Origin of the sequence: Pedobacter sp. BG31, from assembly GCF_042464845.1 — a bacterium.
GTDB lineage: Bacteria > Bacteroidota > Bacteroidia > Sphingobacteriales > Sphingobacteriaceae > Pedobacter > Pedobacter suwonensis.
Genome location: NZ_JBHNZK010000022.1, coordinates 1 through 57,124, shown reverse-complemented (window position 1 = coordinate 57,124; position 57,124 = coordinate 1). Strand labels below are relative to the sequence as shown.

Genomic DNA, 57,124 nt, shown 5'->3' with positions numbered 1-57,124 from the left:
TGTTGAGTTTTATCTGTTAAATGGCAGGAAAAAGTCTTTCTACGGCTTTAGCACTGGCCGTCCATGAAGCTAAACCGCTGTCCTCATGGTTGTACAGGATTGCCAAAACTTTTCTGCTATTGGGATGTTAAGCGGTAGATAGGATAACAGTGAGGTGGTTACGGATAGACAACAGCATGTGCTGCAGCATCAGCGAGGGGCTGCCGTTTCCATCGCATGGCAAAGCAAAACTTTATATTTTTAGAACGCATTCATGGTTACTCTTTTCTTAAGTCTCTTCTTTGTATGCAGTGAAATTGCAGCTTCTTTAAACCCTGTTGATCAGGATATTAAACCTGCAACCGCTGCAACGGCGCCGCGCCGTTTTGAAGGGACCTGGAAATATGTAGTGATGGGTGAGCAGGGGGTGCCCGAATCGCAGTTTACGCTGACTTTACACCAGGAGGGGAACCGGGTAAAAGGACAATACTGTGCCATTACCCAAAGTGGGGGGAAAACGGATTGTGACCCAGACGTCATCTATAATCTGACCGGCACGATCCACAAAGGAAAACTGATCGGGAAATTTTACAGCTTTTTTGGTATGCCAAAAGATAAAGGAAGTTTTGAACTTTCTGTTTTGCCGGGGCAGCGTTTACAGTGGACAGTGACCCATCCAACCAAAAGCGTATATTACGCACCTGAACATTGTGTTTTGAAACCGGTAAAGCAACCTTAAGTTTCTATTTTTGAAATTTGAAACTTATTAACGATTCTTCGGATTTAATAAACTGATTGCCAGTTTAATGGCTTTTTGCCTGATGATTTGTTAATACTTTATGCCATGCAGCAGGCAAACAAAACCTTACTGCCGGGGTTTGCTATGGTAAAATCATCATACTATGAGTAAAATGACAAAAACATCTGATATTGAAAAATTCATTGAAAAATTTGAACCATCCAAGTTTAAACGCCTGGCCAGGGGAATAGAGGTTAGGGGCATAAAAGATCTGAACAAAAGCATTGTATATGCCAATGAAGTGATTGAAAAGCTGAAGCTAAAACTTTCAGTTGCGCACAGCGCAGAAATGGCCATGTACGGCAGTTTTGAAGTGGTGTATCAGAATGCCGGTTAAAAATGGATTTTTAGGGTTTTAGCCTGATCAGTACCAGGAAAACGTTTGTCGGGAAATGGACAGGCGTTTTTCTTTTTTAATGGAAAAGAAGTGAAAACCATCCCGACCGGTTAAAACCACTGGCTTGTTTTTACTGTTGTAGAAACATGGAAACACCGGTACCCGGATTTTTGATCTATCCTGATTTTATCAGCGAAGCGCTGGAACAACAATTAATAGCTGAAATAGATGCGCAGCCCTGGATGGTGGATTACGCCAGGCGGCTGCAGTACTATGGTTTCCGCAATGAGCTGGAAGCACCCTACGCGCTTATTGGCATTCCGCTGCCCATCCCGCCGGCCATTAGTAAAGTTGCGCAGAAAATATTTACCGAAAAAAATCTGGAGCATGCTCCAGATCAGGTGATCATTAACGAATACCAGCCGGGTGAAGGCATCAGGCCCCATAAAGACCGCAATTATTATGAAAACCAGATCTGTGGCCTCAACCTGGCAAGCGGCTACATTATGCGCTTTACCAAGGTAAAAGGCGGGGAGGTGGTTGATATCGAAATACCAGTGCGATCGCTTTACATCATGCAGGATGATGCCCGTAAAAAATGGAACCATGGCATTCCGCCAAGAAAAAAGGACCTGATAAATGGCGTGATCAGGCACCGGGGGCGAAGGCTATCCATTACCTACCGCAAGGTAAAGCCATCAAAGGTGCAACAGATGAACCCGGAGGGCAGGGTGGCCGCTATCCTGCGCGAAAAATTTAAGCTGATGATTGCCGGAGGCTAGATTTACCTATCTCTACCAGCAACTGCTTTGGCTGAACATTGGATAAGGGCATGAATTTTTTGATGGCCCTCAGGAGCATTACATTATATTAAATCCACATCGAATTCATGTTGCCAGGGTCCGCCCAGGTAAGAAAAAACCTGAATCGCCTCAATGCCCACTTTAAAACTTTCGAAATTGCTGTTCAGCGCATCAAACAGTAGCCTGGCCGTTTCAGGGCTTACCTTATTCTGGATGGTCACATGTGGCCGGTAACCCTGCCTGTCCTGAGCTCTGAGCACCGCGTAAAAGTGTTTGGCAAGTAGCTGGTGCAACTGTTTTATTTCAGCACATTCCACCCGGTAGGCCACCCCGCGCCCCAGTTTCATCGGCCCCGTTGCTTTGGCTAAGAAACAGGGAAACCGGAAGGCTTTAAGAAAGGATCTGGTTTCTTCGGTGTTGGGCAGATGGTGAAATACCATCAGGTGTGCCTTCAGAAAATTCCGTTCCGACGGAAAATAAGCCCTGCGTTTGCCATCAAAAAATGCCTGGCTTTTTTCATCCATTTTTAGGGTTACAATTAAGGGATTGCTCATGTATAATCGGGTAATGAATAAAGGTAACGCCCTCAGGCATCAATGCATTTTACTTCTTTTTGGTTGTAAATGTAAATGGGCGATGGTATTGCCTTAAAACAGCAGCTGAACAAAAAGGTGTACAGGATTGTTTGTTCAAATGAAAAGCCTGAAGCCGTTTGATAAACTTTTTGTGCCGTTTGGATGTTAATGTTAGCAGACAGCATAACAATGCAGTTATGGATAAATTTAGCTTAATGGCCCTTACCACTCATACCCTATACCCTGAACAAACATGGGCACCGGGTAACCACTATTACCGGCATCATTTTTTGGAAAGCATCCCTGTGCGCAATGAAGGCGAGCGGGACATGACATTCATTGTGCGGGACGGCACCGATTTATTGCTTTTTGCACAGTCGGCAGCGCGCTTTTGGAAATCTGTAGCTAACTGTCCCTACATTTTTAAAGGAACGGTGCGTACCCGAAATGGGAACTGTTTTGCCACATTTGATTATGTGCCCGGATAAGAAACGGAAGGTAATTTTGGAACCAAAAAATAGCTATACTTTCTGCGATATATCTGCTGGCTGGCATTAAACAACAGGTAAGTTACTAAGCAAACCGCTTTAGCCGGTTACTATTTTTATAAAATTAAAGTTTTGGGTGTTTGTATTAATTGATGATGGTAGAATCCTTTAACTGGAAAAACATATTTCTTAAAGATCTTGATTTTGGCATTGCGCTGGAAATTGGCATGCGTACTGTGATTATGTTTGCCCTGGTGCTGATCTTCCTGAGGTCTACAGGTAAAAAAGGCGTGCGTCAGCTCAGCATTTTTGAGGTGGCCATTATTATTGCATTGGGTAGCGCTGCCGGCGACCCAATGTTGAGCGGCGAATCGGCCATTTTACCATCTGTGCTGGTATTTCTGGTGATTTTACTGGTTTACAGGGTCATTACCTTTTTTGCTGCCAAATACCAGAAAGTGGAAAATATACTGGAGGGCGTACCGATGTATATTATTGAAAATGGCAGGTTTACCATGAATGAGCAGGGAGATGCCAATTTTGCACAGGATGAATTTTTTGCAGAAATGCGGGTACAGGGCATTGAACATGTTGGCCAGGTGAGGGCGGCAGTGCTTGAAACCAATGGTCAGGTGAGTTTTCTTTTTTTTGAAGATGAGGATGTGAAACCAGGCCTGCCCATCTACCCCAAGGTATACCAAAAGAAAACCAATAAAATAACAGCGACTGGACTTTATGCCTGCACCCACTGCGCTGAAGTGTTGCGGTTAACACAACAGCAGGCTTGCAGCCGCTGCCAAAAAGAAGAGTGGGTGGCCGCCATTAGCGATAAGCGTGTGAAATAGGTAATTTGTTTGGCGCTTGCCAAAGTTGCATTTTCAGTGTATGGCTTAAAGCAGAAAAAATGAATTGTACGAAAATGTATTGACAGGATAAACTAAATGAAAAAGGTTAACCTTGAGCTTATACTGCCGCTTTTTGTATATAGTTGGGCCTATCTATATCTCCTGGAAGGAAGCTGAAAACCACACCAATGTATACAGGCGCTAAAAGTACATAGTTAATTATAGTTTTGCAAAAGATGGTGTGCGGATCAGCAGGGAAGAACCGGGCATGCGGAAGGACTGAATACCTGGCTTGGAGAATAGATAAAAGAGCAATAAGCCTGACGGCTATTTTTACCTTCGGCAAAAAGACTACATCAAACAGCGGTAAAATCAATCAGGTAATATACATGATGCTGTTTTTGGAGCATTAGCGGTAATCAATCTTTTTAATCTTTTGATATAATTAATAAGGCTAACATGATAAAAATATTAAAACTGATAATGGCTACGGCCCTGATGAGCGTTGGTGTTAAGGCCCAGCCTTTTTTGCTTAAATCGGGCGCGGAAGCCAAGCCCTTTTTGATGAACATTTACTATGGTACGGGCGGAAAGGGCGCTTATGTAAAATACCTTGGGCAGCAGGGCGTAATTCCCCTTCGGCTAAAAAGCCGGAAGACTCAGGGAGAAACCCCGGCAGTACAGCTTACTTATGTTTGGGAGGAAGTATTGGACGGAAAAGTGACCGGAACATACCAGTTAAGTGAGCAGGCCAATCAAGTTTCAGCTGCATTGTACATACGCAACAAAGACCAAAAGCGATTTAAACTGGAGCAGGTAAAGAAACCGGAAGCGGATGCGGAAAAGGCAGGTTACCTGTTGCATGGAGCGCTCATCTCTTTCTCGAAAGGGATGGATGACCGGTTGACATTCCGCTATCCGGATAAACTTATAAAAACAGCACGGTTACCCGGTTTCGACAGTCCGGACCCACAACGTAAAGGAACTATAGCCGATTATAATTTTGACGGTTATGACGATGTAGCACTCTCCATTCCGGATGCCGGGATGGGAGTATACCGTACTTTTACCATTTATTTGTACAACCCGGTATCAAAGCGTTTTGAGCAACTTGCTGAACCTCAGGATTCGCGCGCTAAATGTGCCGGATTTTGTGATGTAACCTTAGATCAGAAAAATAAACGGTTTATTACCGCCTGCAGGGGTGGGGCAAGCTGGTGGACTAATGTATATCAATATCAATCCCGAAATCAACTCGTTTGGCTAAGCTCCCGAAAAGTAGCAAAGTAAACAGTTGTTAATTAGCGGCCATCCCGCCAGGTCAAAACCGGTTCGGGCCTGAACTGGACTCCCTGGTTTAAAGGCGTTAAAAAAGCCTCATCAGGATTCACCCCATTAACATGCAATGAGGCTTGATTTTTTCAGGCCGGCCCGGAAATAAAAACCGGGCCATCGTACGAGGGTGAGGGCAAGCGGACAGTTGAGGAGGCTTAAATTTACTTCATCAGGTGATTTATAATCAGTTAACCGGTTTTTATTCAAATCATATATAAATAGCTGATAAACAGGTTGAAAATTCATCATTTATAAAGCGATCAGTTAGCTAAGGCACTTTGTTCTAATTCCAGTACCTTTCTGAACATGGGGTCGTTTTTTAACAAAAAGTTTTTCCCGAATATATCTTTGCTTATTGTTCTTAGATACAGGTTCTCAATGGGATAGGATACCGGGTATTCTACATGGTTCTGGAAAACATCCTCAAGCTTTTTGATTCCGGTAAAATCGACCTGTGGTTCTACCCTGAAAATAAATTTGCTGTAGGGCAGCATTTTGATGAGTACATCGGCCTGCAGTCCGCCCAACAAATCTGGTGTTTCGCCAATGCTGATCAATTGTTTGGCATTTTGCGCCAAACTGGAAAGATTACTGGCCGAAGAGTAAATAAATTTATCCTGGAGGATATAAATCTTTCCGTTAAAGGGAAACCTGGCACGATCTGGCGTTACAAAATTAAAAGATTGTTTGATGAAATACATTTCCTGCGATTTGAATTGAGGTACGCCGGGATTAAAAGTTTTGTTATTGCTGTTGATGACGGAATCGCGGTTGAGGTGATATTTTTTCCGGGTTTCGGGACTGAAGTTCCGGCCGACCACAACGTCCTTTTTCAAGGTATCACTCAGCAGTTTCTTTAAAAAGATATTATAGGTTTGGTCTGAGCCGCCACCATTGCCCCTGATATCGATGACCACGCTGTTTACAGGGTGCCGGGCAAAAATAGCCTCCATGCGCCGTTTAATCGTATCGCCCAGTTCCGTGCGCATGGCCGGGAGTTTGGCATAAAATATACCTTCCTGTTCAAAATAATGGGTTACCACGGTATCGGTCTGGCTGAAATAACCATAGTGGTTTAGCTTTTTGGCCAGGTAGGTTACGGAGTCGTTTTTGTGGATGTTCAGCTGATGCTGCCTGTATTGCTGATCAACAAAAGTCATTCTTAAAGTATCCTGCTTATAGATTTCGGCCGGCCAGTAGAAATTTTCGTCATAAACCCGGTTATTTACCCTATCCCAGCGCAACGGAGCGTAAAGTTGGGTAAGGTTGGCCACAAACTTATGGATATTTTTGCCATTGCAGCGAATCAGTTTCATGCCGGCAGGGTAGGCTTTACCTCTGTAGCTGAATGGCATTAAATTATAGTACGATCCTGAAGTGTAGATCAGGTTAAGATCGGCCTTTGAATAAAAACTTTCTTTGAGGTATTTTACGTACTTATACATATTTTGAGTGGATGCACTATCAAAGGATACAAGGCCGCCCGGGATCCAGTATTTCTTTGCAATATCCAGCAGGACCGTATTCAGCTGACTTGTATGCCCGTCTTGTGCGGCATTAAGTGTCTTTTTGATGATATGTAAATACGCTTCCATAGTGGTTTTTGGACCGATCTGTTTTCTCAAGCGGGCAGCGTGCCGGCTGAAATCGATTCCCCTTACTTCTTTGTTAAAACAGATGACCGGACTGACCTGTTTGATATAAGAAACCAGCGTATCGTACTCGGCGCGCATTTGCTGCTCCGTTAACTGCGGTAAAGCATCAGAAGATGGAGCGGGGTTTGGGTATTGCTTTCGTTTTAAAGCACAGGAAGTAGCCAGACAAAAGGCCAGCAGGATGAACAGGTATCGCATATCAGATGATTTGCCACAAAGGAAAAGCATTAGCGGCAAAAGAAATTGTAAAAATCATTCACCTTGCTTTTCCTGATAAATCCAGGTAAGGGATTGTTGCTGTACAGATACCATATTCAGCAGTTTCTTGGGCGAATAACCGGTAAAAGTTTTAAAATCTCTTATAAAATGCGCCTGATCATAGTAATGGTGGCGTAGCGCAACCGTTGTAAGCGGACGTGGTGCAGTGGTCAGGTCGTGTAATGCCTGCCTGAACCGAATGGTTTTGAGGTATTTCTGTGGGTTTTGACCCAAACCGGTTTTAAAAAGCCTGAAGAGTGTGGTATCGCTGATTCCAAGTTTTTGACAGAGCATTTCTACACTTACATTTTGGTAATGTGGCCGGGCAGGCGACAAATGGTAAAGGGCTTTTCTGATTTTTGCAATGCGGTGTTCTTCCAGCTGATGCAATAACAAAGCTTCAAGCCGCCGGGCTTGCCTGGCAGGATCGGTTTCGCCGAACAGCTGTTCAAGAAAATAGGGCTCTTTGGGTTGAAAAAGTTGTTCAAATACCTGGCCGGCATGGTCAATTTCATCAAAGTTGAGCCGGGTAAAGGCTTTTAAGGCAGCTGGATGGAAAATCACACAGATCTGATCCAGTTCCTCTTGGATATCTACCCGGAAAGGCATGTGATGAAAGCCATAGATGCGGCTGGTAAATTCCTCCCGGCCTGCCCGGATAACACAATGGTTCAGTTTTCCGTGACGCTGGTGTTCGACCTGGTTGTGGCGGTAAATGGCCAGGCACAGGTTGTTATTGGGAAAAGTAGTATAGTGAACAGGTAGCTTATCTTTTTTACGGAGGAATAAAAAATATTCTACATACTGCTTTAATACTGGGTTTTCAGGTTTTAGGATGGTGGTTTTGAGCAGGCTTTTCTCCATATTTTTGCTGGCATTCGGTATAAATCGTGCGCGAAGCAGATTTAAGGGGCTAAATTATGGATTAAAACTGAATACGAAGTAAAGATATGCTGCAGTACTGCGTGAATAGCCATCCTGCTTCTTCTATTAATGAACGGCAGCAGGTTTTACGGTTTTACCGCGCCTGGTTTTGGCCTTCGTAAATAAATTGTAAGCACAAACAAGGCAAATCCAAAAAGCCAGGTTGAAAAGAGTACCGTAAAAAAGATTGGCCGGATAGCAGGATGAAAAAACTTAGGCTGGTAAAACAGCCGGTTTAAAATTTTGATTTTCTCAATCAGTGCGTTTCGGTTAAAATTGTTCCTGATCTGGTATAGCTGTTCCCGATCCTCATCCCTGAAACGGAATACATCCCGGGTAAGTGTTACCGGATTGATGGAAGATTCGACCTGATATCTTTTTAACAACAAGGCTAGTTTTTGAAAAGCATGAAGTAAAGAATCCTGTGGTAATTGATAAAGGAGCTGGTAGCGGTTTATGGCGCTTTGCCGCTGCTGTATTGCAATACCTTCTCCCTCAACCGGGCTGATTAATGTTTTGTTTTCGAGAAAAACACAGATGCTGTCTTCAAACCTCGGGATGACTGCAGCCCCTCTGAATACGATTTCGGTACTATCCTTGCGCACGGTTTTGGATAGGATTCTTTTCTGGAATCCCTGCTGATCGAGACCCGGCAACTCAACAGGAATGTTGGTGGCGCTTTTTAGTTTATCGTAAGCTGAAGTAAGCATTTTCAAAGTATCGATGCTGTAATAGGCCGATTCCAGGCTGTAATATGCTTTGTTTGCCGGATCATAAAAAGCAGTATCCCTCACTTCCGTTACCGGGTAGGGCTTAGGATACAGAATATTGGTTACATTGAACAAGGTTTCTGAATTGTAGTGCGAGCCCGGGTATAAAAAGGGATTTAAAACGTTTAACAGCCTTTTATCTGCATTGAAAGTTTTTGCCGGTAACTCCTGTTTAAGTTTAGCGTTCATGCCAAAGCTGTAACTCATGAAGAAGCTTAAAGATAAAAACACGATGAACAGCAGTATAGCCCCTATTTTAATCAGATTCAGCCCGCTATACCTTTCTCTGGCATGATTCCGGATCAGTAAAATGAGCACAGTCAATAAAAATAAACCGCTGATAAAAAAGTGTGAAATGGATACATCATCGTAAAACTTGAAACGTTAAAATTCCGTGTAAATGTAGATCTTACCGATCTCCACAAACCTGAAATAACCTTAAATAAAATATACGAGGTGTATGAAGCCCAGCACGATAATCGATTTGATAAAAAATAACTTCAATGTTTTGTTGACCATGATATTGAAATGATTCTTTTGAAATAACACTTTTTCCGGCAATAGTAACTAACAATTCGGTTGATTAAATGTTACAGATGAACAGAAAAATAATTAAATCTATAGGTCATTATTGGTTAACCCCATGTAACATCAGGCAGTATGAGTTACGATATTTCCCTTTACCGGATTGAAACCAAAGCAAAACGGCAGGCCATACCTGATGAAGGCTTTTTTGAAAACACTGAAAATCTGGTTCCCTTTACAGCAGCGCAGTTTGACGCGTTGAAAGAAAGATTATTGAGCTATGGCTATACGCTATCGGATGAAAACAGTTATGGATTGCATTTTAATCATCCGGACGAAGATTACGGAACGGCTTTATTAACCAAAGCAGCGGTTTACTTTACCGCGGGCTGGAGTAAAGATTCGATTTTCGAAGTCGGCATGACCGTTTCGGAATTTACAGACTCTGGTGAATATGCAAAATACGATGTGCAGCAGGATGAATGGGAAACCTGGGAATAACCGGGGTGGGTATTTATTTTGAATATTTGCGGCAGGCAACTGAATTTGTAATGTATGAAATTCCTGATCCACGATATTTTTCAATATATGATTGATTTGACTCAACATCATTCGGTAAACTACAGGTCAGGCATCGCCTGGTTCATCACCATTAACCCGCGCTAAGGGTTTGTTCATCTCGTGAAGATATACTTCCTGTTGGTTTACGGGTATTTTTATACCTTCATTGTTAAATGCCCGATGGATGGCGATGAGCAAATCATTTCGGGTTGGGTTATTATCCTGAAGATGCCGGGTCCATATCTGAATTTTTAAATCGACTGAATTGGTATTAAAAAGTTCAAAGTTTACTGCTGGTTTGGGGGTTTTTAATACCCTGTCTTCTTTTTCGAGTATGCTAATTATAATTTCCCTGCATTTTTGAAGATCGGTTCCGTAGTCTATACCAATGGTAATGGACAATCTTCTTCGGTTACCTGACAGGGACCAGTTCATTAAATGGGAATTGAGTAGATCTCCATTCGGCATCACCAGATCACCACCTTCCCAAGTGGTTATTACACTACTTCTGAAACCAATGGATTTCATTGTGCCTCCCTGTCCGTCGATATCTACAATATCGCCGACGTTAACGGGTTTTTCGAAAGCAATGATTAGGCCGCTAACCAGGTTGTTAACCAAGGTTTGAAGTCCAAACCCAATACCTACACCTAATGCACCAATTACGATGGTAATCCGCTCCATAGGGATACCTGCTGCTGCAATTGAAAGGAAAAGCCCTATGGTTAAAATTGAAATTCGCAAAAGTAAAACCCAACTTCCCAATCCACGATTATTTTGATTTTCAGCTTTTGACCCAACCAGGTGATCATCCGAAGTAAAAAAGGATACAATTTTTGAAATAATTACTGAAATACTCATAATTCCGAAGAACAGCAACAGCCCGTTAATACTAAAGGTATAATTGCCTATTGTTCGTTCAGAAATGAAAAAATCAAGTACTGGTTTTAACAGATATTCGAATAGCGGAAAATTGTGTCCCATCAGGATTAGCCAACCTAATACGATTAAAACATATAGGATGGATGGTGCACGGTTGCCTACTTTGCCAAAATTGAGGTAAAATAATTTTCGGTCCTGTACGGTATACACATCAAATGATAAGAGAAGCCCCTCATTGATGAGCCTTACTACCCAAAGGAACAAAATAGCGATGATGATATTTAAAAAGCCAACAACAAAGATTGTTTTTGAAAGGTTATAACGGCCATAGAGGTTAAGCACTGTTGATAGTACCTCAAGGCCTACCATGATAAAAATTGAGATGGAAATCCACTTTTCGCGCAATTCGAGATTTCTTTTTTGTTTTAGAATGAAGATACCGGCTAAGGCGCCTAAAATTGAAATGGTTATCATGTACCACCTTTCCTGGCGGGAGGCCTGCAAAAGGATGTTTCCACCTGAAGCCAAAATGAAAAATCCAACCATGGTAAGCCATACTTTCATCCAATAGCTTGTAATAAATTTGAAAAAAATAATGCTTAGGCAAATACAACAAATTAACCAAATAATAAAGCTTAACAGAAAAGGAGGAGAAATTAGTAAAAACTGGAACAAGCTCAGTACAATTAAAACGGCCGAGAGTGCCGGGTACCTGATTGCAAGCTGCCCGTTAAACTCATTTTTAATCAGGCCTTTAGAAATATAAATCCTACGCAGGGCATTGAGATAAGTAAAAGAAAGAATAGTTAAAAACACAATCAATGCCAGTTTACCTGCATTATTAGATAGGTAAAAACGCAGGGTTAGCATATTCTTAGATAAAGAAAACCTGATGATTTCTGATATTGGTCTTGATTTTAACTGTTTTTGCCAGAGATTTGGAATTTCGCGCCCTGTTGTGGAGTTGGCCATTATCCGTTCAAAATTTTCTACCTGTTCAATTCCATTTTGCAATTGGCTGATGAGCAGGCTGTAGTTGTTCAGTAACTTCTGGACCCGGAAATTTGCTGTTTTTAAAGTGGAATCTACCGGACCGACATCCACAGCTGCCGTTGCCAAGGTCCGCAGGTAATCCATCGTTTGTACTGAATCTTTTGGAAAAACAAACAATTCTTTTGCGGTTGACAGAGAGTCGATTTTATAATGGTAAAATGTAATTTCTTTCTGCTTCTTTTCCAATACATTTCTAACTTTCTTGGCATCAATGAGTAACTCCCTTAGTATTCGTTTAGTCGAAGCCAGGTTACGGTAAGTTTGCGTGCTTCCGGTATTGATCAAGACCCCATCTGATGCAATTTGAAAATTTGATTTTAAAGTAGTGATTTTTGAATACATAGAGAAAGTATCAATTCCTCTCTTAAGATATCCTTTAGCCTCCTCAATGGTAAGCCTGATTTCACTTATGACCTTGAGCTGTGCCATCGCAACCTTATCAGCCTCGAAGTCATCGGTACTTTCTTTAGCAGATTTCTTCGCGAATTCCTGCATTTTATCCAAAAATGTTTTAGTTTTTACTATTGAAGAATCAGTAATATTAACACTACCCGAAGGTGATTGTGCTGACATAGGATTGGCAAATGCCAAACAACCAAATAGCATGGCTATCCAGATGACGTTGCTTTTCATGATATTGGATTTGTTCAATAATATTAAAAAAAAGCGCTTAATCAAAAATAAATAAAACCGGTCGTGTAAATTAATGTTTACTTATAATTGTTCCTGATATTGAGTATAATGAATCCGTGATGATCAACATTGACTAAACTGCGCGTAGCGTAACGATTCAGGTTTTCTGTGGACAATATTAATCAATCAGCTATAGCTTAAACAAAAACAATTAGACGTCTGCTGATCACATTTAATTTTTTTTATTAATTTTAATTGTCATAACTAAAAACAAAAACATGAAAAAATTCTACCTGTTGTTTACATGCCTGATTTTCGCTGTTAGCACTATTGTTCAAGGTCAAAGCAACCAGAAAGCTGATATTATTAAAAAAAATAACGGCGAGGAGCTTAAAGGAAAAATTATAAAGGTTTCCGATTCAGATGTTTCGTTTGTGTATAGCGGAGAAACGGCAGAATACATTATCAAGAAATCTGATATAGCCCAGATCAATCATTCAAGTGGCAGGATTGAAACATTTTCCAATAGTGCAACTCCAGCCGATACCCGGCAGAAAGATCAGATAACGATGTCTGCAACCCCGGCAGATCACCACAATAAAATAGCCATATTACCTTTTACTTTTTTAATGGATAATCAGCCCGGGGCCGAAGCCATTGGAATGAAAGCGCAGCAAGATGCCTACGCGCTTTTAAGCAAACACTCAGCCGGTTATACGATTCTTGATCCACGGACTACGAATGCCGAATTGATCAAAGCAGGTGCAACAAGAGATAAGATGATCGGTTTTACGATGAAGAACCTTTGTGATATTTTAGGCGTAGAGTACGTAATAGATGGAACAGTAACACAAAATAAAGGATACCAGACCAGTTACACTTCGGGGAGCAGTAATGCAAATGTTAAACGTGACGATGCAGGTAAGGTTAAGGGTGTTTCTGATTACAATTCTTCAAATAGCAGTGCCGTGCAGCGGTTCGATGTCGGCGTTAGCCTACAGATTTATATGGACAATAACGCCAGCATCTACAATGAAAGCCATAAAGCATTTTTGAGCAATACTGATGGCTCTTATAGCGGTCCGTTAGAATACCTGTTGAAAAGATGTCCACTTTACCGTAAATAGTAAGCGCATAACTGTTATGAAAACTGCAAAAACACTTACTATTATCTTAATTTTAATGGTCTTTGGCTATCATTCATTTGCTCAGAAGGGCGTTAAAATGCTACAGCCTTCTGGTTCGCTGGCCATACCAACAGGGAAATTGTCTGACGAGGTTAATCTTGGTTACGGCGTTGCGCTAAAAGGAATTTGGGGTGTTGGAAAAGCTGATCAGCAGATTACGCTCGAGGCGGGTTACAATCGCTTCAATGTAAAAAATCTGCCGACTTCCATAGAGGCAAATTACGCTACTGTTCCGGTTTACCTTGGATATAGAGCAAAAATGGGCGCAATAATAATTGAAGGGCAATCTGGCGTCGCTTTTAATCATGTTAAGGGGACCGGACCATCAGGAAAGGCCAGCGGGAACCAAACCGCTTTTGGCTGGGCGTTATCAGTGGGATATGCATTTAGGGACTTAGAGCTTGATGTTAGATACCAGAATTCTGAATCGGGTACTGATACTTACGTTATTCGCTTTGTGGGCATTCGCGCAGCATATAATTTTTCTCTATAAAATCTAACTAAAATGAAAAAGATCAGAAACATTACCTTTTTATTATTTGCCTTTTTTTGCTCTGGCGCTGCTTTTGCGCAGGATTCAACAGGTAAAATTTATGTTGTTCGCAGAACGGGAATGAATGGTTCGGCAGTTAACTACAGGTTATACGTAGACGGTGAACTGATTTGTAAAATGAAAAATAAAACTTATTCGGTACATGACCTAAAGCCCGGTGAACATACAATAAGCGTGCAACCTGGTGGAATTCCTGACAGAAGACTTAAGCTGCCGGTTAAATTTACCGTAGCTGAAGGAAAAGTGAATTATTTTATGATCAATAGTGGAAATGAAATTACCTGTCTGGAAGTTCCTCAATCTACCGCAGAACCTATGATTGCAAAAAGCATTCAGGTTACTGATTGTTTGGGTGGAAAATGAAAACAATTTTAGCTATCGTACAATATAGGCCTAAAGTTATGCTTCAGGCTCTAAGCCTTTTTAATAAGAAATGAAGACTTATACTTATACGCTTTTATTCATTTTAGCAGCATTTACTGTAAAAGGGCAGCAAAGCGAAGTCGTTAAGGTTTTGAATCGGTTTCAGATTGATACAAGCGTTCTTCATCATAAAGCGAAAGAAAATGCCGCTGCTATGGCTTTTGACTTAAAGCAGGTAACCCGGACATCAGCCAGTGAAAAAATTGCGCTGGCATTGTTTGACGGGTCAAAACCAGATGGAAATAAGTGGAATCTAAACTCGGTTAATGGTAAACAGCCGAGTTTAGGACAGGTGAAAAGCTTCCTTAAAGCACATCCTGTTGCTCCGCTTATCCCTGTGATAGATCAAAATAGTTATAAAATAGTTTCTGATAAGGATGACCAGCTCGTTGTTGAATTTAGGTATGATGCGGATAAACTTAGCCCTGAAAACCTTTTTATGAAAGATTGTAAAGGGCAGTTATTCATTAACGCTAAAACAAAACTTTTGGAAAAGCAGATTATACAGAATATGGCTCCATTGAAAGTGAATGGCATTAAAATAGCGAAACTATTAACGGTATCTACATTCACCTTTAATCAAGGGCTAAAGCAATACCTACCCCTTATGGAAACTACTAATATGGTTATACAGCTGCTTGCCTTAACCAGCGATTCGGAAATTATTTCCGAATATTCAAACTACAAAAATCCGTAACCTATATAAAGCCTAAGGTATCTAAAGTTCTTTTCAATTAAACCAAGCTATCTGGCTATCTGATAGTCACATTTCTTACCGGATCGACTTCACAATATCCGTTTTCATTTTTGAGGCACACCAGTGCTTTAACGTTAAATGTGCCTGGATTGGAAAAAGTATGTGCGGCAGAAGTGCCAGAAATTATTTCTGAGTGATCATCACGATATTTGAATTTCAAATTGCCAGTTTCGAGTTTTCTGAGTATTTAACAGCGAAGATAATCTTTCGTGCTTCGAACCATTTTGCTTTTTGCCGCATTTCGAGAAATTATAAATTGTAATACCATCCCGGCAATTTGTCGTTATATTTGCGGCAGAGATGAAAAGCGAGCAGATACAGGAAACTTTCGGAGATATTGATATTTATTTATTCGATCAGCTACTAAAAGGTACTTACAATGAGTGCAAAACCGTTTTGGATGCCGGGTGCGGAACAGGGAGAAACCTGCAGTACTTTTTAAAAAGTGGTGCACAGGTTTATGGGGTAGATCGGGATCCTGAAGCCATAACACAGCTTAAAATAGCGGCAAGTGCTTTTCCTCACATCAATCCGGAAGAAAACTTTAGCATTGCTCCTGTAGAACAATTGCCTTTTGAAAATGAAAGTTTTGATCTCGTGATCAGTTCGGCCGTACTGCACTTTGCCATGAACCAGGAACATTTTGAAGCAATGTTAACTTCCATGTGGCGTGTACTTAGACCAGGCGGATATTTTTTCTGCCGCCTGGCTTCAGAGATCAGTATTGAATCACTGGTCCGTTTTATCGGGAATGGCAGGTATATGCTTCCTGACGGATCAGAACGCTTCCTGGTTAACCAGGAGATGCTGTTGAGGCTTACGAAAAACCTTGGCGGGCAACTTCACGAACCGATTAAAACAACCAACGTACAAAACAGCAGGGCCATGACCACCTGGTGTGTACGGAAATCGTAGCCCGGTTTAAACAGCCTGCAGCGCCGATCAGCAGTATGATTTTCCTTTATGGATTGAAATACCGGATCCGGACATGATTGATCGGGAAAGTGTACTGACTCAGATTCAGGCCAATTAAATTTCCCTGTTAGTTGACTTTAACCAACTCAACCCTTCGGTTTTTTGCTTTGTTCTCTTCAGAATCATTGGCCACCAGAGGGCGTTCAGCCCCGAAACCCCTGGCCGACAGTCGCGACTTTGCGATATGAAGCTTAATCAGCGCGGCCATTACGGCATTGGCCCGATCAGCCGACAATTTTTTGTTGTGGGCGGCCTCACCTGTATTATCGGTATGCCCTTCGATGCTGATTTTCAGGTTTTGATCTTTGTTTAGGGCTTCGGCAATTTGATTTACGGTTGCTGAACCAGCAGTTGTGATGCCGGATTGATCGGTATCGAAATGAATATACAGAATAGACTTTCCACGTTGAGCTAGATCCTTTATGATGGAGTCAGCGGTGATCTTGCCAATGGTTTGGGTAAGTGCTTTTTGTTGCAGGATATTCAGCTTCGCGCCAACATTTGTAGCTGAATACTGCACCAGGATATTCCCTTGTTCTTTACTTCGGATGGCATAAACATTAATTTGGTCTCCGTCATAGCCAATGTCTCCTTCGTCACCTTTATTCGGATCTTGTTTATGGTAACGTTCATATTCCTCACTTGTAATGGTTCCGGAGTAAACTTTAACAGCGCCCACGGATTTAAGGTAATTGTCTACGCTGCTTTCAAAATAGTGCTGAGAGAATTTTGTTCCCTCCTGACCCGTGATGTTAGCCTTGTATAATTTGCCTTCAAAGCCTTTCATCACCCCGTTAATGGGGAAGAAGCAAATGTCGAAATCATTCAGCAGGGGTTTGTTCATTTCTGCAAGTCCTTTGGGCAAAGTGAAAAACGGAAATACGCCAAGATCGGCCCTGGTGTAAGGTATGGTTTCGAAGCTAAATGTTGGTGTAGTGTCTGGTATAACCTGTTGCCGGGCTGCTGGTTCCTCCTGTTGAGCAGCCTGTACGTTATTTTCTTTCGGCTTTTGCTTACAGGAGATAACAATAGCGGCCAGTGCGAATAAAAATCCAATTTTTTTCATCGGTACATGAATTTTAGTTAAGGGTAAAATGTCAACTTACAAAATTGCCTTTATGGTGTAAAAAGGGATTTAATTTCCCGATTTGACCAAAAATGCTGTAGCGAATTTAGCTGTAAAAGTTAAACATCGTTACAAATCCACACCGGTATCTTCCCTTAATACTGAAAAATACCGGAATACCAGTAGAAAAAAATACTGCAATTAAACCACTTTTTACCCAATGATTTCCTGCACTGATTATGCAACATGATGCTATCCAAAATCGTTTTCAGAAGGTAAAATTTGAATTAGTTGATTGCAGTTCCAGCGCATAACCTTTTAACTGATTCAATGCATTGCGTAACCGTTGTGACAAACATTTTATAGAAATGGATGTTAGTGGTTAAAAATAATTTATGAAAAAAGAGATACAGAAAACATTGCTTTTTTTAACCCTGCTGCTTAGCTCGGTATTGATGGTTTCATCTTGTAAGAAAAATGGTGCAGGGGAGGAGCAGCCGGAAACTGCCGCCACGCTAAAGCGCAAAGTGTTGGGTAAATGGGAATTATCTAAAGGCTTAATTACCTACTACGGCGCCAATGGCCAGGTGATTAACCAGGAAGATTTATCAGGAACTAAACCTGCTCCGGTTTGGGATTTTAGGGATAATGATATCCTTTACCAGAATGACGGCGGGAGGGAAAAGACATTTGCTTACCAGGTAGCTATCGATGCGAACGGTAAATCAAAACTGATTATTGACACGGATTATGATTTCAATGTGAACGTTGTTGATCAAAGCAATATGAAACTGTTTCTGGAACGCAAGTTGCCAGATGACCAGGAGGGCACGATTAGAAAGGAAACAATGGAAATAGAATTTAAGAAACTGTAGCCGATCTTCTTTATTGCCTAAAAATATACGAGAGCGGAGTTTGCAACAACCACTGGTTTTGTGAATTTAGGAGGGATGGATTGAAAATTAAAAACATTGCCTGCCAGCGGCTGTTCTCCATCTGTATGCTTTAAAAAATCAATAAAATTAAAAACCTATGAAATTCGTAAAAACAACATCCGCAAATGGCGAAGAAATTAACCTGCACTATCAAGATCTGGGTACGGGTACACCGGTAATCCTGATCCACGGCTGGCCACTCGATCACCAGATGTGGGACTACCAGTCTACCGCGCTTACCGATGCCGGATTCAGGGTAATCAGCTATGACAGAAGAGGCTTTGGTAAATCAGACAAACCACTAACAGGTTACGATTATGATACACTGGCTGATGATTTAAAGGCACTGGTTGATGAGCTTGGCCTGGAAAACGCGGTACTGGCCGGATTTTCAATGGGTGGCGGAGAAGTGGTGCGCTACTTTAGCAAACATGGTGGTAAAGGCATTTCGAAAGCCATTTTGATCAGTTCTATCGCGCCCTTTATGCTACAAACGCCCGACAATCCGGATGGCGTGCCGCAGGAGAAAATAGATGAGATTACAGCAGGGCTTATTGACGACCGCCCCGGCTTTTTAGGCACTTTTTCCAAACAGTTTTATGGGCAGGGACTACTTAATAAACCAGTAAGCAGCGAAAGGCTGGCCACTGACCTGAACATTGCAATGCAGGCCACCTTAAAGTCGACCCTGTCTTCGGCAGCAGCATTTTCTTCTACAGATTTGAGGGCCGAAATGTCGTCGATACAGGTACCTACACTGATCATCCATGGAGATGAAGACCAGACCGTGCCAATTAGAGCCACCGGCGAGCAGGCTGCTAGGCTTTTGCCTCATGCAGAATATCTGGTTTATGAGGGTGAGCCACATGGCCTTTTTATTACTGCAAAAGACCGGTTGAATGCAGATCTGATTGATTTTATACGTAAGTAACCTTTACGTAATCAGGCAGGAACGAAACCGCCCTGCCTGAACAATTTACTGCTCAATGAAAAGATGGTAGCGGATGTACCGCTAACGGTTTAATCTAACATCTTCAGCCCATTATTTACCGGCAGCAACAGAATGATGGTTTGCATGCTATTCTATAGCAGCCGACTATTGGTGAAGGCGGTTTACAAAAGCCATAAGCTGATTGTTTTAAGCCCGGAACGGGCCATTGCAGCGGCTAGCCAGGCTTAGCTTTAAATAGCCGTCTGGTTGAGAATAACCGCTGGTGAAAGGTTGCCAGGCAATTAAATCCTGAAATTCAGATTGCGACTTTATTTTTTCGCCGTTTTGGGGGCCAGGGTAAGAAACATCCTTTTACCTTCGAGTTTTGGCAATAGTTCAACCTTGCCTACTTCTTCCAGGCCTTGCGCAAATCGCAGCAATAAAATTTCGCCCTGGTCTTTATATACAATTGAACGGCCTTTAAAGTGAACAAAGGCACGTACCTTTTCGCCGCTTTCCAGAAAGGAAACGGCGTGTTTAAGTTTAAATTGAAAATCGTGATCGTCAGTATTCGGGCCGAAACGGATATCTTTGATGATGGTCTGTTTGGCTTTACTTTTAATCTCCTTTTGTTTCTTTTTCTGTTCGTAAAGAAATTTACTGTAGTCGATGATCCGGCAAACGGGTGGGATGGCTTTCGGCGAGATTTCAACCAGATCCAGATCCAGTTCTTTAGCCATTTGGAGTGCCTGCGTGAGCGGGTAAATGTTGGTTTCAACATTGTCGCCCGTTAAACGCACCTCTGGTGCGGTAATTAGCTCATTTATTTTATGTTCTGCTTCTTTTTTTCTGAAGGGCAAGCGTGGCCCCCTGTAAAATCCTGCTTTTTTTAATGCCAAATTTGAAAAGTTTTAGTGAAAAATTCTGTTAACGGAGCAGTTAATCTGGACAATAATGGTAATATAGCCTTTTTAGCGGAGCTAAGCAAGCTGATAGCGAAATCATGACGCTGTAAGTACTTTTGTATTTCCGCTGCAGAACCAGGCACAAGGATGGGGGTAAAACCCTGACTCAGCCGTTACGTCTTTTTAGCTGGTCGTCTCTTCGGTCATCACCTTGTCTTCAATCCTCATCGCTTCGAAGGTAATGAGCATAAAACCTGAGATCAGCAGCACAAGGGCTAAAAACTGCAATAGTTTTTCTGTGCTCCTGGTGTTTACCATCCTGTCTGCGCAGGTAAACCCGTTGATTCCGGTTAGTTTTCTGCGTTTGTTTTTTAGCCAGATGGCGAAGATGAAAATAAATGCCCCGAAAATTAGCGCTAAAATGCCACTGATAAAGGGCATTGTGGTGAAATTAAAGGTTTCTTGTGTTTCTATCATATAAAACAGACGAATAGAAAGCTAAAAAGTTTAAAAAAAATATATTTTTTGCTGTTAAACCAGACTTCATGTGAGCGCTTTCTGATATGCCATTTGGCATCTTCTGCGCTTTCCTGCCACATTTATTGAGCGTAATGGATGGTAACTGACTTACACAGGAAGGCAGGTGCTGGCGCTCCCTGCTGGTTTGAATTTGATTAGCGATATATGATAGGCGTGTGATGCAATAATCAGGAACGGGCTGAAGCAAAACACGTGTGGGTTTTAAGATTTATTTCGTTTGATCCAAACATATTTATGCGCACCCTGTTGTATTTAGAAATTATATTTAACTATGGAAAATACAGAAAAAACAGTTGAAATCTTAAACGACCTTATTCAGATCAACAATGATAGAGCAGATGGTTTTGATAAAGCAGCAGCCGATTTAAAAGAAGAAAACATTGATTTAAAGGCAACTTTTGAAAAACTATCATCTGATAGCCGCGACAACGTGATAGAACTGGCCGGGCTGGTAGGCAGAAATGCTGAAACTCCTGACACTGGAAATACTATTTTAGGAACTTTGCACAGGGCATGGATTGATATTAAAGCAACCTTCGGTGGTGATGACAGACACAGTATCCTGGCGGAATGTGAACGCGGTGAAGATGCGATTAAAAAAGCATACCGTGATGCACTTGCAGAAAATGAGCTTGGAGAAAATGTTAGATCGGTATTGTTAAAACAACAGGAAGGCATTAATACCAGCCATGATGCAATCAAAGCATTGCGTGATGCCCACGCTTAAGCGATTGAATTTTTTAAAGATAAAAGCCGTCAAAATTAAATTGATGGCTTTTTTTGTATTGGCACCAAAGGTAAAAAGAATGGTTAGCCTTTATGGCAACAGGTATCATCCTCATTTATTCGAACCTAAAAGTAAGATGCAGCTGCATCACGGCAGACTGGATGGAACGGTGAAATAAAGTAAGAGGCTGGTGCTGCCCCTCAGCTTTTTACGAACATCAGCCGATCTCTGGCGTATTGTTGTTTAAACGCCTTGCTGGGAAGCGATAGCCTGTAAATCCGTATTCCGTTGATATGGGAATTTTTTGAGTATATGGTATCCATAAGGGTTACCTGATCTGCAATAAGCAGAATGTCAGGCCCGGTTGATTTAGTGAGGTAAATGATGGTGTGCTGGTTCAGGTTTTTTGGCGACTGGTTAAGAAAGCTGTTTTTTGCCGATATTACCAGGGGCAGCGCTGCATTACCGTAGTGTTTTAAGGCGCCGGCGATGGCATAATCATTAGTTAAAATTACGCTGGCTTTACCGAATGTACCCGGTTGCCGGCTAACTGCTGCTACTCTGGTGGTCAGGTGTTCCCAATCTGTCATGTCGGCAAAAAACTGTGGCATTTTACCATAAGAGCCATCCTCATAACGAAGCGGTCGGGAAAAACCAGTTAGCCTGACCATTTCAGACAGGTAAAATTGATTACCGTTAACAGAAAATATAGGAATAACCACCGGAAGGCTGAGCAGTGCAAAAACATAAAGCATGCCGGTAAAAGTGAATTGATAAGCGGTTTTAAAGTGATTTAACATGCGCTCCCAGCAATATCCACCGTTAGCAAATAGCAGGGGGAAGAGCCCCAGTCCGTAATAGAGCTTGCCCTTTAATACGGATAGTACCGCAATGACCATTAAAGATGCGATGCCCAGAAATAAGTATTCTTTACTTTTCGGGTTGGTGATCAGAAAAATCAGGCCTGCAGACCATACCGCTACCGATGCGCCATGAAAAAAAAACAGTTGCAGCAGGTAATCGCTGAGGTCAACGTCAAAGTTCGTCTTCGCTACTTCGGCTGTGAATTTAAAAATAGGAAAGCCTTGTTCTATTTGCCAGACGATATGTGGTGCTAAAATCAACAGGAAAACAAGGGCAGGTGGCAATAGCTTTTTCCAGTGGGCAACATTGGTTCGCTGCCCGCAGATTAACCAGGCAATGAGTGCTGAAAACACCAATAACAGGATGCTATACTTGTTTAGTATGCCGAACGCCAGTGCCACTGCCATAAGCCAAAGGAAAGGAGTTTTACGGCTTTTATGGTAGGCGATGAGGGCGAAGGATAGGAGGGTCCAGAAGAACTCATCAAATACGGCCGGTTGCAGGAGATAGGAAGTTGCTAAAAATGCAGGTGAACAAATGATTGCAGAGCAAGCGATGATGATGGCCAAACGTTTTCCGCCCAGGAAGTAAGTCATATAGCCCGTCATTGCGACGGTTGCAGCAGAGAAAAGGCAAGGCAGGATTCGGTAGCCGGTTAAAGATGAACCGAAAAGCAGATTTGATACATGCGCAATCCAGGTTACAAATGGTGATATATCAGGGAAACCCCATTGCCATTCCTTTCCAAGTTCAACGTAATAAATTTCATCAGCATGATAGCCATATCCTTTTAAGGCAATTAAATGGATCAACAATTTTAAGATTCCGAAGAATATAATCAGGAGATGAGGTCTCCAGATGCTGCGTGATAAATCCTGGCTACCGGAAATATTAACCATTGAAAAGGGGAAATTGGGTAGCGTATTGATTTCGATGCTGCAGATTCATATCTATGATAACAGCAAAGGGGTAAATTGGTTTAAAAAGGATGTAATTCAGGTATGAATATTCAGATTTTGACTATTTCAGCGCAGACCAACAAAGATGGTACATGGTTGCTTATGCGCAAAACTTTTGTGCAGACTGTAAAGTAAGTAATCCGGGCTATTTTCCCATTGCCGGTATGGCCTGTATAAATTTTAGGATCGCTGTGCTGCTATTATTAGAGAAATGTTTGGGTTACGTGAATACAACATCGTGTTTAGCTAGGTATCATGATGAGTAAAATCACAAACATTGCTGTGTAAGGGAGTTTGGTAAATTGGATAACTAAAGGTCAGAAATAAAAAACGAGCCTGTGTCAACATAACAGGTTTAGCGCTGGCAAAAAGATAAATTTGCGGGTATCGTCATGTTCAGCTTGCCCGGGCATCTTCATGATTTGGTAGGAAATTATATGGTTTGAGATTATAGCTGCATTCCATTCATTTTGCCAAAAATCAGCTGACAACTTAACGATGTCGTTAAAAAAAATATTTTATAATATTGAATAAATACATTAAGTTAGTATTAAATCTACAAAATCAATATTATGAAAAACACAAAACTATTTATGCTATTATTAGCGGGATCGCTGTTACTTGCTCAGGCCTGTAAAAAGACGAGTAACGATGAAGTAAATGTTTCGGTAGAAAAAAAAGCTTCGGAAATAAGGCAGGGCTATTATTTGGGATCGTTGATCAGTTATGAACGAATTGACGGTAAAAATATCTTCAACGGCGATATGGTCATTCCGGATGAACAAATCACTACAAAACTGCCGGAAGTGACAACTGAGGGACACGGGCCAGCCGGGGCATACAAGTGGCCAAACCATAAAGTTTCCTATCGATTTGCAGCCGGATTTACCACTACGCAGACCAATACAATATTAACCGCCATGGCCGACTGGACTGCAAAATCAGGGATTATATTTGAAGCCGTAACTTCTGGCTACTACCTGACTATACAGCCGGGCAGTGTAAATAATTGCACGGTAGGTTATGTTAGCGGGGCTACGATGAATCTTTCCAATCCGGAAGCTAAAGGTATTGTTGTTCATGAGTTAGGCCATGCTATCGGGTTACACCACGAGCAGCTACGTGCAGACCGTGACTCCTATATTTTAGTAAAATGGGACAATATAAGTGCATCAGCTCAATCGGGTTATAATAAACTTACAGGTATGAATTATGGAGGGACAACATTTGATATCAGTTCTATTATGCTTTATGGATCATACAATGGATATGGTGCAATAAACAGCAGTCTTCCAACCACGACCAGGTTAGACGGTTCTACCTGGATCGATAATTCATGGAGTGGTACAAAATCACCATCCACCAAAGATGCCAGCTGGGTAAAAACTATTTATGGGATTTAGTATTCGATTTTTGTCAATTGCTTAAACCGATGTTAAAATGTCGCATGGCATTTAATTACCCGGGAAATGAAAAACGGGAACCTATCCTAAGATAGTTTCCCGTTTAATCTAAATTAACGCTCTCAGATATATAAGCGTAATTTTTTGCTATTTATTGTGCCTGGTGAAAAAAAAATGTCAGGTTTTATCAGCGGAATAAAAAAATCGTTAAGCTTAGCGAATGACATCATTTTTTCACCTTCGCTAAATACCTTTTGTTGCCAGGATGATAGCTGATGATGTGTTTAACTGTGTCCGGCAGCTGCAATATATTCGGGGTCCACAGGTGGAGCCGTATCAGTTGGCGTATTTTCAAGGTAAGACTGTTCCAGTTCACCTAATAAATTTTTAAGCGTACTGATCCTGGTGATCACCTCATCTTTTTGTGCTGCATTGTGCTCTGGAGCACCATCCATGGCATTTATGGTGTCTATAGCGTAATCCATAAACCCTTTTGCATTTTCAGATAATGTTAAGTTTTCCATAGTAGTAACTGTTGGTCTGCATTTGGTGCAGGCGCTATTGTAAGACAAATTTATTGCTGTTTGGTTTGGACGATACTCAAAATGCTTGTTCTTTGGCTTGTATTCCTGTTTTAAGCAGCCCTTTTTATGTGGCCAGGTTTGTAAATTGCCCATAAACAGTTACGGGCATCAAAATGTACATAAGGAAGACAGGCTTTAATCCATTGCCGGCTCAGTTCTCGTTCTGCCCATTGGCTGGCTTTCATAGGCGCCGTTTCTGTAATCCTGCTGAAAGGCGCCGTAATCTGCACATACGAGGGCGGCCTGTTCGGTGGCGATATTAAGGATTTGTTGCTGCCAACCTGCCTTGATGGCAAAAGCTTTCAGCTCATCTTTTGTAGCAGAACCATCCATGCCCGAACTCCTGAGTTGCGAGGATGCGGTAAGCATGCCCATATCATCAATTACCTGGTAAAGCTTACGGTATTCTTCTTTGATGAGTTTAAACTTCAGGGTGTCTTTTACGGGCTGTAATTCCTGAACAACGTAATCTTCGCCTTTGAACGTTGCAGTAGAAAGCAGTGATGCCGAAACATGTTGCATGCGTTTCTGCACGGAAACAATGCGTTGAGCCTCATTTTCCCATTTAGGTTGCAGAATATCCAGATAAGGGGAGAGGGAGGATGGGTAGGCTTGTTTCATGTCAATAAGCAGGTAGCGGTCTTTTTTGCGTATGCTTTTAAGCAGAAAGAGGTACCGTTTTTGTCCCAGGCTTCCTGTTCCGGCAAGTCGGTAAACAACATCTTTCACCCGGTAGTTATATGGGCTATCGTTGTTGTTCGACAACCAGTTTTCCATGTGGTTGATTAATTCGGCTTTTAATTCTTTTTTTAGTTTAAAGTGCCGTTCATCGCTGGTATCCAGCAGCAGTTTCCGCCCTTTTTTTAATGTCCTTTTCTGCAATAGCTCGTCTGCAGAACTCCGTTCCGCACGTTTTAGAAAATCACCGGTAATGCCTTTGGATGTTCTGGGATCCAGGTCCATGGCCTTTCCACCAATCAGGGTGGTACCATAGCTTTTCAGGAATAGTGCAGCCATATTCATGGCTTGTTCCCCATCGATCTCCAGGGTTTGGAAAGCAATAAAAATGCTGGTCACCAGACGCACCACTTCCCAGAGTACCGGTGCCTTTACTGCTTCATCGAAATCGTTGAGATCAAAGTATACCAGTTTGTTATCACCTTTATAACTGCCAAAATTTTCCAGGTGCAGGTCGCCGCTGATCCAGCCAACCGGCGATTTGGGCATTGCTTTTAGTTCAGCAATCCTTTCGTAGAAAAGATGGCAGGTACCGCGGTAGAACCTGAATGCATTTTCGAGCATTGCGCTGTATTTAAGCCTGGTGATTGAGGGCAATCGGTTTTTGTTGAATGCTTTTATTTTATCTGAATGTTCTGACATATATTTATCACTTATAGCTAGTACAACCTGATGGGCATAATGGTTTTGGCTTTGTGCTCAGCGTTGTAGCCAGCAAGGCATTTTTTAACTTTCATTTGCGCTGTTAGCGGCAGTAAACACCATTTATTGGCCTTTTGCAGCCGTTATTGGATTTTTGGTGACCGTTAATGATAAACCGGTTATTTCATCTGATTTCTGAGAAATAAATGTTTGACATCTTTTCTAATAATCAGTATTTTTATTCAAATTTAAACTCGTAAAGAAATAACGCCTCTCTATGTTCAAAGATCCCTTTTCTTTTTATGGCAGAATCCGCCGTACGGAATTTGCCTTAACCCAAATCTTTTATTTTATTGTTCATTTTTTTGTGCTGATTGTGGAGAATAATAAGTCAGTTGGTAGCTGGATTGAATTTACAAAATTATTGCCAATCTATTTGTTGATGTCGCAGGGTGCGAAACGCTGCCATGACTTAGGTAAATCAGGCTGGTGGCAATTGGTACCTTTTTACATGCTGATGATGTTTTTTTCGCCCGGAGATTTTGGTCCCAATGAGTACGGTGATAATCCGAAGGGCGAAGGTAATGAGCGTTATGATGCATTTGGATATGACTTTAAAACCGGCAAAACGATTGCGGCAGGGGAGCATGATCGAGTGTAAGCTTTTCAGGAATAAAACAAGACCAAAATCAACACGATAAATAAACCCAATCATTTAAAATAAAACGTTCGACCCGTAAAAAACATGAAGTTTCCAAAAACGATATCCATTTTACTGTTATTTACCATTTTTGGCACTACGCTCCCGGCTCAGGAGGCTGCAAAGCCTGATCCAATTGCCATTGTTAAAAACTGCATAGCTGCGAGGGGTGGTGAATCTTTTCTCCGTAGTATTACCACTTTGTACAGTAATATGAAAACAGAAATGGAAGGCAGAGCGGTAAATTACATCACAAAAGAACTGTTGCCAAATAAGGGTAGTTTTAAGATTGTATACAAAGGGAACAACTTGAGGGGGGTAATCGATTGGACAACCTGAAATGATGTCACGAAGAATATCGCCATATTGGTTGTGAGAAGACAAAGGGTAATGCTATGTTCCTTAAAAAGCCGTCCCTGTAAAAAGTTATTATATATAGAAAATATACTGTTCTATATAGCAAATTTGATAGGTTTTAATAAAAACAATAAATATGAATAATTATTTATTGTTAACCTCAAAATAAAAAAGAAATGAAAAAAGTGTTATTAACCACCGTACTGTTTTTCTCAATCATGGCAGCGTCTTTCGCTAAAACAAGGTACACTTTTCACACCACTTGTGGCACTACTGTGCAAATCATCAGTGATCAGAACTGGAGTGACGCCACATTAACTTCAATGATGAATTCTATCAATGAGGCTGACTGTAATGAAACACCGGACTCGGTAGAAATTACCCGTTAATTTACCTATGTTTCTTCATGGCTTCGTTGCCATGAAGAAATTTACTTTTTCTTAAATTAATGATCATATTGTAATTATTTGAGGTATCAGTTACCTTGAAAGAAATCTAAATCAATGTTGAAACCATTTTTTTTTGGCTTTTTCATCCTCTTAATGGCTAAAATATCTTTAGCTCAATCTAAAGATAATGATAAGTTTGAATGGAGCGCCCAGTATAAGTTCTACTTCAAATCAGATAGTCTGCAGGCTCAGCCAAAGTCTGAATACATGTTACTGATGTTTAATCAGCGAATTTCAGGTTTCAGGTCTGTATCCAGATTTCTTCTTGACAGTATTAGAAAGACAAGTAATTATAAGGATAGGCCTCAAAATGAGCGTATTGCCATTGGAATGAAATACCCTTCCAATTTTGAAGAGTATATTGTTACAGATCTTAACAAAGAACAGGTTACCGTTACTACTGTTGCTAATTTAAGTGTACCAACCAGTCCTCAATATACAGAGACTATATTGCCTAAATGGCAAATCAAAAACCAGACAAAAAGAATCAATAACATTTCTTGCACAAGGGCGGAGACTGTTTTGTTTGGACGCAAATGGATTGCCTGGTATGCTAATGATTATACTTTTCCCTTCGGGCCATATAAATTTTACGGTTTGCCTGGATTAATCATAGAAATAGCCGATGCTACTGGTAGCTATCGATATGAACTTGTAAAGTTTAAAAAAGAGCAAATTGCTTATCCCCGGGTTCCAATGGATAATGTGCTAAAAGTTAGCAAAGCAAAGTTTTTGGAGTTGTACCGTACGGGAAAATATACAACAGCAATGTTTAAAAACGTTCAAATTGAAGGACGGGGTCCAGAGTATTTCAAGCGCATGCAGGATGGCATGGATAAGAAGCGTATGAGGGATAACAATCCTATAGAATTACTGCCTTAACCTCTGGGAATTCAATAGCACAATGTTGAGATGTACCCTTTTTCTGCTCATATTTCTATTATCATTTTTAGCTAGGAGTCAAACTATCCTTTCGGGAAGGTTACTTTCACCGAGCGGGGAACCTATTGCTCACGGATCAATCAGTGTAATAGTACCTGCTGATAGTACCGTGATTTCATTCGTATTAAGCGATTCGGAAGGTAGGTTCAGACTTTCTTTTGTTTCGAAAGCTAAGAAACTGCAATTGGCCGTAAAAGCAATGAATTATGAAACCTTTTATCAATCGATTGAAAACCAAACCCAACAGTTAAATTTTAATTTACGGCAAAAGGTAATCGAACTTGCTGAAGTTGACGTTAGGAAACCACCGATTGTGAAGAAAGGAGATACGCTAAGTTATGATTTAAATTCCTTTGCAAGCTTACAGGACCGTACTCTGGGAGATGTTCTTAAAAAAGTACCCGGTATAGAAGTGAGCGCTAATGGCCAGATCAGGTATCAGGGATTGGCAATTAATAAATTTTATATTGAAGGAAAGGATCTTATGGCTGGCAACTACGGGATTATAACGAATTCGCTACCAAATATTGATATCGATAAATTAGAAATACTTCCAAACCATCAACCCATCAGACTTCTAAAGGATAAACTGTATTCACCTCGTGCTGCCATTAATATTAAATTAAAGAAAAATGTAACCACAACGGGAAGAGGGGAAATAGGTGCCGGATTTAGTCCGCTCGCTTGGCAAACTAAGCTTACACCCATGGTGTTTAGCAAAAAATATCAATCTTTATTAAACTACAAATCAAACAACATTGGTGAAGATATAACTAAAGAGATGAATAATCTAGGTGTGATGGATGTTTCGGAAGGTATAACTAAAGAGGCCACCGATAATAAGTGGATTAGCATATCTCAATCTACTTTTCCAACCATAGCCCAGGAGCGGTATCTGTTTAACAGAACACATGCCGCATCGGCTAATCTGTTGTTCAACCTGACAAAAAAAATGGAGTTAAGTGGAAATGTAAGTTATCTGAACGATAGAATTGAGCAGGAGGGAGGGCAAGAAACGATTATCAAACAATTTGATTCCTACGGCAATCAGCAAAGCACGATCTCATATGGGCGTTCTAGCTTAACCCGACTGGGTAAACAACAGATAAACGCAAGGCTCATTCTGACACAAAACACCGATAGCAATTTTTTAAAGAACATTTTGTTTTTCAAACATGACAGATCTAATGATATTGGAAACATTAGGTTTGGTAAATCTTCAATTGAACAGTATCTTAACTCCCCTGAATATGCGTTGCAAAATTCTCTGAGCGCAATTATCCCGATCGGAACCGAGAAAAAATATTCAGTCAGTTTACAGTCGTATATTAATTTTTCAAACGCATGGCAGCAGTATCAGGTTTCGCCTGTAACGTCGTTGTATTTCCCTGATATGTCTTTCGTAACATCTGATTTGATAGTTCAGGATCTATATCTAAGAAAAAGCGAGACAAAAAATACCTTGTCGTCGTCACTCTCTTTCAATGATATTACCTTAACACCTAAGTTCGGTTTACAAGCTGGCCGCAGTTCCCTACGTTCAGGAATTTCGGGTATAAACGCTACTCAAACATCGGCAGATAAATACATCAACAACATCGTTTATAACGTTTTTACGTCATTTGCATCTATCGACATCAATTACAACGGAAAAAAACTTAAAATTCTTGCGGCATTTCCAGCTAAACTTAATAATATCACTGCACTTTCCAGACAATATGAATTTCGTAAGGATCTGCATGTCAACACTTTTGAGCCTAGTCTGCAATCGGAATATCGGTTCTTTAATAGATATAAGATCGTTGCTACAGCAGCAGTTAGTAATGATTTTGCAACGCTGGAAACCCTCTATCCTGGTTATATATTAAGCGGATTGGATCTGAATGCTTACGGCTCCGACATTTCAAGAACCAAAACACAAAATTTAGGAACCAATCTTGTTTATGAGAATGTACTCGACAATACATCCTTCAACATAGGTTATAGCTACTCAAGTAAGCTGGGAAATGTTATTTTTAACAGAAAAGTTTATGAGAATGGACAACAGGTTCTTGAGGCTCTTAATATGGAGAATCCACAGCACTTTACCAATTATCAAATAACGCTGGGCAAATTCTTTTCCGAACAAAAAATCAATACCTTATTTACTTATCTCATTAGCAATGGGAATACGAATAGTTACGTCAACGACAACTTTCTCCATAGCCATAGCCATGCTCAATCCATAAGTTTGAAACTAAACTATAACAAATTAAAGTGGCTCAATATAGACTATTATGCAATAGCATCTTTCAATCGTGTGAGAAATAATTTTAATATAACGAGGATTAATTCTTTCTCGCAAAAGTCTCAATTATTTATTTCTCCGTTTTTGAACCATAATCTGGATGTAAGCTTTGATCAGTTCAAGTATAGTTTTTTAGGTAACACCTTCATAAATTCTTTTTTAGATGTTGGGTATCGATTTTCATGGGCTAAAAGAAAAATAGATTTTGATTTGAAGTGGGCAAATATCCTAAATGCGAATAGTTATAGGCAATTGATAGTAAATGAAAATCAAACAACTGAAGATGTATTTAAACTCCGTCCATCTCAATTAGTATTCGCAGTAAAGTTTAACTTTAGGTAAGGTTTGAAATATTTAATGCAGGGATATCGGGGGCATTAGTGTCATCTGACAAATGATTTCTTTTAATTCCCGGAACAATTAAGATTAAAATAAAAACATCGTTCAGGACCGAGTATTTTAATGAAACCTGTGTTCCATATTTATATTCGAGACGCTTTTTTATATTGTCTAAACCCGATTTACCAGAATGAATATTGATGTTTTTTGTCTGCATATTCCTTGTGGTAATAGTTAAAGTGTCGTTTTTATATAAAAAATTGACAACAGCCTGTTGCTGTGGATCTGAAAATTCTCCATGCTTGATCATATTTTCAGCCAGGGTCAATAATACGAGAGGGATGAATGGAAGTGAAACGATTTCCGGAGAATAATTTAACCGTATTAATGTTTTGGTATTTCGTAATTGATATAATGAAAATAGTGTTTCGACATGTTTGATCTCTGCTCCCAAGGGGATAACTTCGCCCATATGATCCGAATCGATTGCGAAACGCATTATTCTGGAAAGATGGATAACAGCATCGGAAGCTAACTGCACATTATGCTCCATCGTATGGTATATAAAATCGAGGGTATTGAAGAGGAAATGGGGGGCTATCTGCGCTTTTAACATGGAATTGTGGGATCTTACAAGTTCCTGCTTGGTTTTTTGCTGTTTGATAATGTTGTGCAGATGGAGCTTCTTTAATTGTTCTTTTTCGCGTTTTTCTACCTGTGTTTTTTTAAAAACAAAATAGCCTATTGAAAAAAACATAAAATATATGCCACGGTAGATATTCTTCAAGATAAACTGCTGATCTAAAAGATATGGACGCCTAACCGTAATTACATTGATGTAGATCAGCAATAAATTGGTCACGTAGTGAAAAAAAACATAAGCGGCCAGACTAAGCAATATTATTAAAGGTAACCTCCAAAACGCTTGCAGATTTTTCCTGAACGACCAGGGTAAGCCCAGGTCAGAAAAACCATAAAAAAAAACGATTATCACAATATAGTGAAAAAGATAGGTAACCGGATTTTCAAAAATATCAAATATTAAGCCTACAATTAGCGTTTCGTATATTATAAAAACAGACCAAACAATAAAATGGATGGAGCTTCGCTTTAATTTGTCTAAAATCTTTTTCATGCAATTGCTGCTTTCTATGTAGGTTAGCATCCATTAAATGTAACATTATTTTTTACTGACAATATACAAACTAAGTTGCGAAAAAAATACATAAACATGCAACAAGTAAAGACAAAACTCAAGGCCAGAACCATTTTTATTTTCAAAAAATCAAACAGCCCGATTTATTCAGGCTATGCAGAAACAGAACCTACAACTACGTTGGTTACCACTGCCCAGACGCACATCTTTAAAAAGTAATAAGGCAAAGAGGAGAATTTACCTCCTCTTTGTTTTTATTAATTTTTCAGAAACAAACGATAGAAAATCCTTTTTATAATAATCGCCTACAGTCATTTCACAACCATTAACCATTTTAATTGAATTGCCAGATATATAATCGATATGTTCTTCTGCAAGAATGAAACTTCTCTGGAATTTTAAAAAACCCGGATGGTGAGCGAAGATATCTGAAACCTCCGATAAGGTCATATAAGTGAGTATTTTCCGTTTTAAAGTATGGATCATTACATAATTCATTTTACTTTCCACTGCCACAACATCGGAGAATTTTATATTAAGCATTTTGTACCTGTCTTCTTTACTTTTGACCAGAAATGATGTGTTTTTCTTTAATGAGTTGCATTTCTGAGCATCCAAAGAAAATATTTTGTTCATTGAGGTTATAAATTCTCCTAATGTAAAAGGTTTCAAAAGATAGTCATCAGCTTCAATTTTAAAGGCTTCATATCCGTACTGAGTATGTGCTGTGGTGAAGACTATTCTTTTGGTTTTATTCCTTAGTATTTTGGAAAGTTCAATACCATTGATATTAGGCATATTGATGTCTAATAGCACAAGATCAATACAATCAATAGACTCGAAATATTTTAAAGCTGTTAAAGGGTTAGTAAACGAAGCAGCTAAAATCAACCGTTCGAAGCTGCTTAAATATTTTTTTAAACCCTCAATTGCATGGGGCTCATCATCAACGATAACGCATCGGTACATATAGGAGGAAAATTAGATTACCCTAAATTATACTTTTAGCTTTTTCGCGTCAAGCGATAGAACAGTGTTTTACTTCAATGAGGTATTATACATTGGAGGAACTTTCAGTCATACCGAAGGCATGCTCAACCTCAATAAATCAGTAGAGTGCAGTTTGTAATTTATCCTAAATTAGCAGTGCTTACAGCGTATGATCAGAAGCAGGTTAGTAATACAGAATTTTAAACGATTAATATCTGCAATTGGCCGGAAGTCTACTTATGGGTATCTGTTTTGATTTTGTTTTTGGATCTGATCAGATTCTTATTTATGAAATCGGCAAAACTTTTCTTGTAATATTCGCGAACAGTGATGAATAATCCATTTTTCATCTTAATGGTATTTCCATCTATATAATCTATGAAATTATATGATATGATAAAACTTCGATGAAACTGTAGAAATCCCGTTGCTGGACTTAATACTTTTACCATTTCACCCAATGACATGTATGTGGTTACTTTTGTGCTTGTTGTGTGTATACTTACATAATTGAGCTGGCTTTCCACAGCAATCACTTCAGAATATTTAATAGCAACTATTCGATTTCCATCGTCCTTGTTTTTAACGAGAAATGTAGAACTGTTATTTGATATCTGATCTGTTGGTTTTAAAAGCGCTTTGTTAATAGCGATCATAAACTCACCAAGCGTATAAGGTTTTAACAGATAATCATCCGCATCAGCCTTGAAGGCTTCATAACCATATTTGGTATGTCCTGTAGTAAAAATAAGCTTTCTAGTTTTTGGCCGTATTGATTTCGACAGCTCAATTCCAGAGATATTGGGCATATCAATATCCATAAGAATCAAATCAATATCTTTAAATGTTTCAATTTCAGTTAGTGCTGCATAAGGATCGCTATATGCAGCTACCAGATCGATATTTGGTAGGGATTCCAAATATTTTTTCACCCCAGCAATGGCATGTGGCTCATCGTCAATTATGATACATTTATACATTCTTCACAGTTTCCTATGCCTAATTTAAAGAAAAGTTAACTACAAAACAACATGAGCGTGCTGGTTTTGGATGTAAAGTTTCTATATCTTAAATTTCAGTTTTTCAATGCAATGACCCAATTTGATCATTTCCTAAATAGATTTTGATATCCATAACCTGTTCGGGCCTCACAGGTATCATTTAAAAGACGTTCAATTAGTATTGTTAGTGTCTTTTTGCATGTTTACTTTCCGATACAAAACTTGGTAAAAATATTCTCCAGTAAATCATCAGTAGTTACGGTACCGGTAATTTCACCAAGATAATGCAGGGCCTGTTTAATATCCATCGCTAAAAAATCAGAGGTTACCGGATTATCGACATTCGCCAAAACCCTTTGCAGTGCCTGTTCGGTTTGTTTTAAAGCTTCTACATGGCGGATATTGGTGACCAAAGTTTCACTGGTATTGATATGGTGCAGGTTAACCTGTTCCAGCAAGATGGTTTTGAGTTCATCAATACCATGTTTCTCTTTAGCTGTAGTAAAAACTACATTTAACGCTTCTAAAGCTTTACGCTGCATATCGCTAAGGAGTTCGGCCTTATTGACCAGAATTAAATAGGGAATGCCCAATTGCGCTAAACCGCGGATCTGCTCCTCAATTTCGGCAATGCTTTGAGCAGCATCGGCCATATAAATGATCAGTTTGGCCTGTTTCATTTTCTCCAGCGTACGTTCTACACCCAAAGCTTCAATAATATCGGCCGTATCACGGATTCCCGCCGTATCGATAAAACGGAAAACTACCCCGCCAATGGTTAGTTCATCTTCAATCGTATCGCGTGTGGTACCGGCAATATCCGAAACAATGGCACGTTCCTCGTTCAAAAGGGCATTTAACAGGGTAGATTTACCCACATTCGGTTTACCCGCAATAACAATGGGCACGCCATTTTTGATCACATTGCCCATTTCAAAAGAGGAAATTAAGCGTTGCAAAACGTAATTGATTTTATTAACCAGGGTTTTAAGCTGTTCGCGGTTGGCAAATTCTACATCTTCCTCAGCAAAATCGAGTTCGAGCTCAATCATCGAAGCAAAATGGATCAGCTGTTCGCGCAGGCCTTTTAATTCGTTGGCGAAACCTCCGCGCATCTGCTGCATGGCCACATCATGCGATGCCCTGGAGTTGGAGGCAATTAAATCGGCGACTGCTTCTGCCTGACTCAGGTCGAAAGCACCATTTAAAAAGGCACGTAAGGTAAATTCACCGGGTTTGGCTGCCCGGGCACCTTTGCTGATCAGCAGATTAATAATCTGTTGGATAATGTAGTTAGACCCATGGCAGGAAATTTCGACTACATTTTCTTTTGTGTAAGATTTTGGCGCAATAAACAAACCTGCCACCACCTCATCCACAATATGATCGCCATCTTTAACCAGGCCAAAGTGTAAAGTATGGGAGGCCTGCTTTTCTAAATCTTTTCCGGCAAATACGGCATTGGTCAATGAAATAGCCTCCGGACCGGATAAACGGATTACGCCGATGGCGCCGGAACCTGAGGGAGTAGATAAAGCAATAATGGTATCTTGATTGTTCATATGGGCTATTGAAGCTGCAAAAATAAGGCTAATCTATGGGGATATGGTGTCCGGGAAGTAATTTTTTTAATTAGGATTAACTGCTTAATTGGTTAACCGGTTAATTGTCTGGCAACTCCAAGCTCCCAACTCCAAAATAATGCTCGCCGCCAAACGCTAAACCCCACACGCAAGCAATTATTCAAAACATTTCAACCCGAACGGTGTTTAAATCTCAAATCAGAATAAGCTTTTTATGACGAACAATTTACCCCTAACCGTAAAACGATCAATAGAATTATTGGGCCTGATGGCCATTGCAGCGGTGATGGTGATCGGACGAGACATCATCATGCCGATATTGATGGCTTTTTTCATCAGCATTATGCTGCTCCCCGTATACCGCTTTTTAAAAAGAAAAAAAGTGCCTGAATCGTTAGCCATCATTTTACCCATTTTGCTGGTGGCCCTGTTTGTGGCTTTGATTATTTGGTTTTTCTCCAACCAGATTGGAATTTTGGTTAAAGATTTTCCGCAGATAAAGGCCAATGTAACACAACATATCAATTCGTTAAGCGATTGGATCAGTCGCATTACCCATTACAATGATAAACAGCAAAAAGCGTTTATTCAGGCCAAAAGCGATGACCTGATGAACATGGGGACATCAATGGCAGGTGGTGCTGCCGTTACCCTGAGCGGTATATTCGTGTTTATCGGTTTGTTGCCTATTTATATCTACCTGATGCTTTTTTATAAAGACATTATTTTGCGTTTTATCTTCATGTGGTTTAAAGCGGATGACCATCCGAAAGTTAAGGAGGCCATTTATGAAACCGAATCGATTATTAAAAGTTATCTGATCGGACTGTTAATTCAGATTACCTATATGACCATTTTATTGGGGGGGATATTGATGTTAATCGGCATTAAACATGCTCTGCTAATCGGGGTAATTTTCGCGATATTAAACCTGATCCCTTATGTAGGTGCCTTAATCGGTAACGTGATAGGCGTATTGCTAACGCTTACTTCATCGCAGGAATTATGGCCGGTACTTACCGTTTTAGGTGTAATTGCTTTTGTTCAGTTTCTGGATAATAATATTTTGATGCCGCGTATTGTAGGCTCGAAGGTGAAGATAAATGCTTTGTTTGCAATTATCGGGGTATTTATAGGCGGCAGCATAGCCGGGATTTCCGGGATGTTCCTGGCCTTGCCTATTGTGGCCGTGCTTAAAATTATATTCGATCGTACCGAATCATTTAAACAATGGGGTGTATTGCTTGGCGACGAGCGCCCGGCCAGAAGTCCGATGACTTTTCCTATTTTCAGAAAGAAAAAACCGGTGGCTACCAAATCTGGAACCGAAAAAAAATAGTTTCTAAATCACAGATTTTAAAGAAACAGGTAAACGCAAGGATTCTGATAATCATCAGATTTCCTTGCGTTTTCTGCTATATTAATAATAAGAAGTGTTCAGGTTGCTGTTTTGCTTTTCTGCGGCCTCAATAGGTGCATAATTGGAAAGAATAAGTGCCTCGCCTTTTTTAACACAAACGTCGTGTTCAAAATGTACAGACATACTTCCGTCTGCCGTCCTGATCGTCCAGCCATCTTCATCCAGAAAAACATCTTTTTTTCCCATATTGATCATCGGTTCAATGGCCATTACCAGATTCTCCCTTAAAAGTAAACCAGTACCTCTTCTGCCATAGTTCGGCACCTGCGGATCTTCGTGCATCTCTCTGCCCAAACCGTGGCCAACCAGATCTCTCACCACGCCGTATCCCTGCTTTTCGTTATGACTTTGGATGGCTGCACTGATATCGCCGATGCGTTTGCCCACAACAGCTTCCTTAATCCCCAGAAAAAGCGACTCTTTGGTTGTTTTTACCAGGTTTAATATTTCGGGCGATACTTCGCCTATGATGAAAGTATAAGCATGATCGCCATGAAAACCGTTTTTAATCGTGCCCACATCCACTGAAATAATATCACCATCTTTCAACTCATCCTTGTTAGGGAAACCATGTACCACTACATCATTTACCGAGGTGATAATATGAAAAGGAAAGCCATTGTAATTGTAAAAGGATGGAACGGCACCATTATCCATAATAAATTCATTAGCTAACCGGTCTATTTCGAGGGTGGTGATGCCAGGCTTTAATATTTTAGCTACTTCTGCAAGGGTATTGCTCACTAATAGTGCGCTAATCTGCATCAGTTCTACTTCTTCGTTAGTTTTATATAAAATCATTGCTGCAAATTTAGCAAAAGAAGCTGAAAGCGTGCTATTTTTATCTTCGTATACCTTATGGTCGGGTAACCTGCATGCTTCTATGACCACTCCTGATATTCATTGCTAAAAAAATATACTCCTTTCCCAAAAACCATGATCTGTGAACGATATATTTAAAGCATTGGTGTTTAGCTATAAGTTTGCCGGAATATTTGAGTGCGTTTTAATAATTTGGTTCCAAAATCTTGCTTCTTATTCTGCTCATGGTTTCTCCACGTACCCCCAGGTAACTGGCCAGGTAACGCTGTGGTATTCTGTCGATATCGAGTCCACTCTCCTGAAGTTTGCGGTATCTGCCGGTAGCTTTGGGAATGCGCGACAGTATTGCGCGCTCTGAGGCCGCATAATGATGCCGTTCCATTAGTTTTCTGCCGATCAGGTTAGCCTCAGGATAGTTATTGTACAGGAAGTCCATTAAAGTGTATGGAATACAGATGAGCTTGCAGTCTTCAAGGGCCTGAAGATATTCTATAGAAGGACCAGACTGCTGGTCGGGGTGACGTATAGCGCTTATAAATTCATTTCCTAAACTGAACCAGGTACTGATATCTTTTTTACCATCGCGAACAAAACCACGTACAACCCCGCTTATCAAAAAATATAGAGAAGCATTACTATCCAGTGGAGAAAGAATATATTTATTTTTCTTTACATGGATAAGCTTACAGGATCTTTCATGTTCGGCTTTGATCACATTGGATAAAGGACAAAATTGCTCAAGATAATTAAAGAGGGGACGTAAATAAGATGTTGAGTTGGGCATATGAAGCTAATATTGATTACAGAATATAGTACCAGCATATTCAATTGAAATGATATACACCTGTAATATTCCGGAATCAAAGGTATCCTGTTTATGGTCTACACTCACGAATGAGGTGTTTTGTCATCTCTAACGATACGATAGTTAGACTACAAAATGCTTATTTGGCGGGTTAATAACTCATTTCCTGTGCAAAATAGGCAGTTGGCATTAATCCTGTTTCCTTTTTAAATGCATTATAAAAAGTGGCATGGCTTTTAAAGCCGGCTTCTGATGCCATGGCTTCGATGGTTATTTTATCTGATTTTAGGGGATATTGTTTCAAAAAATGATCAATCCGGTAACCGTTTATCCAATCGCGAAAATTTTTGCCGATGTGTTTGTTGATTACAAAAGAACAGTGATGGATCGGCAGGTTAAGTTTTGCCGCCAGGTCCATAATCTGAAAATCGTGAAGGAGGTAGAGCTGCTCCCTTTCCATTATTTCTTTCATGGCGAGGGCATAGTCTGCCAACTGCTCATCTAAAAGGTTAAACTTTTTAGCTTTTGAAGGGCTAGGTATCAGATTTTCTGTTTTTAAAGGAACTAGCAGGGAATCAGTGCTGTTTTCCCCGGCTTCAGGTTTTTTAGTCCAGTTTACCGCTACCAGCAAATAGCCATAAAAAATATAAGGCTTGTGAAGCGTATACCACAAAATAAGCAGCAGGGCCAAACAGTTTAATACGATAAAATAGGTATTAACATACGGTATATTCAGGTATTTTAACATAAAGGGTGCCAGGCCAAACACCTGAAAAAAAGTTCCGATCCTTAGAAAAAAGATAATCCATTTTCTGCCTTCGCTATCGGAGAACTGTTGAGGTTTGTTTTTGAAACGGATTACCGCAATCCAACTGGCACATAAATAACCAATGGCCATTAATGGCCGAAATATATAATGGAAGTATGGTGGAAAAAGCCCCGTTTTTACATTTAAAAAGAAGTATCCTTTCTGGGCTAACTGGGTTCCCACCAAATTCCAATCAGGGATAACGGAAAGATGCCAGGGGATAACATGGATAACGGCCAGTAAAGCTGGTATAAAATGAAGCCATTCCATTTTTTGTAACCGTTTACGGTGCTGAATAAAGCCTGTAACATATAAATAAAAACAAGCTGGGGCAGCATAATAAAACGGTGTAAACGTTTGATGGAAGATGGCCAAAGCCTCGGGTTGACCAGCTTTGAAAAGCAACGAGGTGAAGATCTGTCCGAACCGTGCGAAAAATACGAGGGAAAGCAATAGGTTTAAAAACCTATTCCCCTTTTTCGCAAAAAAGAGATGTATGGAGAATGTGAGTAGTAATAAACAAGTGGTACAAATGAGAAGATTTAACGACTGCATATTTCCAACCAAGATAAGACATAATTACAAAATTAAATGGCTCGATTTTAATTTTTTTGATGGCAGCAGGCACTACGCTTAAAGCGTTAAAAATGAGGAAGCTTTTGTGTGTTGCGGCAGCTATTTCTGTTACCTTATTTCTTCTCTGCATTGTTTTTTTGTGGTAGTTTGTAATAATGATGTAGCAAAAACGTTAGTTTAACTTATAAAAACAATAGTTTTGCGGCCCGCTTATTGCTAGCGGAGAGTGATATTATTTAACTAATGGATGTAGATCATCCTTATAAAAGAAAATTATGGACAAATTTAAAAAAGTGCAAGATTTAATCTCTTCAGTTGAAGCAGACGTAACCAAATTTTATGATGGCGGTAATGCAGCTGCTGGTACACGCGTACGTAAAGCCATGCAGGACCTGAAAGTTCTGGCCCAGGAAATCAGAGCTGAAGTAACCGATAAAAAAAACAGCGCAAAATAATTTACCGCTTAAAGAGAGGTTATATCATAAAGTGATCAAGTTTTTATGATATAACTCCTTCTTCCTGATCTCGTCATTCGGGCCCTGTACGTTATGTGATACGAAAACCTTATTTGCTTCGTTTGCTGGTTACCAGTTTATCAGCAAAAAAATCACGGAAATCATTATAGTACAGATCGCCAACGTTAAAGCTGGTTTGGTTAGAAAGTGTGATCCTTGTACCTTCAACATATGAGATATGATTGATGGAAATAATATAACCTCTGTGCAATTGAATAAAGCCTTTTTCGATATTTAGCTGCTCTTTAACATCTTTCAGGCTTAAATAAGCAATAATCACTTTTTCTGTTGTATGGATTTTGATGTAGCTGTGAAAACTTTCGAAAGCGATAATGTCTGCATATCGTACTAAAACAGCTTTATGTGCTTCAGATTTATTCTTGACGAAGAAGTAGGATTCCTGAGCAAAATCTTCTATCTCCTCTCCAAAAACACGGTTTAGTGTTAAGGCAAATTTAGCATATCCGTAAGGTTTGAGTAGATAAGCATCTGCCTCTGCTTCGAAAGCTTCATAGGCATATTCCGCATGCGAGGTAGTAAAGATCAGTTTTCGGGTTTTGGAGCGGATTGCTTTAGAAAGTTCAATGCCTGAAAGCTGTGGCATTTCAATGTCCATAAAGATTACATCTACCAGATCGATATTTTTTAGTTCGCTCAAAGCTGCCATCGGATCGGTGTAGCTAGCCAGGAGTTCCATATTTGGCGTATCTGCTATATATTTTTCAAGACCCAATATCGAGTTTTGCTGGTCATCAATGGCTATACACCTAATCATTTGTTAAACTCCTTTTGCATATATAACGAAATTACACCTTTTCGCTCTGAAAATAGAAAATTTATCCTGTATTACCTTGGATTTTCTTCGTTAGATGTAATTTATATGATGAAATTACATTATTGTATATCAGAGCGCCTTTTAAATTTAGTAATTAACAGAATTCATAATTGCATTAACCTTAAAAGTTGAAGAGGGTAGATTGAAGGCAGTTTAACTGATATTTATTTGATTTGTTCGAAAAGCGGCGCCATAAAATGGTATGAAATACCAGTAGAAATGGCGGGGTATTTTGATAATTAATCGTGAATTCAATTACCAATTTCACCTATCCGTAACGAAAATACACCGATCTATGTAAGTTAGTGCTAAAAATGAGTGCAGAATGCGATCTTAGTCTGACCTAAAGAAAAATGCCTCAATTTTTACTGTATCATTTTCATCTTGAGATTGATCACCATACTAATATCTACCTATTAACTCATCAGGTTTAAATTATCTCTCTTTCCTATCTAAATCAGCGCTCTTTTTTAGATAGGAATTTTTTATCCTTGCGGCCTTTTGCTGAAATTCATTGTACTTCTGTTAATGTGAATAATAGAATGCTGTTTTATACAGATTTTATCCGTTTATCCTACTGAGTTAATCTTGTATATCTTATTAGAAGACCCCTAAATATACGCATTTAGGTTTTTTTTTTCAGGTTTAGTTCAGTTTTGCACCCCTTAAAAAGAAGGCCGTTCAGCACGCTGTAAGACCAACGAATAAACGATTACCTGAAAGTTTAGCATTGTTTTCTCAAATAGCTGATCATTAATAATTGTCCTTATTTAGAATTAATATAAATAATAATGTTATATTTGTCTGGTAAGTGATTAATGATAACCGACCTGAGATGATTGTAAAGGCAAGACTAGCACATCAAAAAGATTTTCTGTTTAGCGAAGAAATTCCAGATCGGTATGTGCCTGATCATCGATTGTCAGAAAAATCAATAGCCATTAAGGATGCCCCTGTAGCCATCAAAAACTATCAGTTATCTACAAATGGCCTGTTCCTGGTACACGCCGAGATGAAATTTGATGGTCCGGCCCGCATCCTCACTGAAGTAGATGGAGAGGCCATTACCTGTCAGTTTATTTTTAGCCGCAAAAATACTTCGGGAATAGGTAATCCATCAGCTAAATATGGATTGAGCAGACATAACATCAGATATATCCCTTCGGCAAAAGAAGCTTATGATGTGAAACCGGATGCGGAATTTGTATATTTTTTGATTGTTCTTTCTAAAGATTATTACCTCCGCCTGGTTGATCTGTATTCTCCCTTACATGAACAGTTTGTACAGGAAATGGAAAAGGGAATATCAACTTCTTTTGCGGATCAGGATCTTTTTATGACACCCGAAATGTACAGGGCGATTGATGCCATTATTACCTGCAGGCAGGACGGAGAATTGAAACGTTTATTTACTGATGCACGCATTACCGAGCTGATTATGTATCAGCTGGAGCAATTTAGTCAGCACCTGCAGGGCGGCCGGGAACCGCTGCTTGATCGTGATATTCCAAAGCTGGAAGAAGCCCGGGAAATTTTGGAGCGCGATTATATCAATCCACCAACCCATAAGCAACTTTCAAAGATGATATTACTGAACGAATTTAAATTGAGAACGGGCTTTAAAAAATATTTTGGCAGTACCATTTACGATTTTGTAACCCGCCTGAGGATGGAGGAAGCTAAAAGGTTGATTTTAGAGGAAGGAAAAAATATGTACGAAGTAGGTGTAAATATCGGCTTTAAACATCAAGCCAGTTTTACCAATGCTTTTAAAAAGTATTATGGGATTTTACCTAGCGATTTGCGGCTCTGATTCGATAAGCTTAGCAATATATTCTTACTTTTTGTACCGGTAATACCAATGGCCTGGCTTAGTTTTTATGAAAGTAATAGTGGATGCAGAAATGTTGTTTTTAAAATGTTGCCATCAGGGTAGCAAGATAGGCGAAATGAATAATTAGATTGAAGCTTTTGAATGGTATTAAGTCGTTTTTATTTTTTATAGGAGCAAAGATTTACAAGTGCACAGATTGGATTGTCGCCAATTCATCGATACTGTTATTTGCCAAATTATAAATGGGCGGCTCTGCAGCTTGCAGGTTAGAATTGAACTTTGCGGCATCAAGTTTAATTTCTTTAGGTACAATAACTGTTTTTAAACTGCTTTGGTCTGTATATGCCTGGGCGTGAATGCCGAATGCCGTATAAATGTGCTGCGGTGTAAGCACCTGCGCAGGTGTACCATCCCACCATTTGCGGCCATCTTTTAAAATGATCAGCCGGCTGGCATATTGGGCAGCAAGGTTAACATCGTGCAGTACCACAATAATCATATAACCTTTTTTAGCCATCGCAGCAGCGATAGACAGGGTTTGATGCTGAAACTGCAAGTCCATATTGTTAGTCGGCTCATCTAACAGCAATACAGCATCCGGGTTATCCCACAGTTGAGTCAAAACCCTGGCCAGGTGTACCCTTTGCTGCTCGCCGCCTGAAAGGCTAAGCATCGAGCGGTCTGCAAAATCAAGCAATCCGCAGAGTTCCATCGTTTCTAATACTGCAGTCTCGTCGTTTTTTGCAGATGGTAAGCCTCTAAAGCCATACCTCCCCATCATTACTACTTCTTTCACGCTAAAAGCCATAGTAATCGGGTTGTGCTGTTGCAGGTACGCCCTTTTGGAGGCCAGTATCTTTCGTTTATAATCCCGAAGATCATCTCCATATAGCATAATGCGCCCGCTATCGGGCTTCCGCTCACCAGAGAGTAAGCGCATCAGGGTAGACTTTCCGGCACCGTTCGATCCTAAAAGCGCAACCATTTCGCCCGGCCTGATGCTAAATGATATGTCTTTTAAGAGGGGCCTCTTGTTCAGTTTATAGGTAATGGATTCTACTCTAAGCATAAACCGGTAATTAATTAACTAATTTCTTTTTGTCTTTAATGAGGATGTAAAGGAAAACGGGACTACCCATCAGGGCAGTAACCACGCCTATTGGCAATTCGATAGGCTGTACGATTAATCTCGAAACCAGATCTGCCACGGTGAGTACCAACGCGCCCATTAATGCTGAGACCGGAAGTACAAAACGGTGGTCTACCCCGCCAATTAAACGTGTAAGGTGGGGGATAAGTAAACCGATAAATCCGATAATGCCCGAAACGGCAACCGAAGCACCTACGGCCATGGTGGCCATTACCACGACCAGGATTTTGATCCGGTGGGGATTCAGTCCGATCAGCTCAACCTGGTTTTCACCAATGGCAAACAAATTTAAACCTTTGGCTAAAAACGGGAGGCCAAACACGGCAATACATACGAAAGGAAACAAACAACCTACATTTTGCCAGGTGGCACCGCCCAGGCTACCCATCATCCAGAAAGTAATACTCCTCAGCTTCTGCTCATCGGCCAGGTAGGTAACCAATCCGGTTAATGCACCTGCCATGGCATTAATTGCAATACCGGCCAGCAGCATGGTCGGAACATTGGCCTGTCCGTTAACCTTAGAAAGGTTGTACACCAGCATAGCCGTAATTCCTGCGCCGGCAAAAGCACCAAAGGCCAAAAGATAATAACCTAAGAGCTGGCTTAAACCAGAAAATAAAAAGGTTTCAAAAGCAATAATCAGTACTGCCATTAAAGATGCACCTGCAGATATACCCACCAGGCCCGGCTCAGCCAGTGGATTCCTGAATATACCCTGGATGGCTGCCCCTGAAACGCCCAGTGCAGCACCAACCAATATACCTAACAAGGTACGTGGTAACCTGATCATCATAATTACGCTTTGGTTGATTCCATGATCGATACTTCCAAACAGCGTAAATCCCAGGTTATGGGTCAACGTGTCGATCACTTCTTTGATCGGAATGCGCATGGCGCCTGAAGCAAGCGAAAAACAGATGGAAACCATTAAGCCTGCGCTAAGTAATGTATATATTGATAACCGTCTCATTGGAAAATCTGGCTGTTTAAGGCTTTAATAGCTTCAGGTAAACGGTTGCCAAAATTGATGAGCAATGGACCATTCATCTCCACGATCCTTTTGTTTTTTCCGGCGTTGGTATAAGCTACACCAGGGAAATTTAAAAAGGATTCCTTTCCACCTAAACTCTTTAAACCAAAATCAAACATCAGAATCACATCTGGATTGCTTTTAATCAGCGCCTCGGTGGTGTAAGGTTTAAAATCGCTAAACTCCTGTATCGCATTTTTGCCACCGGCCAGTTTGATGAGGGCGTCTATGCTGCTCCCTTTTCCGGCCACATTCATAGTGCCTACACCGCGCGCATAAATAAATAGCACTTTCGGCACCTTAATGCCCTTTTTTAACTGACTCAATGTATTACGGATTCGCAATGTGGTTTGCTGTGCAAGTTGTTCACCCCGGGCTTTATCGCCAATGGCTGCAGCAACCTGCCTGATGAATTTGGTTGCACCATCAACCGAAAATTCCTGGCGGACGGGAATCACGCGGATGCCTAATGATTTAAACTGATAGAGGTTTTCTTTTGAAAAATCGCCTTCGGGAACCAGCACAAGATCTGGCCGATAGGCCGTAATGGCTTCAACAGAAAACGACCTGTTCCTGCTTACTTTCGGCAACCTGTTAATTTCTTCGGGCCATACGCTGGTCACGTCTGTTGCCACCAAATACTTGCCATACCCTAAAGCATATACGGTTTCGCTAATGGCGCTGCTTAAAGTAATGATACGCCTGGCCTGCGCCTTAACTGCTTGCAGACCAATTGAGAAATAAATGATGAGAAGTGTGGCGTAATATTTTTTCATGCTTAAACCTGCTACTTGATGAGACAAAAAAAGTATTTAATTAATCTAAATACAAGTGTTTCAAATTGAAATTGAGTAAAACTGAATCAAACATTCTGAAAAAAAAGTAAAGGCTTTTTGTATTTAAATATTTGATATTAAGATGTTTGTGTGTTATTTCATTATGGTTTTTCTGTTGATTTGGGCAAAAGAGGGTTTGAAAAAATACGTTTTGAACAAAATAAAATACGGATTGCACAAATTAAAATACGGATTGCACAAACCATTTTTGACGCTTAATTTGGATGTTTGCAGTGTTCTTATTTAGAATGATTAAAAATAATAACGCTGATGAAAAATAAACTATATCTACATAAGGTTAGCAAAAACACGCTTGCCGTAGGCCTGTTGCTTTTGACAGGGGCTTTTGCTTCCTGCAAGAAAGATGAAACAGACCAAAAAGACATTTTACAAGATGGTAAAAGCATCGTGATTACCGATCTGGCTGGTGATACGCAGGCGGCAATGGGTAGTGGGACTCCGGGTAAAGAAGTCCGGCCTTTTCATACTTTTCTTTTCCGATTGAGGGATCAGAAACAGATCTGGATTCGTAATGCAGCCGATACGTTACAATGGTTAAAAACAAAAGATTGGGATTTAGCTTTTACCGGGCCATACAACAGTGAGGTTTATGTAAACGATAAAGCTTATCCATATAACCCTGGTTTTGGCGGAATAGCCAATAGTGCTGTGATCATGTTGGAACAAAGTTATGATGCAGTTGTGCAGGCGCCAACTGACGAGGCTTTTGATACCAGCGATTTAACTAAAATCGGTTGGGCATCATCATCCAGCTCCAACGGGTGGTTTTTTTACAGCCTCAATACGCATATTATGCAGGCCATTCCCAACCGTACCTACGCCATCAGGCTGCCCGATGGCAAATATGCCAAACTCCAGTTAATTAATGCCTATAAGGGCAATCCGCCAAGTGTTACCGATTTAAACTGGCCTGCACCTTATTATACTTTCAGGTATTACGTGCAGCAGGATGGAAGCAAAAATTTACAGACCAGATAGAGATGAATACAGCGATTAACATAAACAAAAATACGCTTAAATGGGCTTCAGCCTGTTTAATATGGAGTTTACTTTTTACCGGTTGCAAGAAAGATGCAATCGTTTCGCCTGGGCCGGAAAAAGAACTTCCAACCCATACTGAAGGCGGTACACCATATTATAAACTGCAGCGGATAGAAAATTTAGCCGTAGAAACCGATGATGCGAATCCTACGGTAGCGCCAACAGCTGTTTTGTTCAGTTTAGAAACCAGGGCCGTTGTTCCTTTATTGTATGCCAAAACCAACCGTTGGGATATTGGCTTTAACGGACTTTACAACAGTTTTTTAAGTAGTAATAATGGTCAGTCGTCAAATAGTTTAGGCGCAGGAAGTACAGGTACGGGGGCGATTGCCGTATTGCAAAAGCCGTTTGAGGAGGTTACCGATGTTCCGGCAGATGCTACCTTAAGCATCAGTAAAAGCATTGGTACAGACGATGAAGGTGATTTTGGTGAAGGAACGGGATGGTACCTATACGATTTTGGCGGTACAAAGAGAGGGGACGGAAGTTACAACAAACAGCATGTTGCTTATGCTATGCCCGAGAAACGTACCATTGTTGTCCGTACCGCCAAAGGCGATTATGCGAAGATCAAAATGATCAGCTGTTATAAGGATGCCTTTACTGCAGATAAATGGTTTAGAAACACGCCACACATGTATTTCACTTTCGAATTTTTAATGGTGCCAAAGGGAAGTACAAAATTCGAAATTAAATAAACACACACGCTACTAATATTAATATTAAAATGAAGAATAAACTAATGCAATTGCTTTGTATCGCTTTAACCGTTGGCACGCTTGCCGCCTGCAAAAAAACAATAGGTCTGGAACCCATCCCTGCAAATAAAATCACCGAATTTAAAGTTGCCGTATCCGACGGAGATATTTTTGGTGCTATTGATGAGACCGACAAAACCATAACGCTTTATTTACCCTATTACTACGAACTGGATGTGATAGAGCCGGTTATCAAACTTTCTGCAGGGGCTAAGTTGAGTGAATCGCCTGCTCCGGTGGCGGTTTTGGATGCCCAAAAAACATATACCGTCATTGCAGCCGATCAGCGTACTTCTACCTACAAACTGATCATTAAACTTAATCAGATTTCGCCGTTGGCACTCACCGAACTATCCACGGCCACCAACACCTATACAACGGCAATTGGCACATATGATGTACGGGTACAAGGTAGTTTTAATATCGCTGATGTTAAAAAGATTAAGGCCTACCTGCTAGATAAAACCAATAAGGAATATGAGTTGGCGCCTAGTTCGGCACTGGGTACGCCAGGCGTATCAGTAGCCATGATCGGTGGTGTTAAAACTTACACTTATGGTTATTTACAGGTTCCGCAAACGCTGGATACCGGAACTTACAAGGTGAGGGTAAAAGTACAGGCCTTAACTGCAGAAATGAAATATCCGGTAAAAGTTGTTTATGGCAGGCCGGGAATTAATTACGGGCCGGTTACCGTTAAACAGGGAGAGACGTTCAAGATCAATTCTTCGCAGACGATATTACATGATTTCAAAGAATTTTATATTATGGTAAACGGACAGAAAACGTTATTGCCCATTGTTTCTTACACCCGTACGGAAGCTACGATCCGTGTTCCTGACACTGTGCCGCCAGGCGTATATACACCAACGGCAGCTTTTGGAACCTGGCCATTGCTTAGCCTGAACTGGGCAGTTACTGTTATGGCCAAATAACATCCATTTACCATTATCCACTTGAAAAACGATTGGGGAGATTATTCCCATTTAAATAACAAAAATCATAAATCTAAAAAAAATGAAAATGAAATTTTTAAAACTGACGTTTGCTGTTGCAACATTAGCCATAATAGGAACTGCCTGTAAAAAAGATGCCGTTCAACCCGATAACAAACTTGCTTTACAAAATACAACTGCTACGCTGGCTGTAGGCGCTACGGAAGCGGGTGTGGTAACCAATTCATCAACTTCACCTACCTCGTGGACTCCGGTTGGATACGATTTACTGAACAATGTGGTGGCAAGTACTGGCAACCAGGTTAATTTCGACAGCAACTTTAACGGAAACATTACCATTGCAGGTACCAATAACCTGGGTTATTATGATTCTCCATCAGTAACCAATGTTAGCGGCATTACTTTAGCTGATGTTTCTTCCGTTACGTTGGGTGCAATAACTACTTTGGGCAACAATACCAGTACAACTGTGGGCTGGTACAATTACAACAGGGTTACCCGTACCATTACACCTGTGGCGCAAAGATACGCTGTAGTGGGTAACGGTTCAACAATTGCCGGTTCTACCAGGCTTTATGTGGTTCAGCTTGATGGGGTAACCACCTCTGGTACCTATAATACCACCGTTGATTTCCATACTAAGCGATTAAAATAAGGAATAAATCAATCAGGGGAAATCCTTGATTGAATAGAAAAAGGGACGAAAACACGACTTATCGTCCCTAAAAATCATAAATAAACCCAAATAAGGGAATAATCCCAAATCGTTTTAAAAATATTAGCCTTGGCTAAGACCATATTTGCGGGTCGTAAAAAATGCAAATCTAATAATTATTGATTATGAATACAATATATAAACGCTTCTCTTCCAGTTCGTATTATCTTTTAATTTTATGCCTGTTCAGCATATTCGGTGCGTGCAAAAAGGAATATGAAGATTATCCTTACGCCGACATTGTGAGTTTTACGGTAAAAGATGCCAACGGAGAACCCGTTAAAGCCGTAATCGATGAAAAAAACCTGATTATATACTGGCCGTCGGGGCAGCCTGTACCAGATCACATTACGCCTAATATTGTGGTATCCGAAAGGGCAAGTATAAGTCCGGCTTCAGGCCAGCGTGTGGCTTTTGAGGAAACGACTAAGTTTGTGGTGACGGCACAAAACGGAACGACCAAAGCGTACATGATCAAAAAGGTGATCAATCAACCATTGCTCAAAATAAATATTTCATCAGGTGTTTTGGTTTATAACACTAAAAACTTTGTAAACAGAGGTAGCAATATTAATGTTACCGGCGATAATATTATTGCCGATAAAGAACAAACCAAAGCTTTTTTAGTAAATATTTCCAACAATACGGAAAGAGAAGTTGCAATTGCAACAATAACACCAATCGCACTCAGCGTAACGGTCGATAATACTGTGCCAGATGGTATTTATCAACTGAAGATTGTATCAGGGCTGAGAAGTGTGGTTTTAGAACGTTCATTCGGTGTTGCTAATGGCCGTCCAACCATTACACCTGTAGAATTAAGTGCCATAAAACTCACGTTAAAACTCGGGGAGGAGTTTGTGCTTACTGGTGCAAACAGGATTGAACTAATCAATAAATTTTCTATCCGCAATGTTGCCAATAAACAAATTTACGACTTGATGATCAAGGAAACCAAAACAGGTCAGTTAATCTTAAAAGTGCCTGATAATTTACCCACCGGTAACTATGATCTGTATAGCTATGATTATCCGGCAGGAGAATATTATGCTGCAGGTCGAATATCAGATTATTTTGACGACGCGATTACCATTACAAACTAAACTGTAGTGCAACGTTACATTAAGTTATATATCACGTTACTCCCGCTGATGCTGACAGCAGCTTCTGCCTGTAAAAAGGCAAATGTTGCTGTTGATGAGGCCGACGAGATTGTTTCGCCTATAACAGGTACGCGAAGCCAGCTGACGCTCGATTCTATCTTTTTATACGCTAAGCAGGTATACTTATGGAACGATGTACTGCCTGTTTATGCCGAATTTAACCCAAGGCAAAAATATGCAGGGGTCGGTTCTGATATCACCACTTTCAGGAAAGAGCTGTTTGATATTTCGCAGCTTAAAATAAATTCAGCTACCGGTAAACCTTATGAGTTGCCGGTTTATTTCGAAAATCCAAAATATTCTAACCTTCAGGTGGGAAAGAGCATGCCTGGAAGTACTGCTACCGTGGCAAATGCTGGTACTGCTGTACTTAGCAATAAAGTAATTATCAATGGAAATACGCTTGTAGCCTATCTAGCTTTAGGTTCGTTCCCTTCATTAAATAGTAGTAAAGCGGCCTTAGATCAGGCTTTTGCTGAATTTGCAGTTTCCAATCCCAAGGTGATTATAATCGACCTGCGGAGCAATGGAGGCGGTTATCTCGAAACTGCAGAATACGTGGCCGATTTAATTGTGCCCACCAGCCTGAATGGTAGAGTGATGTATAGTGAGGTATTTAACCCATCTATGCAAAACGGCAGCGCAAAAATACTGAAAAATCAACCTTATTTAGATGCCAACGGAAAAACAGCTATTTACAATGGTCGCCTTGCCACCATGGCCGATGTAGATTATACCATTGCGGGCAATACCTATAAATTTAATAAAAAAGGAAGTTTACAGACTGTCAAATCTATATATTTTATCGTTTCGGGCAATACCGCTTCGGCCAGCGAAATGCTGATCAGCAGTCTGAAACCTTATTTTGATGTTAAACTGATCGGAGAGAAAACATACGGAAAACCCGTAGGCTTTTTCGGAATTAATATCGATCAGTACAGTGTTTACCTGAGCAGTTTTTTGATCAAAAATGCCAGTGGTTGGTCGGATTATTTTACAGGCATGCAGCCAGATGTAATGATAAAAGGAGTAGATAATCCAGTTTTGGGTGATCCAGATGAACTGTGCTTAAATGCCGCACTTTCGCTGGTTAACGGAACTGGAACACTAAATGTAAGCAAGCTGGCCACTACAGGTAAAACTACCAATGTTAAAGCTGACATTTTGCAGGTAAATAATATAGAAAGCGTAATGCTTGAAAACAGGTTAAGATTAAGAAAATAAACAGGAAGGGATAAATCCCAGTACTACAACGATAAAAATAAACATGTTTAAACTATTTACCATTATATTTTTTATTGTGTTTTTTCATGCTAAAGTGGCCGCGCAAGATTATGGTAGCTTAAAAGGCACAGTTACAGATGGTCGGGGTAAGGCTTTAAGCGGTGCAACCGTACGCCTCGAACCGGATGGGCATAGCACCGAGACGAACGCATCAGGGAATTTTAGTTTTACAAAGATATTTACAGGTAATTATAGTATGGTGGTAACCATGGTTGGCAAAGCAAGTTACCAGGTCAATATTAAAATTACCAAAGCTGTTAATCACCTGGTGATTAAACTATCAGATGAAGTGCAAGAACTTAACGAGGTGGCCGTATCTGAAAATCGTGTTGCTCCTGATCATCTGCTGAAACTGGAACGCAGTGCCATGCCGGTTACAGTAATCAGCAGGCGTACCATCGAACTAATGGGCAGCCGAAGATTGGATGAGGTATTAAAAGAGCAAACAGGCATTGCCATTGTAAACAACATTGGCGGCGGCGCCCGTTCAGTTGGCGTGCAGATGCAGGGTTTTAGTAGCGAATATGTGATGATATTAATTGACGGACAGCCTATGGTTGGTCGCAACAGCGGAAATTTCGATTTATCCCGGATCAGCGTTTCCAATATCGAAAGGATTGAGATCGTTAAAGGTGCTTCGTCTTGTCTCTTTGGCAGCGAGGCCCTTGGCGGGGCGATCAACATTGTTACCCGCTATGGTGCGCTACAGCCGCAGGCATTGATTGCAGCCAGTTACGGAAGTTTAAATATAACTGATATAACCCTGGAGGGCGAAACACCATTTGCATCGCAACGGGGCTCGGCCAACCTGTCTGCAAATTATTACCGTACCGATGGTTTTAATACCAATCCAAAGTACATTCGGCAGGGAACCACAGCACCGCCTTATGATAATTATGCTTTGCAAGGGAGGGTGAGGTACCGTTTAACTCCAGGCAGTACGCTGGGGTTTAGCGGCAGGTATGGCTTAAGGAAATCGTTTATGTCTAAAGATTTTGGTTTGGGCATTATCTCCGGCGACAGTCAGGACGAGCAGGATTTAAATCTTTCAGCCACTTTCGATCATCATTTCCGGTCAGGGTTGCGCAGCATGAGCCGTTATTATTATACCAATTTCCGATCAGATCAAAGCGTAGATTGGCAGCAAACACATAGTGGCATCGCCAAAGATGTTTTTGTGCAGAACCTGCATCGTTTTGAACAGCAGTTTGCCTATGGCGTGAATAAAGATCTTAAATTTACGGGTGGTTTGGGGGGAAGCGTCGAAACGATGAACGATGTTTCACTAACCAATCCGGGTTCGGTAAACAATGCTTTTGCTTTTTTACAGGGCGATTGGCAACTGAACAGGAACCTTGGATGGGTTGCAGGACTACGCTATGATTTAACCAATGCTTATGGCAGTAAGCTGAACCCCAGTTTAGGCCTGCAATATAAGATTATGCCGACATTAACGTTGAAGACGGGCGCCGGTACAGGATTTAAAGCGCCGGATTTTAAATCAAGATACCTGGTGTTTTATAATCCGGCGGCCAATTATCTGGTAATAGGCAATGAAGTGCTGAGGCAAACGTTAAACAACTTAGATAAGCAGGGACAGATCAGTGAGATCAGGACTTTTCTGCTTAACCAGCTCGATCAGAACTTGCAGGCAGAACGAAGTACATCCTTAAACCTGAGTCTGGAATGGAAACCTAAAGACAATATCAAGTTGGAGGCAGGTGTTTTTCAACATAGTTTACGGAATCAGATCAACAGTATACAGGTAGCAACGGGTACCGGAAATCGTAATATCTTTACCTATCAAAACCTGCCAAAGGCTGTAAATAAGGGATTAGATTTGTCTTTTGCCATTAGTCTGGTTAAAAATCTGGAGCTGAGTGCAGGTTACCAGTACCTGATTGCCAGAGACCTCAGCGTAATCGACAGCATTAAAGCAGGCCATTACCCCTACAACCAGAACATCCACGATCCGGCAACCGGAAATTCTTATGCACCAAAGCCTGCTGATTATTGGGGGATCGAAAACCGGTCGCGGCACATGGCCAACTTCAAGGCATTTTATAACTACCGCCCCTGGGATACCAGTTTTAATATCCGGATCAATTACAGGGGTAAATATCCATTTGGGGATCGTAATGGAAATCAGTTTATCGACCGTTATGATACTTTCGTAAATGGCTTTTGGATGCTCAATGCAGCTTTCGAAAAGAAGTTGATGAAACAACATTTAAGCATCAGGCTTACCGTAGATAATATTTTAAATTATACCGATCCGCTTATGCCGGGGCAGCCCGGACGAATTGTACTGGCCGGATTAACCTATCGTTTATATAAAGATTAATTATTCAATTACCATTAATTACAGCACATGTTAAGTACCAATATTAAAGAGGCTACCAAAGTTGCACATCAAAACTTAGAGAAACAAGTTGTTTTGAAGTTAAAAGCCATCAGGAACAATGTAGATTATGCGGATCTCCTGAAACATTTTTATGCTTATTTCAGCCATATTGAAAAAACCATCAAACCATATATTACCGAATCCATCCTGCCTGATTATGCGCAGCGTAGAAATTCGGAGTATATCAAAGCTGATATTTTGGAACTTGGTAGCGATATTTCCGGGCTACCTTATACAACGGTACCAAAAATCGAAAATACGGTGCAGGCATTAGGCGCCTTATATGTACTGGAAGGTTCGATCATGGGGGGAAGCATCATTGTAAAAATGCTCGAAAAAGGAGGGGTTAACCAGGGCGTTTCTTTCTTTTCCGGCTATGGTGAGGCTACGGGAATGATGTGGGGTAATTTTATTGCTGTTTTAAATGCGCAGGCCAAAACTGAGCAAGAAGAAGAACAGGCCATCAACGCTGCAAATGAAACCTTTAAACATTTTGCCCATGTTTTCGAAAAAGAAAAGGCGGATACGGTTTAACCTAAAGTGAAGAGATAGCCCTGAAGAAAATTGATTCTCCCAGTGACGGGTAGTCGAACAATAATCTTTTAAAAGCACTAATGATTTATCTTGATTGGGAGCGCAAGGCCTTATGTATGTAGGGGAGCGTGTTCCCGTCTTTTGCTTTTACGCTTCGCTGCCTCGTACCTCGTTGCTGCAGGGTAATGCTGCAGCCGGGGCTAAGTGGCCTCGGCTGCGTTTTATATTAAAGGTGGAAGGGCCCATAAAACTTGCTCCTAAACCCAAGGGGCAGTATCCCGATTTTAAATCGGATTCATTTAGTGCCTGTCCCAAAATAGGGCGATGCCGTGTAAAAAAAAATGAAAACAAAAACTAATTAGAGCGATAACAGCCAGTGTGATACAATGAAACCGATTGTATTGTACTATCTTTGTGTTGATCTCTATGGGTGTTTACCGTTCATATTCTGACAGCGAATTGGCATACTTGTTAACTCAGGGTGATGATCTTGCCTTTACCGAAATTTACAACCGCTTTTATGGATTACTTTTTATCCATGCCAGCAGGCGTTTAAATGATGAAGAAGAAGCGAAAGATGTTTTGCACCAATTGTTCGAGTCGCTTTGGGTTAAGCGTATGCAGGTAGCGCCTGATGGTAACCTCTCAGCCTATTTGTATACAGCCGTACGTAACCGTGTGCTGGATGTATTTGCTCATCAAAAAGTAGAAAACAGATACGTTGATTCTTTGCAGGATTATATCGATCAGGATCATGTGCTGACCGATTATATGGTACGTGAAAAACAGATGGCCAGGTTAATAGAACAGGAAATTGATGCTTTGCCGCCCAAAATGCGCGAAATTTTTATTCTGAGCCGTAAAGAAAATAAATCTCATAAAGAAATTGCCCTGGAATTAGGTCTTTCTGAATTAACGGTTAAAACACAGGTTAAAAAAGCACTTCGAATTCTCAAATCGAGATTAGGACTGGTTATTTATGTGGCTTTTTTATTTAAAAATTATCACTAATGTTCTTTTAGTATAATTAATCCATGCCTTTTTTTGTTTAATTAAGGCTGTCAAGAAATTATTTTATATAAAGTATATTAAATATTTACAATTAATTTTGCAAGATTCTTTCCAGTTTCATTTTCAACTTTAAAGTGACTGATAAACAAGTCGAAGTTAGTAATTCGGTCTTGCAGATTCTGTACATA

General features: G+C 40.4%; 58 protein-coding genes. 35 read left to right on the top strand and 23 right to left on the bottom strand.

Annotated features, from left to right (window positions below):
• Positions 1–253: 253 nt before the first annotated feature.
• The 3 genes from ACFE6N_RS20580 to ACFE6N_RS20570 all read left to right on the top strand — a co-directional run bounded on the left by ACFE6N_RS20580 (position 254) and on the right by ACFE6N_RS20570 (position 1,897).
• Positions 254–718, top strand: a complete 465-nt coding sequence (locus ACFE6N_RS20580; RefSeq protein WP_378939606.1) for a hypothetical protein — start codon at positions 254–256, stop codon at positions 716–718.
• Between the two features lie 163 nt (positions 719–881).
• Entirely contained in the window at positions 882–1,115 is a 234-nt protein-coding gene (locus ACFE6N_RS20575; RefSeq protein ID WP_378939604.1) for a hypothetical protein, read from the top strand.
• Positions 1,116–1,261: 146 nt separating this feature from the next.
• Positions 1,262–1,897 (top strand): alpha-ketoglutarate-dependent dioxygenase AlkB, encoded by a 636-nt coding sequence (locus ACFE6N_RS20570; protein WP_378939602.1) that lies wholly within the window; start codon positions 1,262–1,264, stop codon positions 1,895–1,897.
• An 83-nt stretch (positions 1,898–1,980) separates the two neighbouring features.
• Here the strand turns inward: ACFE6N_RS20570 and ACFE6N_RS20565 are convergent, their stop codons facing one another.
• A complete protein-coding gene (locus tag ACFE6N_RS20565; RefSeq protein ID WP_378939600.1) occupies positions 1,981–2,472 on the bottom strand; it encodes a 2'-5' RNA ligase family protein in 492 nt (163 codons plus the stop codon).
• A 218-nt stretch (positions 2,473–2,690) separates the two neighbouring features.
• Between ACFE6N_RS20565 and ACFE6N_RS20560 the strand changes: the two genes are divergently transcribed.
• From ACFE6N_RS20560 to ACFE6N_RS20550, 3 genes are all read left to right on the top strand, one after another.
• On the top strand, positions 2,691–2,981 hold the full coding sequence (locus ACFE6N_RS20560) for a hypothetical protein (RefSeq protein WP_378939598.1): 291 nt from the start codon (positions 2,691–2,693) through the stop codon (positions 2,979–2,981).
• A gap of 152 nt (positions 2,982–3,133) precedes the next feature.
• Positions 3,134–3,826: a DUF421 domain-containing protein gene (locus tag ACFE6N_RS20555; RefSeq protein ID WP_378939596.1), complete on the top strand. Its 693-nt coding sequence runs from the start codon at positions 3,134–3,136 to the stop codon at positions 3,824–3,826.
• A 459-nt stretch (positions 3,827–4,285) separates the two neighbouring features.
• Positions 4,286–5,116, top strand: a complete 831-nt coding sequence (locus tag ACFE6N_RS20550; protein WP_378939594.1) for an XAC2610-related protein — start codon at positions 4,286–4,288, stop codon at positions 5,114–5,116.
• 305 nt (positions 5,117–5,421) lie between these two features.
• Here the strand turns inward: ACFE6N_RS20550 and ACFE6N_RS20545 are convergent, their stop codons facing one another.
• From ACFE6N_RS20545 to ACFE6N_RS20535, 3 genes are all read right to left on the bottom strand, one after another.
• Complete coding sequence (locus tag ACFE6N_RS20545) at positions 5,422–7,014, bottom strand: S41 family peptidase (protein WP_378939592.1); 1,593 nt, start codon at positions 7,012–7,014, stop codon at positions 5,422–5,424.
• 54 nt (positions 7,015–7,068) lie between these two features.
• Positions 7,069–7,938, bottom strand: a complete 870-nt coding sequence (locus tag ACFE6N_RS20540) for a helix-turn-helix domain-containing protein (protein WP_378939590.1) — start codon at positions 7,936–7,938, stop codon at positions 7,069–7,071.
• A 146-nt stretch (positions 7,939–8,084) separates the two neighbouring features.
• Entirely contained in the window at positions 8,085–8,975 is an 891-nt protein-coding gene (locus tag ACFE6N_RS20535) for a hypothetical protein (RefSeq protein ID WP_378939588.1), read from the bottom strand.
• A gap of 453 nt (positions 8,976–9,428) precedes the next feature.
• Between ACFE6N_RS20535 and ACFE6N_RS20530 the strand changes: the two genes are divergently transcribed.
• On the top strand, positions 9,429–9,794 hold the full coding sequence (locus tag ACFE6N_RS20530; protein WP_378939586.1) for a hypothetical protein: 366 nt from the start codon (positions 9,429–9,431) through the stop codon (positions 9,792–9,794).
• 126 nt (positions 9,795–9,920) lie between these two features.
• On the opposite strand, the gene ACFE6N_RS20525 is transcribed toward ACFE6N_RS20530, so the two are convergent.
• The gene (locus ACFE6N_RS20525; RefSeq protein WP_378939584.1) at positions 9,921–12,422 is read right to left on the bottom strand and encodes a mechanosensitive ion channel family protein; all 2,502 of its coding nucleotides are present in this window, start codon (positions 12,420–12,422) and stop codon (positions 9,921–9,923) included.
• Between the two features lie 278 nt (positions 12,423–12,700).
• On the opposite strand from ACFE6N_RS20525, the gene ACFE6N_RS20520 reads away from it, so the two are divergent.
• The 5 genes from ACFE6N_RS20520 (at position 12,701) to ACFE6N_RS20500 (ending at position 16,257) form a co-directional block, all read left to right on the top strand.
• Positions 12,701–13,549 (top strand): hypothetical protein, encoded by an 849-nt coding sequence (locus ACFE6N_RS20520; protein WP_378939582.1) that lies wholly within the window; start codon positions 12,701–12,703, stop codon positions 13,547–13,549.
• Between the two features lie 16 nt (positions 13,550–13,565).
• Positions 13,566–14,102, top strand: coding sequence for a hypothetical protein (locus ACFE6N_RS20515; RefSeq protein ID WP_378939580.1), 537 nt, complete (start codon positions 13,566–13,568; stop codon positions 14,100–14,102).
• A gap of 12 nt (positions 14,103–14,114) precedes the next feature.
• On the top strand, positions 14,115–14,525 hold the full coding sequence (locus ACFE6N_RS20510) for a DUF2846 domain-containing protein (protein WP_378939578.1): 411 nt from the start codon (positions 14,115–14,117) through the stop codon (positions 14,523–14,525).
• Between the two features lie 70 nt (positions 14,526–14,595).
• Positions 14,596–15,282 (top strand): hypothetical protein, encoded by a 687-nt coding sequence (locus ACFE6N_RS20505; protein ID WP_378939576.1) that lies wholly within the window; start codon positions 14,596–14,598, stop codon positions 15,280–15,282.
• A 360-nt stretch (positions 15,283–15,642) separates the two neighbouring features.
• Positions 15,643–16,257: a class I SAM-dependent methyltransferase gene (locus tag ACFE6N_RS20500; RefSeq protein WP_378939574.1), complete on the top strand. Its 615-nt coding sequence runs from the start codon at positions 15,643–15,645 to the stop codon at positions 16,255–16,257.
• A 127-nt stretch (positions 16,258–16,384) separates the two neighbouring features.
• On the opposite strand, the gene ACFE6N_RS20495 is transcribed toward ACFE6N_RS20500, so the two are convergent.
• Complete coding sequence (locus ACFE6N_RS20495; RefSeq protein WP_378939572.1) at positions 16,385–17,383, bottom strand: OmpA family protein; 999 nt, start codon at positions 17,381–17,383, stop codon at positions 16,385–16,387.
• A gap of 395 nt (positions 17,384–17,778) precedes the next feature.
• Between ACFE6N_RS20495 and ACFE6N_RS20490 the strand changes: the two genes are divergently transcribed.
• Both ACFE6N_RS20490 and ACFE6N_RS20485 read left to right on the top strand, forming a co-directional pair.
• Complete coding sequence (locus tag ACFE6N_RS20490; RefSeq protein ID WP_378939570.1) at positions 17,779–18,258, top strand: hypothetical protein; 480 nt, start codon at positions 17,779–17,781, stop codon at positions 18,256–18,258.
• Between the two features lie 157 nt (positions 18,259–18,415).
• Positions 18,416–19,249, top strand: coding sequence for an alpha/beta fold hydrolase (locus tag ACFE6N_RS20485; protein ID WP_378939568.1), 834 nt, complete (start codon positions 18,416–18,418; stop codon positions 19,247–19,249).
• 329 nt (positions 19,250–19,578) lie between these two features.
• On the opposite strand, the gene infC is transcribed toward ACFE6N_RS20485, so the two are convergent.
• Both infC and ACFE6N_RS20475 read right to left on the bottom strand, forming a co-directional pair.
• Complete coding sequence (infC, locus tag ACFE6N_RS20480; protein WP_145855008.1) at positions 19,579–20,148, bottom strand: translation initiation factor IF-3; 570 nt, start codon at positions 20,146–20,148, stop codon at positions 19,579–19,581.
• Between the two features lie 189 nt (positions 20,149–20,337).
• Positions 20,338–20,631 (bottom strand): hypothetical protein, encoded by a 294-nt coding sequence (locus ACFE6N_RS20475; RefSeq protein WP_378939565.1) that lies wholly within the window; start codon positions 20,629–20,631, stop codon positions 20,338–20,340.
• A gap of 334 nt (positions 20,632–20,965) precedes the next feature.
• Here ACFE6N_RS20475 and ACFE6N_RS20470 point away from each other — a divergent pair, with 334 nt between their 5' ends.
• Both ACFE6N_RS20470 and ACFE6N_RS20465 read left to right on the top strand, forming a co-directional pair.
• The gene (locus ACFE6N_RS20470; protein WP_090979836.1) at positions 20,966–21,421 is read left to right on the top strand and encodes a PA2169 family four-helix-bundle protein; all 456 of its coding nucleotides are present in this window, start codon (positions 20,966–20,968) and stop codon (positions 21,419–21,421) included.
• Between the two features lie 43 nt (positions 21,422–21,464).
• Positions 21,465–21,599, top strand: a complete 135-nt coding sequence (locus ACFE6N_RS20465) for a hypothetical protein (protein WP_378939563.1) — start codon at positions 21,465–21,467, stop codon at positions 21,597–21,599.
• 22 nt (positions 21,600–21,621) lie between these two features.
• Here ACFE6N_RS20465 and ACFE6N_RS20460 read toward each other — a convergent pair whose 3' ends face one another.
• Positions 21,622–23,184 (bottom strand): ArnT family glycosyltransferase, encoded by a 1,563-nt coding sequence (locus ACFE6N_RS20460; protein WP_378939561.1) that lies wholly within the window; start codon positions 23,182–23,184, stop codon positions 21,622–21,624.
• Positions 23,185–23,816: 632 nt separating this feature from the next.
• On the opposite strand from ACFE6N_RS20460, the gene ACFE6N_RS20455 reads away from it, so the two are divergent.
• On the top strand, positions 23,817–24,647 hold the full coding sequence (locus ACFE6N_RS20455) for a M12 family metallopeptidase (RefSeq protein WP_378939559.1): 831 nt from the start codon (positions 23,817–23,819) through the stop codon (positions 24,645–24,647).
• Positions 24,648–24,931: 284 nt separating this feature from the next.
• Here ACFE6N_RS20455 and ACFE6N_RS20450 read toward each other — a convergent pair whose 3' ends face one another.
• Both ACFE6N_RS20450 and ACFE6N_RS20445 read right to left on the bottom strand, forming a co-directional pair.
• Positions 24,932–25,171: a hypothetical protein gene (locus tag ACFE6N_RS20450; protein ID WP_378939557.1), complete on the bottom strand. Its 240-nt coding sequence runs from the start codon at positions 25,169–25,171 to the stop codon at positions 24,932–24,934.
• A 195-nt stretch (positions 25,172–25,366) separates the two neighbouring features.
• Positions 25,367–26,611, bottom strand: a complete 1,245-nt coding sequence (locus ACFE6N_RS20445) for a DUF2252 domain-containing protein (RefSeq protein WP_378939555.1) — start codon at positions 26,609–26,611, stop codon at positions 25,367–25,369.
• A 277-nt stretch (positions 26,612–26,888) separates the two neighbouring features.
• Here ACFE6N_RS20445 and ACFE6N_RS20440 point away from each other — a divergent pair, with 277 nt between their 5' ends.
• The 5 genes from ACFE6N_RS20440 to ACFE6N_RS20420 all read left to right on the top strand — a co-directional run bounded on the left by ACFE6N_RS20440 (position 26,889) and on the right by ACFE6N_RS20420 (position 31,688).
• Entirely contained in the window at positions 26,889–27,272 is a 384-nt protein-coding gene (locus ACFE6N_RS20440) for a DUF805 domain-containing protein (RefSeq protein WP_378939553.1), read from the top strand.
• Positions 27,273–27,356: 84 nt separating this feature from the next.
• Positions 27,357–27,650, top strand: coding sequence for a hypothetical protein (locus tag ACFE6N_RS20435; RefSeq protein WP_378939551.1), 294 nt, complete (start codon positions 27,357–27,359; stop codon positions 27,648–27,650).
• Between the two features lie 194 nt (positions 27,651–27,844).
• Complete coding sequence (locus ACFE6N_RS20430) at positions 27,845–28,057, top strand: hypothetical protein (RefSeq protein WP_378939549.1); 213 nt, start codon at positions 27,845–27,847, stop codon at positions 28,055–28,057.
• 114 nt (positions 28,058–28,171) lie between these two features.
• Complete coding sequence (locus ACFE6N_RS20425) at positions 28,172–28,999, top strand: GLPGLI family protein (protein WP_378939547.1); 828 nt, start codon at positions 28,172–28,174, stop codon at positions 28,997–28,999.
• A 169-nt stretch (positions 29,000–29,168) separates the two neighbouring features.
• Positions 29,169–31,688 carry a hypothetical protein gene (locus tag ACFE6N_RS20420; RefSeq protein ID WP_378939545.1) on the top strand — a complete coding sequence of 840 codons (2,520 nt, stop codon included), beginning with the start codon at positions 29,169–29,171 and terminating at the stop codon, positions 31,686–31,688.
• Here the strand turns inward: ACFE6N_RS20420 and ACFE6N_RS20415 are convergent.
• On the bottom strand, positions 31,681–32,820 hold the full coding sequence (locus tag ACFE6N_RS20415; protein ID WP_378939543.1) for a sensor histidine kinase: 1,140 nt from the start codon (positions 32,818–32,820) through the stop codon (positions 31,681–31,683). The genes ACFE6N_RS20420 and ACFE6N_RS20415 overlap by 8 nt on opposite strands.
• A gap of 96 nt (positions 32,821–32,916) precedes the next feature.
• Between ACFE6N_RS20415 and ACFE6N_RS20410 the strand changes: the two genes are divergently transcribed.
• The gene (locus tag ACFE6N_RS20410; protein WP_186462402.1) at positions 32,917–33,060 is read left to right on the top strand and encodes a hypothetical protein; all 144 of its coding nucleotides are present in this window, start codon (positions 32,917–32,919) and stop codon (positions 33,058–33,060) included.
• Positions 33,061–33,078: 18 nt separating this feature from the next.
• On the opposite strand, the gene ACFE6N_RS20405 is transcribed toward ACFE6N_RS20410, so the two are convergent.
• From ACFE6N_RS20405 to mnmE, 3 genes are all read right to left on the bottom strand, one after another.
• Complete coding sequence (locus ACFE6N_RS20405) at positions 33,079–33,810, bottom strand: LytTR family DNA-binding domain-containing protein (protein WP_145854986.1); 732 nt, start codon at positions 33,808–33,810, stop codon at positions 33,079–33,081.
• A 254-nt stretch (positions 33,811–34,064) separates the two neighbouring features.
• Positions 34,065–34,811, bottom strand: coding sequence for a LytR/AlgR family response regulator transcription factor (locus ACFE6N_RS20400; protein ID WP_378939540.1), 747 nt, complete (start codon positions 34,809–34,811; stop codon positions 34,065–34,067).
• Between the two features lie 224 nt (positions 34,812–35,035).
• Positions 35,036–36,394, bottom strand: a complete 1,359-nt coding sequence (gene mnmE, locus ACFE6N_RS20395) for a tRNA uridine-5-carboxymethylaminomethyl(34) synthesis GTPase MnmE (protein ID WP_378939538.1) — start codon at positions 36,392–36,394, stop codon at positions 35,036–35,038.
• A gap of 235 nt (positions 36,395–36,629) precedes the next feature.
• On the opposite strand from mnmE, the gene ACFE6N_RS20390 reads away from it, so the two are divergent.
• The gene (locus ACFE6N_RS20390) at positions 36,630–37,754 is read left to right on the top strand and encodes an AI-2E family transporter (RefSeq protein WP_378939536.1); all 1,125 of its coding nucleotides are present in this window, start codon (positions 36,630–36,632) and stop codon (positions 37,752–37,754) included.
• 81 nt (positions 37,755–37,835) lie between these two features.
• Here ACFE6N_RS20390 and map read toward each other — a convergent pair whose 3' ends face one another.
• From map to ACFE6N_RS20370, 4 genes are all read right to left on the bottom strand, one after another.
• Positions 37,836–38,636: a type I methionyl aminopeptidase gene (gene map / locus ACFE6N_RS20385; protein ID WP_378939534.1), complete on the bottom strand. Its 801-nt coding sequence runs from the start codon at positions 38,634–38,636 to the stop codon at positions 37,836–37,838.
• A 205-nt stretch (positions 38,637–38,841) separates the two neighbouring features.
• A complete protein-coding gene (locus ACFE6N_RS20380) occupies positions 38,842–39,441 on the bottom strand; it encodes a Crp/Fnr family transcriptional regulator (protein ID WP_378939532.1) in 600 nt (199 codons plus the stop codon).
• Positions 39,442–39,613: 172 nt separating this feature from the next.
• Positions 39,614–40,540, bottom strand: coding sequence for a helix-turn-helix domain-containing protein (locus ACFE6N_RS20375; RefSeq protein ID WP_378939530.1), 927 nt, complete (start codon positions 40,538–40,540; stop codon positions 39,614–39,616).
• Between the two features lie 196 nt (positions 40,541–40,736).
• Positions 40,737–40,976, bottom strand: coding sequence for a hypothetical protein (locus tag ACFE6N_RS20370; protein WP_378939528.1), 240 nt, complete (start codon positions 40,974–40,976; stop codon positions 40,737–40,739).
• Positions 40,977–41,121: 145 nt separating this feature from the next.
• Here ACFE6N_RS20370 and ACFE6N_RS20365 point away from each other — a divergent pair, with 145 nt between their 5' ends.
• Positions 41,122–41,301, top strand: a complete 180-nt coding sequence (locus ACFE6N_RS20365) for a histone H1 (protein ID WP_057933955.1) — start codon at positions 41,122–41,124, stop codon at positions 41,299–41,301.
• Positions 41,302–41,410: 109 nt separating this feature from the next.
• On the opposite strand, the gene ACFE6N_RS20360 is transcribed toward ACFE6N_RS20365, so the two are convergent.
• Entirely contained in the window at positions 41,411–42,136 is a 726-nt protein-coding gene (locus ACFE6N_RS20360; RefSeq protein ID WP_378939525.1) for a LytR/AlgR family response regulator transcription factor, read from the bottom strand.
• 895 nt (positions 42,137–43,031) lie between these two features.
• On the opposite strand from ACFE6N_RS20360, the gene ACFE6N_RS20355 reads away from it, so the two are divergent.
• Positions 43,032–44,009, top strand: coding sequence for a helix-turn-helix transcriptional regulator (locus ACFE6N_RS20355; protein ID WP_378939523.1), 978 nt, complete (start codon positions 43,032–43,034; stop codon positions 44,007–44,009).
• 202 nt (positions 44,010–44,211) lie between these two features.
• Here ACFE6N_RS20355 and ACFE6N_RS20350 read toward each other — a convergent pair whose 3' ends face one another.
• Genes ACFE6N_RS20350 through ACFE6N_RS20340 form a run of 3 tightly spaced genes read right to left on the bottom strand, consistent with a single transcriptional unit; the run spans position 44,212 to position 46,989 of the window.
• Positions 44,212–45,114, bottom strand: coding sequence for a heme ABC transporter ATP-binding protein (locus ACFE6N_RS20350; RefSeq protein WP_407951665.1), 903 nt, complete (start codon positions 45,112–45,114; stop codon positions 44,212–44,214).
• Positions 45,110–46,153 (bottom strand): FecCD family ABC transporter permease, encoded by a 1,044-nt coding sequence (locus tag ACFE6N_RS20345; protein WP_378939519.1) that lies wholly within the window; start codon positions 46,151–46,153, stop codon positions 45,110–45,112. Before ACFE6N_RS20345 ends, ACFE6N_RS20350 begins: the two co-directional genes overlap by 5 nt.
• Positions 46,150–46,989 carry a hemin ABC transporter substrate-binding protein gene (locus ACFE6N_RS20340; protein WP_378939517.1) on the bottom strand — a complete coding sequence of 280 codons (840 nt, stop codon included), beginning with the start codon at positions 46,987–46,989 and terminating at the stop codon, positions 46,150–46,152. The genes ACFE6N_RS20345 and ACFE6N_RS20340 overlap by 4 nt, the downstream gene beginning before the upstream one ends.
• Positions 46,990–47,319: 330 nt before the next feature.
• Here ACFE6N_RS20340 and ACFE6N_RS20335 point away from each other — a divergent pair, with 330 nt between their 5' ends.
• The 9 genes from ACFE6N_RS20335 (at position 47,320) to ACFE6N_RS20295 (ending at position 56,936) form a co-directional block, all read left to right on the top strand.
• On the top strand, positions 47,320–48,048 hold the full coding sequence (locus tag ACFE6N_RS20335) for an HmuY family protein (RefSeq protein ID WP_378939514.1): 729 nt from the start codon (positions 47,320–47,322) through the stop codon (positions 48,046–48,048).
• Between the two features lie 2 nt (positions 48,049–48,050).
• Entirely contained in the window at positions 48,051–48,809 is a 759-nt protein-coding gene (locus ACFE6N_RS20330; RefSeq protein ID WP_378939512.1) for an HmuY family protein, read from the top strand.
• 29 nt (positions 48,810–48,838) lie between these two features.
• Positions 48,839–49,804: a hypothetical protein gene (locus ACFE6N_RS20325; RefSeq protein ID WP_378939510.1), complete on the top strand. Its 966-nt coding sequence runs from the start codon at positions 48,839–48,841 to the stop codon at positions 49,802–49,804.
• Positions 49,805–49,892: 88 nt separating this feature from the next.
• Complete coding sequence (locus ACFE6N_RS20320) at positions 49,893–50,480, top strand: hypothetical protein (RefSeq protein WP_378939508.1); 588 nt, start codon at positions 49,893–49,895, stop codon at positions 50,478–50,480.
• A gap of 185 nt (positions 50,481–50,665) precedes the next feature.
• Complete coding sequence (locus ACFE6N_RS20315) at positions 50,666–51,643, top strand: hypothetical protein (RefSeq protein WP_378939506.1); 978 nt, start codon at positions 50,666–50,668, stop codon at positions 51,641–51,643.
• Positions 51,644–51,649: 6 nt separating this feature from the next.
• Positions 51,650–52,927 carry a S41 family peptidase gene (locus tag ACFE6N_RS20310; protein WP_378939504.1) on the top strand — a complete coding sequence of 426 codons (1,278 nt, stop codon included), beginning with the start codon at positions 51,650–51,652 and terminating at the stop codon, positions 52,925–52,927.
• A 43-nt stretch (positions 52,928–52,970) separates the two neighbouring features.
• Entirely contained in the window at positions 52,971–55,331 is a 2,361-nt protein-coding gene (locus ACFE6N_RS20305) for a TonB-dependent receptor domain-containing protein (RefSeq protein ID WP_378939502.1), read from the top strand.
• Between the two features lie 27 nt (positions 55,332–55,358).
• Entirely contained in the window at positions 55,359–55,925 is a 567-nt protein-coding gene (locus tag ACFE6N_RS20300) for a biliverdin-producing heme oxygenase (RefSeq protein WP_378939500.1), read from the top strand.
• 396 nt (positions 55,926–56,321) lie between these two features.
• The gene (locus ACFE6N_RS20295) at positions 56,322–56,936 is read left to right on the top strand and encodes an RNA polymerase sigma factor (RefSeq protein ID WP_378939498.1); all 615 of its coding nucleotides are present in this window, start codon (positions 56,322–56,324) and stop codon (positions 56,934–56,936) included.
• Positions 56,937–57,124: the final 188 nt, after the last annotated feature.

Excerpts from the sequence above, each read along its gene's own strand:
- ACFE6N_RS20580 (WP_378939606.1), top strand. The coding sequence starts at position 254 with ATGGTTACTCTTTTCTTAAGTCTCTTCTTTGTATGCAGTGAAATTGCA.
- ACFE6N_RS20575 (WP_378939604.1), top strand. The coding sequence starts at position 882 with ATGAGTAAAATGACAAAAACATCTGATATTGAAAAATTCATTGAAAAA.
- ACFE6N_RS20570 (WP_378939602.1), top strand. The coding sequence starts at position 1,262 with ATGGAAACACCGGTACCCGGATTTTTGATCTATCCTGATTTTATCAGC.
- ACFE6N_RS20565 (WP_378939600.1), bottom strand. The coding sequence starts at position 2,472 with ATGAGCAATCCCTTAATTGTAACCCTAAAAATGGATGAAAAAAGCCAG.
- ACFE6N_RS20560 (WP_378939598.1), top strand. The coding sequence starts at position 2,691 with ATGGATAAATTTAGCTTAATGGCCCTTACCACTCATACCCTATACCCT.
- ACFE6N_RS20555 (WP_378939596.1), top strand. The coding sequence starts at position 3,134 with ATGATGGTAGAATCCTTTAACTGGAAAAACATATTTCTTAAAGATCTT.
- ACFE6N_RS20550 (WP_378939594.1), top strand. The coding sequence starts at position 4,286 with ATGATAAAAATATTAAAACTGATAATGGCTACGGCCCTGATGAGCGTT.
- ACFE6N_RS20545 (WP_378939592.1), bottom strand. The coding sequence starts at position 7,014 with ATGCGATACCTGTTCATCCTGCTGGCCTTTTGTCTGGCTACTTCCTGT.
- ACFE6N_RS20540 (WP_378939590.1), bottom strand. The coding sequence starts at position 7,938 with ATGGAGAAAAGCCTGCTCAAAACCACCATCCTAAAACCTGAAAACCCA.
- ACFE6N_RS20535 (WP_378939588.1), bottom strand. The coding sequence starts at position 8,975 with ATGAGTTACAGCTTTGGCATGAACGCTAAACTTAAACAGGAGTTACCG.
- ACFE6N_RS20530 (WP_378939586.1), top strand. The coding sequence starts at position 9,429 with ATGAGTTACGATATTTCCCTTTACCGGATTGAAACCAAAGCAAAACGG.
- ACFE6N_RS20525 (WP_378939584.1), bottom strand. The coding sequence starts at position 12,422 with ATGAAAAGCAACGTCATCTGGATAGCCATGCTATTTGGTTGTTTGGCA.
- ACFE6N_RS20520 (WP_378939582.1), top strand. The coding sequence starts at position 12,701 with ATGAAAAAATTCTACCTGTTGTTTACATGCCTGATTTTCGCTGTTAGC.
- ACFE6N_RS20515 (WP_378939580.1), top strand. The coding sequence starts at position 13,566 with ATGAAAACTGCAAAAACACTTACTATTATCTTAATTTTAATGGTCTTT.
- ACFE6N_RS20510 (WP_378939578.1), top strand. The coding sequence starts at position 14,115 with ATGAAAAAGATCAGAAACATTACCTTTTTATTATTTGCCTTTTTTTGC.
- ACFE6N_RS20505 (WP_378939576.1), top strand. The coding sequence starts at position 14,596 with ATGAAGACTTATACTTATACGCTTTTATTCATTTTAGCAGCATTTACT.
- ACFE6N_RS20500 (WP_378939574.1), top strand. The coding sequence starts at position 15,643 with ATGAAAAGCGAGCAGATACAGGAAACTTTCGGAGATATTGATATTTAT.
- ACFE6N_RS20495 (WP_378939572.1), bottom strand. The coding sequence starts at position 17,383 with ATGAAAAAAATTGGATTTTTATTCGCACTGGCCGCTATTGTTATCTCC.
- ACFE6N_RS20490 (WP_378939570.1), top strand. The coding sequence starts at position 17,779 with ATGAAAAAAGAGATACAGAAAACATTGCTTTTTTTAACCCTGCTGCTT.
- ACFE6N_RS20485 (WP_378939568.1), top strand. The coding sequence starts at position 18,416 with ATGAAATTCGTAAAAACAACATCCGCAAATGGCGAAGAAATTAACCTG.
- ACFE6N_RS20475 (WP_378939565.1), bottom strand. The coding sequence starts at position 20,631 with ATGATAGAAACACAAGAAACCTTTAATTTCACCACAATGCCCTTTATC.
- ACFE6N_RS20470 (WP_090979836.1), top strand. The coding sequence starts at position 20,966 with ATGGAAAATACAGAAAAAACAGTTGAAATCTTAAACGACCTTATTCAG.
- ACFE6N_RS20465 (WP_378939563.1), top strand. The coding sequence starts at position 21,465 with ATGGCTTTTTTTGTATTGGCACCAAAGGTAAAAAGAATGGTTAGCCTT.
- ACFE6N_RS20460 (WP_378939561.1), bottom strand. The coding sequence starts at position 23,184 with ATGGTTAATATTTCCGGTAGCCAGGATTTATCACGCAGCATCTGGAGA.
- ACFE6N_RS20455 (WP_378939559.1), top strand. The coding sequence starts at position 23,817 with ATGAAAAACACAAAACTATTTATGCTATTATTAGCGGGATCGCTGTTA.
- ACFE6N_RS20450 (WP_378939557.1), bottom strand. The coding sequence starts at position 25,171 with ATGGAAAACTTAACATTATCTGAAAATGCAAAAGGGTTTATGGATTAC.
- ACFE6N_RS20445 (WP_378939555.1), bottom strand. The coding sequence starts at position 26,611 with ATGTCAGAACATTCAGATAAAATAAAAGCATTCAACAAAAACCGATTG.
- ACFE6N_RS20440 (WP_378939553.1), top strand. The coding sequence starts at position 26,889 with ATGTTCAAAGATCCCTTTTCTTTTTATGGCAGAATCCGCCGTACGGAA.
- ACFE6N_RS20435 (WP_378939551.1), top strand. The coding sequence starts at position 27,357 with ATGAAGTTTCCAAAAACGATATCCATTTTACTGTTATTTACCATTTTT.
- ACFE6N_RS20430 (WP_378939549.1), top strand. The coding sequence starts at position 27,845 with ATGAAAAAAGTGTTATTAACCACCGTACTGTTTTTCTCAATCATGGCA.
- ACFE6N_RS20425 (WP_378939547.1), top strand. The coding sequence starts at position 28,172 with ATGTTGAAACCATTTTTTTTTGGCTTTTTCATCCTCTTAATGGCTAAA.
- ACFE6N_RS20415 (WP_378939543.1), bottom strand. The coding sequence starts at position 32,820 with ATGAAAAAGATTTTAGACAAATTAAAGCGAAGCTCCATCCATTTTATT.
- ACFE6N_RS20410 (WP_186462402.1), top strand. The coding sequence starts at position 32,917 with ATGCAACAAGTAAAGACAAAACTCAAGGCCAGAACCATTTTTATTTTC.
- ACFE6N_RS20405 (WP_145854986.1), bottom strand. The coding sequence starts at position 33,810 with ATGTACCGATGCGTTATCGTTGATGATGAGCCCCATGCAATTGAGGGT.
- ACFE6N_RS20400 (WP_378939540.1), bottom strand. The coding sequence starts at position 34,811 with ATGTATAAATGTATCATAATTGACGATGAGCCACATGCCATTGCTGGG.
- mnmE (WP_378939538.1), bottom strand. The coding sequence starts at position 36,394 with ATGAACAATCAAGATACCATTATTGCTTTATCTACTCCCTCAGGTTCC.
- ACFE6N_RS20390 (WP_378939536.1), top strand. The coding sequence starts at position 36,630 with ATGACGAACAATTTACCCCTAACCGTAAAACGATCAATAGAATTATTG.
- map (WP_378939534.1), bottom strand. The coding sequence starts at position 38,636 with ATGATTTTATATAAAACTAACGAAGAAGTAGAACTGATGCAGATTAGC.
- ACFE6N_RS20380 (WP_378939532.1), bottom strand. The coding sequence starts at position 39,441 with ATGCCCAACTCAACATCTTATTTACGTCCCCTCTTTAATTATCTTGAG.
- ACFE6N_RS20375 (WP_378939530.1), bottom strand. The coding sequence starts at position 40,540 with ATGGAATGGCTTCATTTTATACCAGCTTTACTGGCCGTTATCCATGTT.
- ACFE6N_RS20370 (WP_378939528.1), bottom strand. The coding sequence starts at position 40,976 with ATGCAGAGAAGAAATAAGGTAACAGAAATAGCTGCCGCAACACACAAA.
- ACFE6N_RS20365 (WP_057933955.1), top strand. The coding sequence starts at position 41,122 with ATGGACAAATTTAAAAAAGTGCAAGATTTAATCTCTTCAGTTGAAGCA.
- ACFE6N_RS20360 (WP_378939525.1), bottom strand. The coding sequence starts at position 42,136 with ATGATTAGGTGTATAGCCATTGATGACCAGCAAAACTCGATATTGGGT.
- ACFE6N_RS20355 (WP_378939523.1), top strand. The coding sequence starts at position 43,032 with ATGATTGTAAAGGCAAGACTAGCACATCAAAAAGATTTTCTGTTTAGC.
- ACFE6N_RS20345 (WP_378939519.1), bottom strand. The coding sequence starts at position 46,153 with ATGAGACGGTTATCAATATATACATTACTTAGCGCAGGCTTAATGGTT.
- ACFE6N_RS20340 (WP_378939517.1), bottom strand. The coding sequence starts at position 46,989 with ATGAAAAAATATTACGCCACACTTCTCATCATTTATTTCTCAATTGGT.
- ACFE6N_RS20335 (WP_378939514.1), top strand. The coding sequence starts at position 47,320 with ATGAAAAATAAACTATATCTACATAAGGTTAGCAAAAACACGCTTGCC.
- ACFE6N_RS20330 (WP_378939512.1), top strand. The coding sequence starts at position 48,051 with ATGAATACAGCGATTAACATAAACAAAAATACGCTTAAATGGGCTTCA.
- ACFE6N_RS20325 (WP_378939510.1), top strand. The coding sequence starts at position 48,839 with ATGAAGAATAAACTAATGCAATTGCTTTGTATCGCTTTAACCGTTGGC.
- ACFE6N_RS20320 (WP_378939508.1), top strand. The coding sequence starts at position 49,893 with ATGAAATTTTTAAAACTGACGTTTGCTGTTGCAACATTAGCCATAATA.
- ACFE6N_RS20315 (WP_378939506.1), top strand. The coding sequence starts at position 50,666 with ATGAATACAATATATAAACGCTTCTCTTCCAGTTCGTATTATCTTTTA.
- ACFE6N_RS20305 (WP_378939502.1), top strand. The coding sequence starts at position 52,971 with ATGTTTAAACTATTTACCATTATATTTTTTATTGTGTTTTTTCATGCT.
- ACFE6N_RS20300 (WP_378939500.1), top strand. The coding sequence starts at position 55,359 with ATGTTAAGTACCAATATTAAAGAGGCTACCAAAGTTGCACATCAAAAC.